General features: G+C 37.7%; 61 protein-coding genes and 2 riboswitches (1 of these 63 cut by a window edge). Of the genes, 47 read left to right on the forward strand and 14 right to left on the reverse strand.

What is annotated here, in order from left to right; all coding sequences use genetic code 11:
• The first annotated feature begins 180 nt into the window (after positions 1-180).
• Both FI644_RS17005 and FI644_RS17010 read left to right on the forward strand, forming a co-directional pair.
• Positions 181-1788 carry a Na/Pi cotransporter family protein gene (locus FI644_RS17005; protein ID WP_379999339.1) on the forward strand — a complete coding sequence of 536 codons (1608 nt, stop codon included), beginning with the start codon at positions 181-183 and terminating at the stop codon, positions 1786-1788.
• Positions 1789-1863: 75 nt separating this feature from the next.
• Positions 1864-2346: a DUF456 domain-containing protein gene (locus tag FI644_RS17010; protein WP_053477589.1), complete on the forward strand. Its 483-nt coding sequence runs from the start codon at positions 1864-1866 to the stop codon at positions 2344-2346.
• A 55-nt stretch (positions 2347-2401) separates the two neighbouring features.
• On the opposite strand, the gene FI644_RS17015 is transcribed toward FI644_RS17010, so the two are convergent.
• A complete protein-coding gene (locus tag FI644_RS17015) occupies positions 2402-3097 on the reverse strand; it encodes a Crp/Fnr family transcriptional regulator (RefSeq protein ID WP_053477026.1) in 696 nt (231 codons plus the stop codon).
• 387 nt (positions 3098-3484) lie between these two features.
• On the opposite strand from FI644_RS17015, the gene FI644_RS17020 reads away from it, so the two are divergent.
• The 8 genes from FI644_RS17020 (at position 3485) to phoU (ending at position 12445) form a co-directional block, all read left to right on the forward strand.
• Positions 3485-4093, forward strand: coding sequence for a superoxide dismutase (locus FI644_RS17020; protein WP_056685721.1), 609 nt, complete (start codon positions 3485-3487; stop codon positions 4091-4093).
• Positions 4094-4221: 128 nt separating this feature from the next.
• On the forward strand, positions 4222-5439 hold the full coding sequence (locus FI644_RS17025; RefSeq protein WP_053477024.1) for an MFS transporter: 1218 nt from the start codon (positions 4222-4224) through the stop codon (positions 5437-5439).
• Between the two features lie 137 nt (positions 5440-5576).
• Complete coding sequence (locus FI644_RS17030) at positions 5577-7739, forward strand: peptidoglycan D,D-transpeptidase FtsI family protein (protein ID WP_142108648.1); 2163 nt, start codon at positions 5577-5579, stop codon at positions 7737-7739.
• A 207-nt stretch (positions 7740-7946) separates the two neighbouring features.
• Positions 7947-8939: a PstS family phosphate ABC transporter substrate-binding protein gene (locus FI644_RS17035; protein WP_053477022.1), complete on the forward strand. Its 993-nt coding sequence runs from the start codon at positions 7947-7949 to the stop codon at positions 8937-8939.
• A 94-nt stretch (positions 8940-9033) separates the two neighbouring features.
• A complete protein-coding gene (gene pstC / locus FI644_RS17040; RefSeq protein WP_053477021.1) occupies positions 9034-9984 on the forward strand; it encodes a phosphate ABC transporter permease subunit PstC in 951 nt (316 codons plus the stop codon).
• A complete protein-coding gene (pstA, locus tag FI644_RS17045; RefSeq protein ID WP_053477020.1) occupies positions 9985-10863 on the forward strand; it encodes a phosphate ABC transporter permease PstA in 879 nt (292 codons plus the stop codon).
• 73 nt (positions 10864-10936) lie between these two features.
• On the forward strand, positions 10937-11725 hold the full coding sequence (gene pstB, locus FI644_RS17050; RefSeq protein WP_053477588.1) for a phosphate ABC transporter ATP-binding protein PstB: 789 nt from the start codon (positions 10937-10939) through the stop codon (positions 11723-11725).
• Between the two features lie 57 nt (positions 11726-11782).
• Complete coding sequence (gene phoU / locus FI644_RS17055) at positions 11783-12445, forward strand: phosphate signaling complex protein PhoU (protein WP_053477019.1); 663 nt, start codon at positions 11783-11785, stop codon at positions 12443-12445.
• A 29-nt stretch (positions 12446-12474) separates the two neighbouring features.
• Here the strand turns inward: phoU and FI644_RS17060 are convergent, their stop codons facing one another.
• Positions 12475-12945 carry an endolytic transglycosylase MltG gene (locus tag FI644_RS17060; RefSeq protein ID WP_053477018.1) on the reverse strand — a complete coding sequence of 157 codons (471 nt, stop codon included), beginning with the start codon at positions 12943-12945 and terminating at the stop codon, positions 12475-12477.
• The gene (locus tag FI644_RS17065; protein WP_053477017.1) at positions 12938-13327 is read right to left on the reverse strand and encodes a hypothetical protein; all 390 of its coding nucleotides are present in this window, start codon (positions 13325-13327) and stop codon (positions 12938-12940) included. The genes FI644_RS17060 and FI644_RS17065 overlap by 8 nt, the downstream gene beginning before the upstream one ends.
• Before the next feature lie 395 nt (positions 13328-13722).
• On the opposite strand from FI644_RS17065, the gene FI644_RS17070 reads away from it, so the two are divergent.
• Both FI644_RS17070 and FI644_RS17075 read left to right on the forward strand, forming a co-directional pair.
• A complete protein-coding gene (locus FI644_RS17070) occupies positions 13723-15096 on the forward strand; it encodes a glycosyltransferase family 4 protein (RefSeq protein ID WP_082446654.1) in 1374 nt (457 codons plus the stop codon).
• A 22-nt stretch (positions 15097-15118) separates the two neighbouring features.
• A complete protein-coding gene (locus FI644_RS17075) occupies positions 15119-15745 on the forward strand; it encodes a hypothetical protein (RefSeq protein ID WP_053477016.1) in 627 nt (208 codons plus the stop codon).
• A 60-nt stretch (positions 15746-15805) separates the two neighbouring features.
• Here FI644_RS17075 and FI644_RS17080 read toward each other — a convergent pair whose 3' ends face one another.
• Together FI644_RS17080 and pbp4 are read right to left on the reverse strand one after the other, a co-directional pair.
• Positions 15806-16639, reverse strand: coding sequence for a hypothetical protein (locus tag FI644_RS17080; protein ID WP_053477015.1), 834 nt, complete (start codon positions 16637-16639; stop codon positions 15806-15808).
• A complete protein-coding gene (gene pbp4, locus FI644_RS17085; RefSeq protein WP_142108649.1) occupies positions 16640-18616 on the reverse strand; it encodes a penicillin-binding protein PBP4(5) in 1977 nt (658 codons plus the stop codon). It abuts the gene before it with no gap.
• A 223-nt stretch (positions 18617-18839) separates the two neighbouring features.
• Here pbp4 and FI644_RS17090 point away from each other — a divergent pair, with 223 nt between their 5' ends.
• From FI644_RS17090 to FI644_RS17150, 14 genes are all read left to right on the forward strand, one after another.
• Positions 18840-19262, forward strand: coding sequence for an FHA domain-containing protein (locus FI644_RS17090; protein ID WP_142108650.1), 423 nt, complete (start codon positions 18840-18842; stop codon positions 19260-19262).
• 58 nt (positions 19263-19320) lie between these two features.
• Positions 19321-19512 carry a winged helix-turn-helix domain-containing protein gene (locus tag FI644_RS17095; protein ID WP_246066959.1) on the forward strand — a complete coding sequence of 64 codons (192 nt, stop codon included), beginning with the start codon at positions 19321-19323 and terminating at the stop codon, positions 19510-19512.
• A gap of 165 nt (positions 19513-19677) precedes the next feature.
• Positions 19678-19827, forward strand: coding sequence for a 50S ribosomal protein L33 (rpmG, locus tag FI644_RS17100; protein ID WP_009332954.1), 150 nt, complete (start codon positions 19678-19680; stop codon positions 19825-19827).
• Positions 19828-20671: 844 nt separating this feature from the next.
• On the forward strand, positions 20672-21244 hold the full coding sequence (locus FI644_RS17105; RefSeq protein ID WP_142108652.1) for a 5-formyltetrahydrofolate cyclo-ligase: 573 nt from the start codon (positions 20672-20674) through the stop codon (positions 21242-21244).
• Entirely contained in the window at positions 21237-22022 is a 786-nt protein-coding gene (locus tag FI644_RS17110) for a DUF92 domain-containing protein (protein ID WP_053477011.1), read from the forward strand. The genes FI644_RS17105 and FI644_RS17110 overlap by 8 nt, the downstream gene beginning before the upstream one ends.
• 36 nt (positions 22023-22058) lie before the next feature.
• The gene (gene yqgO / locus FI644_RS17115) at positions 22059-22256 is read left to right on the forward strand and encodes a protein YqgO (RefSeq protein ID WP_053477010.1); all 198 of its coding nucleotides are present in this window, start codon (positions 22059-22061) and stop codon (positions 22254-22256) included.
• Positions 22253-22570, forward strand: coding sequence for a hypothetical protein (locus FI644_RS26935; RefSeq protein WP_231690101.1), 318 nt, complete (start codon positions 22253-22255; stop codon positions 22568-22570). Before yqgO ends, FI644_RS26935 begins: the two co-directional genes overlap by 4 nt.
• Positions 22571-22622: 52 nt before the next feature.
• A complete protein-coding gene (locus tag FI644_RS17120) occupies positions 22623-23987 on the forward strand; it encodes a rhomboid family intramembrane serine protease (RefSeq protein WP_231690100.1) in 1365 nt (454 codons plus the stop codon).
• A 265-nt stretch (positions 23988-24252) separates the two neighbouring features.
• Positions 24253-25713: a spore germination protein gene (locus FI644_RS17125; protein ID WP_142108653.1), complete on the forward strand. Its 1461-nt coding sequence runs from the start codon at positions 24253-24255 to the stop codon at positions 25711-25713.
• A 92-nt stretch (positions 25714-25805) separates the two neighbouring features.
• A complete protein-coding gene (locus FI644_RS17130) occupies positions 25806-26009 on the forward strand; it encodes a YqgQ family protein (RefSeq protein ID WP_053477008.1) in 204 nt (67 codons plus the stop codon).
• A gap of 290 nt (positions 26010-26299) precedes the next feature.
• A complete protein-coding gene (locus FI644_RS17135; protein WP_053477007.1) occupies positions 26300-28201 on the forward strand; it encodes an LTA synthase family protein in 1902 nt (633 codons plus the stop codon).
• A gap of 238 nt (positions 28202-28439) precedes the next feature.
• Positions 28440-29627, forward strand: coding sequence for a M14 family metallopeptidase (locus FI644_RS17140; protein WP_053477006.1), 1188 nt, complete (start codon positions 28440-28442; stop codon positions 29625-29627).
• A gap of 110 nt (positions 29628-29737) precedes the next feature.
• Positions 29738-30880 (forward strand): YqgU-like beta propeller domain-containing protein, encoded by a 1143-nt coding sequence (locus FI644_RS17145; RefSeq protein WP_053477005.1) that lies wholly within the window; start codon positions 29738-29740, stop codon positions 30878-30880.
• A gap of 25 nt (positions 30881-30905) precedes the next feature.
• Complete coding sequence (locus tag FI644_RS17150) at positions 30906-31220, forward strand: MTH1187 family thiamine-binding protein (protein WP_053477004.1); 315 nt, start codon at positions 30906-30908, stop codon at positions 31218-31220.
• A 401-nt stretch (positions 31221-31621) separates the two neighbouring features.
• On the opposite strand, the gene FI644_RS17155 is transcribed toward FI644_RS17150, so the two are convergent.
• Positions 31622-31795, reverse strand: coding sequence for a DUF2759 domain-containing protein (locus tag FI644_RS17155; protein WP_075209188.1), 174 nt, complete (start codon positions 31793-31795; stop codon positions 31622-31624).
• A gap of 286 nt (positions 31796-32081) precedes the next feature.
• Here FI644_RS17155 and FI644_RS17160 point away from each other — a divergent pair, with 286 nt between their 5' ends.
• A complete protein-coding gene (locus tag FI644_RS17160; RefSeq protein WP_142108654.1) occupies positions 32082-32717 on the forward strand; it encodes an MBL fold metallo-hydrolase in 636 nt (211 codons plus the stop codon).
• A 662-nt stretch (positions 32718-33379) separates the two neighbouring features.
• Positions 33380-34441 carry a class I SAM-dependent methyltransferase gene (locus FI644_RS17165; RefSeq protein ID WP_142108655.1) on the forward strand — a complete coding sequence of 354 codons (1062 nt, stop codon included), beginning with the start codon at positions 33380-33382 and terminating at the stop codon, positions 34439-34441.
• Positions 34442-34502: 61 nt separating this feature from the next.
• Here FI644_RS17165 and FI644_RS17170 read toward each other — a convergent pair whose 3' ends face one another.
• Both FI644_RS17170 and FI644_RS17175 read right to left on the reverse strand, forming a co-directional pair.
• Positions 34503-34745, reverse strand: a complete 243-nt coding sequence (locus tag FI644_RS17170; RefSeq protein WP_053477001.1) for a DUF2626 domain-containing protein — start codon at positions 34743-34745, stop codon at positions 34503-34505.
• 91 nt (positions 34746-34836) lie between these two features.
• Positions 34837-35538: a helix-turn-helix transcriptional regulator gene (locus FI644_RS17175; RefSeq protein ID WP_142108656.1), complete on the reverse strand. Its 702-nt coding sequence runs from the start codon at positions 35536-35538 to the stop codon at positions 34837-34839.
• A gap of 301 nt (positions 35539-35839) precedes the next feature.
• On the opposite strand from FI644_RS17175, the gene comGA reads away from it, so the two are divergent.
• From comGA to FI644_RS17220, 9 genes are all read left to right on the forward strand, one after another.
• Positions 35840-36910, forward strand: a complete 1071-nt coding sequence (gene comGA, locus FI644_RS17180; RefSeq protein WP_053476999.1) for a competence type IV pilus ATPase ComGA — start codon at positions 35840-35842, stop codon at positions 36908-36910.
• Entirely contained in the window at positions 36897-37928 is a 1032-nt protein-coding gene (gene comGB / locus FI644_RS17185) for a competence type IV pilus assembly protein ComGB (RefSeq protein ID WP_053476998.1), read from the forward strand. The genes comGA and comGB overlap by 14 nt, the downstream gene beginning before the upstream one ends.
• Positions 37928-38263, forward strand: a complete 336-nt coding sequence (gene comGC, locus FI644_RS17190) for a competence type IV pilus major pilin ComGC (protein ID WP_142108657.1) — start codon at positions 37928-37930, stop codon at positions 38261-38263. Before comGB ends, comGC begins: the two co-directional genes overlap by 1 nt.
• The gene (gene comGD / locus FI644_RS17195) at positions 38256-38696 is read left to right on the forward strand and encodes a competence type IV pilus minor pilin ComGD (RefSeq protein WP_142108658.1); all 441 of its coding nucleotides are present in this window, start codon (positions 38256-38258) and stop codon (positions 38694-38696) included. The genes comGC and comGD overlap by 8 nt, the downstream gene beginning before the upstream one ends.
• Positions 38680-39012: a hypothetical protein gene (locus tag FI644_RS17200; protein ID WP_053476995.1), complete on the forward strand. Its 333-nt coding sequence runs from the start codon at positions 38680-38682 to the stop codon at positions 39010-39012. The genes comGD and FI644_RS17200 overlap by 17 nt, the downstream gene beginning before the upstream one ends.
• Positions 38966-39448, forward strand: coding sequence for a competence type IV pilus minor pilin ComGF (gene comGF, locus FI644_RS17205; RefSeq protein ID WP_246066963.1), 483 nt, complete (start codon positions 38966-38968; stop codon positions 39446-39448). Before FI644_RS17200 ends, comGF begins: the two co-directional genes overlap by 47 nt.
• On the forward strand, positions 39435-39818 hold the full coding sequence (gene comGG, locus FI644_RS17210) for a competence type IV pilus minor pilin ComGG (RefSeq protein ID WP_053476993.1): 384 nt from the start codon (positions 39435-39437) through the stop codon (positions 39816-39818). The genes comGF and comGG overlap by 14 nt, the downstream gene beginning before the upstream one ends.
• 14 nt (positions 39819-39832) lie before the next feature.
• Positions 39833-40336, forward strand: coding sequence for a shikimate kinase (locus tag FI644_RS17215; RefSeq protein WP_053476992.1), 504 nt, complete (start codon positions 39833-39835; stop codon positions 40334-40336).
• Positions 40337-40403: 67 nt separating this feature from the next.
• Positions 40404-40580, forward strand: coding sequence for a YqzE family protein (locus FI644_RS17220; protein WP_075209182.1), 177 nt, complete (start codon positions 40404-40406; stop codon positions 40578-40580).
• Positions 40581-40617: 37 nt separating this feature from the next.
• Here FI644_RS17220 and FI644_RS17225 read toward each other — a convergent pair whose 3' ends face one another.
• Positions 40618-41430 (reverse strand): YqhG family protein, encoded by an 813-nt coding sequence (locus FI644_RS17225; RefSeq protein WP_053476991.1) that lies wholly within the window; start codon positions 41428-41430, stop codon positions 40618-40620.
• Entirely contained in the window at positions 41399-43096 is a 1698-nt protein-coding gene (locus tag FI644_RS17230; protein ID WP_053476990.1) for a DEAD/DEAH box helicase, read from the reverse strand. Before FI644_RS17230 ends, FI644_RS17225 begins: the two co-directional genes overlap by 32 nt.
• A 205-nt stretch (positions 43097-43301) precedes the next feature.
• Positions 43302-43393: riboswitch (glycine riboswitch) on the forward strand.
• A gap of 3 nt (positions 43394-43396) precedes the next feature.
• Positions 43397-43552, forward strand: a riboswitch (glycine riboswitch).
• Between the two features lie 95 nt (positions 43553-43647).
• On the opposite strand from FI644_RS17230, the gene gcvT reads away from it, so the two are divergent.
• From gcvT to gcvPB, 3 genes are read left to right on the forward strand one after another with little or no spacing between them, the layout of a single operon-like run.
• Positions 43648-44754, forward strand: a complete 1107-nt coding sequence (gene gcvT, locus FI644_RS17235) for a glycine cleavage system aminomethyltransferase GcvT (RefSeq protein WP_142108659.1) — start codon at positions 43648-43650, stop codon at positions 44752-44754.
• Positions 44755-44770: 16 nt separating this feature from the next.
• The gene (gene gcvPA / locus FI644_RS17240) at positions 44771-46117 is read left to right on the forward strand and encodes an aminomethyl-transferring glycine dehydrogenase subunit GcvPA (RefSeq protein ID WP_053476988.1); all 1347 of its coding nucleotides are present in this window, start codon (positions 44771-44773) and stop codon (positions 46115-46117) included.
• Positions 46110-47570: an aminomethyl-transferring glycine dehydrogenase subunit GcvPB gene (gene gcvPB / locus FI644_RS17245; protein WP_053476987.1), complete on the forward strand. Its 1461-nt coding sequence runs from the start codon at positions 46110-46112 to the stop codon at positions 47568-47570. Before gcvPA ends, gcvPB begins: the two co-directional genes overlap by 8 nt.
• A gap of 259 nt (positions 47571-47829) precedes the next feature.
• Here the strand turns inward: gcvPB and FI644_RS17250 are convergent, their stop codons facing one another.
• Positions 47830-48213, reverse strand: coding sequence for a rhodanese-like domain-containing protein (locus tag FI644_RS17250; protein WP_053476986.1), 384 nt, complete (start codon positions 48211-48213; stop codon positions 47830-47832).
• Positions 48214-48402: 189 nt separating this feature from the next.
• Here FI644_RS17250 and lipM point away from each other — a divergent pair, with 189 nt between their 5' ends.
• From lipM to FI644_RS17275, 5 genes are all read left to right on the forward strand, one after another.
• Positions 48403-49239: a lipoate--protein ligase family protein gene (lipM, locus tag FI644_RS17255; protein ID WP_053476985.1), complete on the forward strand. Its 837-nt coding sequence runs from the start codon at positions 48403-48405 to the stop codon at positions 49237-49239.
• A 254-nt stretch (positions 49240-49493) separates the two neighbouring features.
• The gene (locus FI644_RS17260) at positions 49494-50393 is read left to right on the forward strand and encodes an ABC transporter ATP-binding protein (RefSeq protein ID WP_053476984.1); all 900 of its coding nucleotides are present in this window, start codon (positions 49494-49496) and stop codon (positions 50391-50393) included.
• The gene (locus tag FI644_RS17265) at positions 50393-51133 is read left to right on the forward strand and encodes an ABC transporter permease (protein WP_053476983.1); all 741 of its coding nucleotides are present in this window, start codon (positions 50393-50395) and stop codon (positions 51131-51133) included. The genes FI644_RS17260 and FI644_RS17265 overlap by 1 nt, the downstream gene beginning before the upstream one ends.
• Before the next feature lie 5 nt (positions 51134-51138).
• Positions 51139-52263, forward strand: coding sequence for a sensor histidine kinase (locus FI644_RS17270; RefSeq protein ID WP_053476982.1), 1125 nt, complete (start codon positions 51139-51141; stop codon positions 52261-52263).
• Positions 52260-52862: a response regulator transcription factor gene (locus FI644_RS17275; RefSeq protein WP_053476981.1), complete on the forward strand. Its 603-nt coding sequence runs from the start codon at positions 52260-52262 to the stop codon at positions 52860-52862. Before FI644_RS17270 ends, FI644_RS17275 begins: the two co-directional genes overlap by 4 nt.
• A gap of 35 nt (positions 52863-52897) precedes the next feature.
• Here FI644_RS17275 and FI644_RS17280 read toward each other — a convergent pair whose 3' ends face one another.
• From FI644_RS17280 to FI644_RS17290, 3 genes are read right to left on the reverse strand one after another with little or no spacing between them, the layout of a single operon-like run.
• Entirely contained in the window at positions 52898-53809 is a 912-nt protein-coding gene (locus FI644_RS17280) for a glycine betaine ABC transporter substrate-binding protein (RefSeq protein ID WP_053476980.1), read from the reverse strand.
• Positions 53806-54657 carry an ABC transporter permease gene (locus FI644_RS17285; RefSeq protein WP_053476979.1) on the reverse strand — a complete coding sequence of 284 codons (852 nt, stop codon included), beginning with the start codon at positions 54655-54657 and terminating at the stop codon, positions 53806-53808. The genes FI644_RS17280 and FI644_RS17285 overlap by 4 nt, the downstream gene beginning before the upstream one ends.
• Entirely contained in the window at positions 54657-55925 is a 1269-nt protein-coding gene (locus FI644_RS17290; protein ID WP_053477586.1) for a quaternary amine ABC transporter ATP-binding protein, read from the reverse strand. Before FI644_RS17290 ends, FI644_RS17285 begins: the two co-directional genes overlap by 1 nt.
• A 340-nt stretch (positions 55926-56265) precedes the next feature.
• Between FI644_RS17290 and FI644_RS17295 the strand changes: the two genes are divergently transcribed.
• The gene (locus FI644_RS17295) at positions 56266-56808 is read left to right on the forward strand and encodes a GbsR/MarR family transcriptional regulator (RefSeq protein ID WP_142108660.1); all 543 of its coding nucleotides are present in this window, start codon (positions 56266-56268) and stop codon (positions 56806-56808) included.
• Positions 56809-57148: 340 nt separating this feature from the next.
• Positions 57149-57671 carry the 5' portion of a vitamin B12-dependent ribonucleotide reductase gene (locus tag FI644_RS17300; protein ID WP_053476977.1) on the forward strand. Its footprint extends 2039 nt past the window's final position, so 523 of the gene's 2562 nt are visible here — the first part of the coding sequence; it begins with the start codon at positions 57149-57151; its stop codon lies beyond the right edge, outside the window.

A 57671-nucleotide genomic window follows, 5' to 3' on the forward strand; every position in this document is an offset into this window, starting at 1 on the left:
AACGCTGCAAAAAATTTGTAACATAAATGTAATATTAAGCATGTTTGTTAAGGTGTTGTAAATTTAGCTGTAGAAAACTTTACTCTTTATTCATATTCATTAATAATTGTAAGGAGTTTGATGAAATATGTCGAATAAAGGTATAGGGGTTGGGAAATAGTGGAATTGGATATTCAGCAAATGATTTTTGAATTTCTAGGAGGCCTTGGAATTTTTCTTTACGGGATTAAAACAATGGGCGACGGGCTTCAGAAATCGGCTGGTGATCGGTTAAGGGATTTACTTGATCGTTTCACAACGAATCCTGTAATGGGAGTATTTGCGGGAATGCTTGTGACTATTCTTATTCAGAGCAGTTCTGCAACTACAGTTATAACAGTTGGATTAGTTAGTGCCGGATTCATGACACTCAGACAAGCAATTGGTGTGATTATGGGTGCAAATATAGGAACGACCGTAACTGCCTTCATTATAGGAATCGATGTGGGTGCATATGCTCTGCCTATTATTGCATTAGGAGCAATTTTACTATTCTTCTTCAAAAGCCAAAAAATACATAATATTGGTCAAATCGTGTTTGGTTTTGGTGCTCTCTTTTATGGATTAGAATTAATGAGTGGCGGAATGAAGCCATTAAGGACACTTGAAGCTTTCCATGAGCTGACACTGAATATGAGTGAGAATCCAATTCTAGGTGTAATTGTTGGAACGGTTTTTACGGTAATTGTCCAAAGCTCAAGTGCAACGATTGGGATTCTTCAAGGACTGTTTTCTGAACAGCTTATTGATATCCATGCCGCATTACCTGTTCTGTTTGGAGACAATATTGGAACAACAATAACAGCGGTATTAGCATCAATCGGCGCATCTGTTGCCGCAAAAAGAGCAGCTGCTGTTCATGTTCTATTTAATTTAATTGGGACAACTATTTTCTTGATTCTTTTAAAGCCATTTACATTATTAATCGAATTTATTCAGTCAGCCATGGGGCTAAATCCTGAGATGACCATTGCTTTTGCACATGGGATATTCAATGCGTCAAATACAATTATTCAATTGCCATTTGTTGCAGTATTAGCAATCATCGTAACCAAATTAATTCCTGGTGAAGATGCTGTAATGGAATACAAAGCTAAACATCTTGATCCTGTATTTATCCAGCAATCTCCTTCTATTGCCCTTGGCCAAGCTAAGGAAGAAGTGTTAAGAATGGGGCAATTTGCTATTCGAGGTCTTGATGAAACATGTGAATTCTTAAAAACAAAAAACACAAAGCATTCAAGCAATGCCATGCAGCTGGAGGATGCGATTAATAATCTCGATCGGAAAATTACGGATTATTTAATTGAGCTTTCTACAAGCTCATTATCTGCTCATGAATCAGAAGAGCATACAATGCTTATGGATACTGTCAGAGATATCGAGCGTATCGGGGATCATTATGAAAATATTATTGAGCTTGCAGAGTACCAACAAGCAAATAAAGTGCAAATCTCGGAAAATGCATCCGCAGATTTAGAAGAAATGTTTAAACTTACAATCTCAACTGTGAAAGAATCTATCCATGCATTGGATCATAAAGATAGAATAGCAGCATTAGATGTTGTGAAAAAAGAAGAAGCCATTGATAAAATGGAAAGAAAACTGCGAAAACAGCATATTCTTCGTTTAAATGAGGGTCTCTGCTCAGCTCAAGCTGGGATTGTTTATGTTGATATTGTGAGTAATCTTGAACGGATTGGCGATCATGCGGTAAATATTGCAGAAGCGATTTTAGGTGAAGAATGATTGAATGAAGGGGATAAGCAAGGAGGGGCATCTCCTTCCTTTATTATATAAAAAAGGCTGGTGAGTAATAGAGTCATGGATACTTTGTATTGGACATTAATTATTATATTATTTGTGATTGCTTTCATTGGGCTTGTCTATCCTATTATCCCTAGTGTGCTGTTTGTTGCAGGCGGATTTATTCTATACGGGATATTCTTTTCCTTTGAGCCATTTAACTGGCTCTTTTGGGTGATACAAGGACTTTTTGTGTTGTTGCTATTTGGAGCAGATTACATTTCAAATTTAATCGGAGTGAAAAAGTTCGGCGGTTCAAAAGCAGGGATATGGGGGAGCACAATAGGCCTCCTAGTGGGTCCCTTTGTCATCCCTGTCTTTGGAATTATCATTGGTCCGTTTTTAGGTGCCTTTATAGCAGAGCTTGCCGTTCATAAAAAAGAATGGAAGGAAGCTGCAAAAATCGGATTTGGCTCTGTTATCGGTTTCATCAGCAGTGTTGTAACAAAGGGAATTATACAAGCTGTAATGATCGTTTATTTTATTTTTGTTGTTTTATAATGTTATTTTAAACTAGAAAGGACCCCTTTAAATGCAGTGGGTCCTTTTCATCTATTTAATTAATTCCGCAGATCTCGAAAGGACAATTTAGGCAATCCACTTCCTTTTTTAAGTAATTTAAATTTTTAATGGTGAATTTTTGGCGTTCATAGGAAATGATATCATTTTCTCTTAGCTCCTTCAGCATTCGCTGGATGACTTCCCTTGTCCCAAATGTTAAATTCGCTAACTCCTGATGTGTAAGCGGAAAATCAATTAGAATTCCTTCTTCTGTTTTGACCCCATAGCTGTTGCATAGCCTGATTAAAATGGAATAAAGTCCGCCTTTTTTTCCGTGAATAATTAAATCCTGACAGATCATCTGCGCCTTTAAATATCTAGTACTCAACCATGATGTCAAGTTACTTAATCGTTCCCGGTCCTGTAAAATAAATTCCTCGAATAGCTCTCTTTTTACGATAATCATTTCACAATCAGTAATCGCCTTTGCGAAAAAGTGGTACTTAGGAGCATGTCTGAATATCTGATATTCAATAATGATTTCTTCTCCATTTAATAATTTCAGGATAAATTCTTTTCCGTGAATATTCATTCTTCCTATGGAAACTTTTCCAGATAATAATATGTAAACATTGTTAACCTTGTCCTTCTCTTGAAAGAGGATTGATCCAGACTTAATTAGTTGAACAGTTTCGTTTCCAATAAAATGCTGGATAAGTACGCTATATAGTGAAAGGTTAAAGTTTTTCATAATTGTAGACTCCTTTCCATGAATTTATAATTTTGATTAAAAGGAAATACGGGTAAGCTGTCAATGACATAGTTGAATTTTATTAGATGACTCCGGTTGATTATATGACTTAAGTCGTTGACTGATAGGTGTTCGTCAAAATCATGACAATTTAACGAAATATGGAATAGTTGTATGATTTATAAAAAAATAGGGGAAGGTATATTTGTAATTTGGAGAAATCTTCAAGTTAAATGAAAAGCAATTGCTTAAGCATTTTCATTGAAAGGATTATCTTATTTTGGTAATCTTATATGGAAGGCCTGAATAATCATTCTAAAATTAGAATGATAGGAATCGTAAAAGAATTCTGAAGGCTTAATTTATTTACATAGGGAGGAATTTATAATGGCATTCGAATTACCGCAATTACCTTATGCGTATGACGCACTAGAACCAAATATCGACAAAGAAACAATGAATATTCATCACACTAAACACCATAACACATATGTGACTAATCTTAATAATGCATTAGAAGGAAACGATGAGCTTCTTTCTAAATCAGTTGAAGAAGTAATCTCAAATCTTGATGCTGTTCCAGAAGCAGCTCGTACGGCTGTCCGCAATAATGGCGGTGGTCATGCAAACCACTCCTTATTCTGGCAGGTTATTTCTCCAAACGGTGGCGGTGAGCCAACAGGAGATTTAGCTGCTGCAATTAACAGCAAATTTGGCAGCTTCGATAGCTTTAAAGAAGAGTTTGCAAAAGCAGCTACTACTCGCTTCGGTTCTGGCTGGGCATGGCTTGCAGTAAACAATGGCGAGCTTGAAGTAACTAGCACTCCAAACCAAGATTCACCATTAATGGAAGGCAAGACTCCATTATTAGGTTTAGATGTTTGGGAGCATGCATACTACTTGAAATATCAAAACCGTCGCCCAGAATACATTAATTCTTTCTGGAATGTTGTAAATTGGGATGAAGTTTCTAAGCGTTATAGCGCTGCAAAATAATAGGGTTGATACAGAGAAGCACGGCAGAAATTTCTGCCGTGTTTTCTATTTGATTGATTAGAGAATTATTGAATAAGCAACTCCGTTTTGATGAAAACTACCCTTTAGATGTGAAGGGGAGTTTTTTTATGAGTAAAGTGAAAAAGTTGATCGGAGATGTAGAATTAACAAAGGATTTAGGTTTACTGCTATTGATAGGCGGACTCTATTCATTAAGTGTGGCTTTATCGAATACATTTGTGAACATTTATCTATGGAAGCAGTCTGGTGAATTTAAGGATTTAGGATTATATAATTTAACTATTGTTGTCATACAACCGCTGACCTTTATATTAGCAGGCAGATGGGCTAAGAAAATTGATCGGGTGATCGTTCTAAGGATTGGTGTCATATTTTTGGCGGCATTTTATTTAACCGTTTTAGCTGTAGGTACATATGCGTCCAAATTTTTATTGCTTTTAGGTGCGTTATTAGGGGTAGGGTATGGCTTTTATTGGCTTGCATTTAATGTGTTAACCTTTGAAATTACTGAACCAGAAAATCGGGATTTCTTTAACGGATTTCTCGGCATTCTGACGTCTGTCGGGGGAATGATTGGTCCTATTGCTGCAGGTTTAATTATTTCAAGAATGGAAAAGTTCACTGGATATTCGATCATATTTGGAATTTCACTAGGACTCTTTTCATTGGCTGTTTTTTTAAGCTTCTTTATTAAAAGACGGCCAGCAAATGGAAAGTACTGGTTTAAACGAATTATTGCAGAAAGAAAAAACAATATGAATTGGCGGCTCATTACGAACGCACATTTTTTCCAAGGTTTACGTGAAGGGACATTTGCCTTTATCATATCTGTTTTTGTATTTATTTCCACAGGAAGTGAAATGGCATTAGGAACATTTGGTCTTGTTAATTCAGGTGTTTCATTTATTACATACTACAGCGTATCGAGGCTGCTTAAGAAAAATCAGCGAAAAAAAGCCATTCTCATTGGTGGAGTCATTTTGTATGCTGCCATTTTTTTAATCATTTTTAATTTAACTTATCCCAAGCTGTTATTTTACGCTGGAATTATTGCTATTGCCTACCCACTATTACTAGTTCCATATATATCCATGACTTATGATGTGATAGGGAAGGGATGGAAGGCAGCTGAAATGAGGATAGAATATATTGTGGTTCGTGAAATTTTTTTGAATTCTGGAAGAGTTGTTTCTATACTTGCCTTCCTCGGTGTGGTTGTTTTTCTTAATGAAGAAAAAGGAATACCCATTCTTCTTCTTGCTTTAGGCATCGGTCATTTAATCATCTATTTGTTTATCAGGAAAATTCATTTCCAGTCAATCTAACTGCCTGCGTACACATTTCTTTTTTAGGGAAATATTTCTTATCACAATTATAGGTTCTTAATAGAATAATTTATTGTTTTCTTATAGAATAAAGATAAGTGATAAAGTGAACTGGATAAAGGATGTGTAAATAAACATTGAAGCAAAAAAAGAAGAAGAAGAAGTCACATGTACCATTCAGGGTAAATGTCTTATTCTTTATCGTTTTTATTCTGTTTTCGGTATTAATTCTTAGACTTGGATTTGTGCAAATTGTTTATGGAGATGATTATCGACGAGAGATAGAGCGGACAGAAGACATTACAGTGAATAATCCTGTACCAAGAGGAAAAATGATGGATCGGACAGGGAAGATAATCGTTGATAATACCCCGCAAAATGCAATCACGTATACAAATAGAGGGGCAAAGCAGGATGAAATGATAGAAGTTGCAAAGAAACTTGCAACGCTTATTGAAAAAGATACAAGTAAAGTCCAGGAAAGAGATAAAAAGGATTATTGGATTTTAGAAAACTCGAAGCGTGCAGATGCGAAGGTATCTGATGAGGAAATAGAAAAATTAAAGAAGAAGCTGGAAGGTAAGGAGTTAGACAAGAAAATTTATCAGCTTCAGCTTGACCGCATCACAGAGGAAGAATTAAATGAATTAACTGCATTTGATCTAGAAGTTCTTGCGATTTACCGTGATTTTTCAAGCGGTTATGCGCTAACACCGCAAATGGTAAAAAATAAGGGAGTAACTGATGAGGAATTTGCTGTTGTCAGTGAAAACCTGCAGCGGCTGCCTGGCGTGGATACAACAACAGATTGGGAAAGGTATTATGCGTTTGGCGATACGTTGAAGTCTGTCCTTGGCAATGTGTCTGATGATGGACTTCCTGCTGAGCAGCTTGATTATTATTTAGCACGGGATTACAGCCGTAATGACCGGGTGGGGAAAAGTCAAATTGAGCTGCAATATGAGGATGTGCTGCACGGGCAGAAAGCGAAAGTGAAGAACATCACCGATAAGGCAGGCAATGTATTAGAAACGATTCCGATTTCAGAAGGTAAAAGAGGGAAGGATCTTGTACTAAGTATAGATATGGACCTTCAAATGGCTGTTGACAAAATTGTAGAAGAGGAATTAAGAGCAGCGAAGGGAAAATCAGGTACTCTTTTACTCGATCGTTCCTATGTTGTCCTGATGGATCCTCGTACCGGGGAGATTCTCTCAATGTCTGGAAAACGAATCGTGAAGAAGGAAAATGGGGAAAAAGTCATTATGGATGATGCGCTTGGAAATATCCAAACGACTTACAATGTTGGCTCGACAGTCAAAGGTGCGACGATAATGACTGGATTTAATACAGGTGCGATCAAACCAGGAGATACCTTCTATGACACACCCATAAGAATTAAGGGCACTCCACCTAAGAAATCTTGGAAAGCTGGACTTGGCACGATGTCAGATATTACTGCTCTTAAGTTTTCTTCAAACGTCTATATGTTCCACACTGCGATTAATATAGGCGGGGGTAAGGGTAAATATATCCCTGAACGTCCATTATGGTTAAATCCCGAGGGATTTACTACGATTCGTAATTCTTTTGCTCAATATGGATTAGGAGTTAAAACAGGTATTGACCTTCCAAATGAACAGTCTGGCTTTAAAGGGACTGGAACAAAGCCAGGTTTCATGCTTGACTTAGTGATCGGGCAGTATGACACGTATTCGAATATGCAGCTTGCTCAATACGTTTCAACGATTGCAAATGGCGGGAACCGAATGGAGCCGCATATAGTGAAAGAAATCCGCGAGCCATTAATGGAAAACGGAGAAATTGGACCAATTATCCAGGAAATTGAACCGAAAGTACTTAACCGCATCGAAGGAAAAGAAGAATGGCTAGACCGTGTTCAGGAAGGTTTCAAAAAAGTTACTCAGGAACCTGGTGGAACAGCTTATTCTAGCTTTGGCGCGAAAGGGAAGGATTATAATCCAGCAGGAAAGACTGGTACAGCCGAGGCGTTCTATGATGGACCTGAACGGAGCAAATATGGCAAAGAGCCGCCAGAGGTTATTAACTTAAGCTATGTGGGTTACGCTCCTTATGACAATCCTGAAGTCGCAATCGCTGTCTTAGTCCCATGGGCCTACCAAGGAAGCCATGGCCATTATGCGAATAGAAACATTGCTGAACGTGTGTTAGATACGTATTTTGAATTAAAGAAGCAAAGACAATCCGGTACAGCCAATACGGATCATTCAACCGAAGATCAGAAAGAAACGGATGGCAAAAAAACGGAACAAGAATAGAAGAATTATACAATAGGCCTGTTCCCTTAAGGGGGAGCAGGCTTTTTGTATGCAAATAACTAGTTATTCTTTTCGTGAAATCAATTTTTATACATCGCTTTGCTGTAATTTACAAAAGCTTTACATTCAATTAAAACTAGGTTAATGCTGGAGTATTATTCTATACGTGTAGGACAAAACAACCAATCTCTTAGGGGGAATAAAGAAATGAAAAGCTTTAAGTACTTAGCACTTTCAACAATGATTGGAGCAGCGCTTGCGTTCACTGCAGCTTGTGGAAAAACAGATAATGAAGCGACAGCAAACGGATCACAAGCGGAAGGAACTAGTACAGAACAGAAAGCTAGTGAAGAGAATAAGCAGCTTCAAGGTGAAATAAATCTTGATGGATCCTCAACGGTTTATCCGATTATGGAGGCAGTTGTTGAAGAGTTTGGTATGGAGCAGCCAGGAGTGAAGGTTTCTGTGGCATCCTCAGGTACAGGTGGCGGTTTCAAAGCCTTCATCGCAGGAAGTACAGATATGAGCAATGCTTCTCGTCCAATTAAAGATGAAGAGAAGGCGCAATTAGAAGAAGCGGGAATTGATTATACTGAATTTAAATTAGCAAATGACGGACTATCCGTTGTTGTTCATAAAGATAATACGTGGGTTGACCACTTAACAGTTGATGAATTGAAGAAAATGTGGGTTGAAGATGGAAAAGCAAGAAAATGGTCAGATATTCGTGAAGGATGGCCGGAAGAAGAAATTAAATTCTATTCTCCAGGTACGGATTCTGGAACATACGATTACTTCAATGAAGTCATTTTAGAAGATGCACCAATTGTTGAAAATGCAACACTTTCTGAGGATGACAATGTATTAGTACAAGGTGTTACAGGTGATAAAAATGCAATCGGTTATTTTGGCTATGCGTATTATGCTGAAAACAAAGATAAATTAAAGGTTGTTCCAGTTGATGGAGGAAATGGACCAGTTGAACCGACGAATGAAACGGTTGAAAGCGGAGAATATGCTCCATTATCACGTCCTCTTTTCACATATGTAAAAAATGAATCATTGAAAAATGAAGAAGTGTATGAGTTCGTTAAATATACACTTGATAATGCAGCGGTGCTTTCTGAAGATGTAGGCTACGTAAAATTAAAAGATGAAGAGTATGAAGCGGCACTTAAAGTATTAGAGGGGTTAAAGTAAGAATAAATGCAATAAACTTCACTTGAAGATGGGAAGTGCGTAAATATGGTGCTTCTCATCTTCCTTCGTTACACGGATGAAAGGGGTTTTCATTTTGGCCTTACAAAAAACATCAAATTCTTTTTCTGTTCAAGAACTCATACAGAAAAAGAAGCAAAAGAAGAGTAAGATTCTTCAAGTAGAGAAAATTGTCCCATTTGTATTATTGCTTACAGCCATCGTATCAGTGCTGACAACGCTTGGGATTGTTCTAACATTAATTGCTGAAACCATTACCTTTTTTACGAAAGTTCCCATTCAAGAGTTTTTGACTGCACAAAAGTGGTATCCTTTCTCAGAAACACAAGGATCATATGGGATTCTTCCACTTGTTGCAGGAACATTGAAGGTTTCAATGATTGCAGCAATTGTTGCAGTACCGATTGGCTTAGCATCTGCCATTTTTTTGAGTGAGTACGCATCTGATCGAACACGCAGAATCATTAAACCGATACTGGAAGTACTAGCAGGCATTCCGACAATTGTTTATGGATTCTTTGCTTTAACTTTTGTAACACCTTTATTAAGAGAAATCATACCTTCCCTTGAAATTTTTAATGCGCTAAGCCCAGGGATTGTCATTGGGATTATGATTACTCCCATGATTGCTTCACTATCTGAGGATGCCATGTCAAGCGTCCCAAATTCGATGCGCGAAGGTGCTCTGGCTCTTGGCTCAACAAAATTTGAAGTAGCGATAAAGGTTGTTCTTCCAGCAGCTATTTCAGGAATTATTGCTTCCATCGTCTTAGCGATATCAAGAGCGATAGGAGAAACGATGATTGTAGCCGTTGCAGGGGGTTCTACACCAAATCTTAGCTGGGATGTCACAAGCTCCATTCAGACGATGACGGCTTATATTGTGCAAGTAAGCCAAGGGGATGCGGGATATGGGACGACAATCTATTACAGCATTTATGCTGTCGGGTTTACGTTATTCTTGTTCACATTGGGAATGAATTTGCTCGCTCAATTTATCTCTCGCCGTTTCAGGGAGGAGTATTAAATGAAATTAATCGACCATACAAAAGTGCTAAAGCATATGAAGCCAAGAATCGTTTCAAATATTTTCTTTCGGCTGTTATTTATGGCTGCAACAATATTTGGCTTGTTAATCCTAGGCATATTATTATATCGGGTAATTACTCAAGGAATTGGCTATCTTGATTTTCAGTTTTTGCAAAACCTTCCGTCACGGAAACCAGAGCAAGCGGGAGTTAAAACGGCCCTAATCGGGACAATTTGGTTAATGGGTGTAGTTGCACCTGTCACTTTACTGCTAGGTGTTGGAACTGCGATTTATCTTGAAGAGTATGCACAGAAAAGTCGATTTACAAGGTTTATTCAGGTGAATATTTCGAATCTTGCAGGGGTTCCTTCGATCGTTTTTGGTTTATTAGGTTTGACTGTTTTCGTCCGGGCATTAGCTCTTGGAACAAGCGTTTTAGCGGCTGGATTAACGATGAGCCTGCTTGTCCTTCCAATTATTATTGTTGCATCACAGGAGGCGATAAAGGCAGTTCCAAAGGAATTAAGAGAAGCTTCCTATGGGATGGGGGCAACAAAGTGGCAAACCATTCTTCATGTTGTACTGCCAGCAGCAATCCCTGGGATTTTAACGGGTGGAATTCTTGCTTTATCAAGGGCAATTGGTGAAACAGCTCCATTAGTTGTTCTCGGCTTGCCATTATTTCTTGCCTTTTTGCCAAAGTCTGTTTTCGATATGTTTACGGTATTGCCAATGCAAATTTATAACTGGACAGGACGTCCACAAGAGGAATTCCAAGGTGTAGCAGCGGCAGGGATTATCGTATTGCTGACCATGCTGATTATTATGAATTCTATCGCCGTTTTCATTCGAAATAAATTTCAAAAACGCTACTAAGTCAAGCTGTATAGGATGAAGGGAGACAGAAACGATGAACGCAACGATTGAAAAACCAAGAGTAAGACTTGTGATGACTGATACTAACAGGGATGCACTTCAAAATAAAGAGCTTGTCTATAAAACCAGTGAATTAAACTTATGGTATGGGGATAACCATGCGCTCAAAAATATTGATCTAGATATTTATGAAAATGAAGTAACGGCGATCATTGGACCATCAGGATGTGGAAAATCCACATACATCAAGACGTTAAACCGAATGATTGAATTAGTGCCAGGTGTAAAGACATCAGGAAAAATTGAATATCGCGGACGAAATATTTTTGATAAATCATATGGCGTAGAAGAGCTTCGTACAAGAGTAGGGATGGTCTTCCAAAAGCCGAATCCTTTTCCTAAATCAATCTATGAAAATGTTGTATACGGTCCAAAGATTCACGGAATAAAGGATAAAAAAGTGCTTGACCAAATCGTAGAGGAAAGTTTAAAAGGAGCAGCTATTTGGGATGAGGTCAAGGATCGCTTAAATGAAAATGCATTTGGGCTGTCAGGGGGACAGCAGCAGCGTCTTTGTATTGCCCGCTGTCTTGCCATTGAACCTGATGTCATCTTAATGGATGAACCAACATCTGCTCTTGATCCAATTTCGACATTAAAAGTCGAAGAACTTGTTCAAAAATTAAAGAAGGAATTCAGCATTATTATTGTCACACATAATATGCAGCAGGCTGCACGTATTTCAGATAAAACAGCGTTCTTCTTAAATGGGGAGGTCATTGAGTTTACGAACACAGACAAAATTTTCTCCAATCCTGCTGACAAACGAACAGAAGATTATATCACCGGCAGATTTGGCTAATAAACAAGATGTGAATGATCTGCTAACAGCTTGAAGGATGAAAGGAGAAATAGTGGCATGTCTGTAAGAGGAAAGTTTGATTATGATTTAAAGGAATTACAAGGGAAATTACTGGAGATTGGCAGCTTTGCTCAAGAGGCATTAACAAAATCGATTGAGGCACTTGAAACACAGAATATTGAATTGGCTCTTGAGATTATGGATGATGATGCACAGGCTGATTTGATGTATGAGGAAATCAATGATTTTGCGATTCTTTTGATTGCTAAGCAGGCACCTGTTGCGATTGATTTAAGGCGAATAATTGTTGCAATCAAAATTGCGACAGATATTGAGAGGATTGCCGATTATGCAGTAAATATTGCAAAATCAACGATTCGTATCGGTGCAGAACCACTAGTGAAACCGATTATTCATATCAAACAAATGCATATGCTTACTTTAGAAATGCTGAAATTATCTTTAGAGGCATTTAACGATGAAGATATTGTTAAGGCAAAGAATGTTGCTCATATGGATGATGAAGTTGATGATTTATATGGTCAAACAATCAGGGACCTATTACACATCAATCTGCAAAATCCAGAGTTTTTACCGCAAATTACTCAGCTCTCCTTTATTTGCCGTTTCCTGGAAAGGGCTGCAGACCATGTAACGAATATTTCTGAACATATTTTCTATCTTGTTAAGGGACGGCAATATGATTTGAACAATAGCTAACAAACAAAAAAGCTAAAGGACTGACTCCTTTAGCTTTTTGTAATGATTTTTGCAATATCCTTGTAGCTCATTTTTGCTGTTAAATTAAATGAGCCAAGCTGGATTTTTTTGCTGTATCCATTTTCTTCTAAGTAGACTTCAAATCTGTTTGCATCATCGATAACTTTTTCTTTTGCAAGTATCTCCGCAATATCACGTGAAACCATCCCACTCACAATTTCTAGCTGATATGCAGCAGTTGATTCTTCGGATTTAGGGGGATCAGGCAGTGGGGATTGCTCTTTTTCTGCTTTATTTGTCTGATTAGAAAGGGTCTTTTCCATCTGATCATATTTGTCTTTTGATAAAACAACATATCCCTTTTCCTCTAAAAAGTTTTTTGCATGATCTATATTCATTTCAGGTATTTTCTTATCACCTATATTAAAATAAAAAATTCCAATGATACAAACAGAGATCAGTACTCCAAAGGCAAAAGCTCGTGTATTTCTTCTATTCATACCGTTTCCCTCTTTCAATCATCTCGCTTAAAATAGTTTCCACCTCATTCGATGATAAGGATGATTGTCGAGAAATTTGATCAACAGTTAATCCTTGCTGAGCTAGTGACCAAACTTGATTTTTAATAATTTCATGTACTTCTTTTCTTTCCGAAGGAAATGGTTGTCGTATCGATGGAGAGGGACGAAATGCTTCATCGCCTACAAGCAATTCTTCTTCTAACACTTTTAGTTTCTTTTTTATTACATACATTTCTTGAATTTGCTGCATGGAAAGCTGATCGATTTCCTCCCGTATCATTTTATAGGGGTCTTTTAAAAAAGCGGAAATAATCAACAAAATCAATGCAAAGGCGAGTAGACCAATCATTACATATTCCAAAAAAAACACCTCGATTTTGTACAATACAAAATGAATATTGACACTTACTGCATGTCATGAACATATTTTACCATGATTATCGACAAAATTCGATGAGATTCATTTTACCAGAGAAAATGGCCAATTGTTTTGTCGTTTTAATTAATGAAAATAAGCTGGATTTTGTCGATTTACATAATTATAGCTGAGCGATAAATTTTTTTTTCTCTATTTTACTAGTGAAGTAAGGATGTAGCATGAAACGACAATTTCTGTTCATTGTGAGACATGTGTTTCGATGCTAACATAAAGATAGAGAAATAGGAATATTATGCTTCTTTTTATCATAATTTAGTTATTTGTCTTTCGTGTTTATTGTAGTGGGGTGGATGATGGATAGAGGTAGGAAGAAAAGCATGAATATCGGTTATTCGAAGCAGAGTGAGTTGCCCACTTATTCATTGCCATGGTCAGAACATGTGAGTACATATAGTTATTATGAAAAAGCAGCTGAAAGAAAATTTATAGGTGAAAAAAGCAAGGACCTAGAAAAACTCTTGCAAGAGTACGTATTGGATGAAAGTCATTGTCCTGCATTAGAAAAGGCTGAATATTTATCGATTCTTCTACTGGCATGGGAATATCCCCCACATCTAATTGGTGGCCTTGCAAAGCATGTGTATGGCCTTTCAATTGCTCTTCAAAAATTAGGGTATAAGGTGTATGTGATAACAGCAAATCCAGGCCATTTGAACGATCAGGAAATTGCTGAGGGAGTTTATATTTATCGTGTGCAATCTTACAGTGAAAACAACAGTGATTTCTTCAAATGGGTTGAGGGTTTAAATGTAGCAATTGCTGAGAAGGCATTACACCTAGCAAGAAAACATTATTTTTCGATTATACATGCCCATGATTGGCTTGTTGGTGAAAGTGCAATCTTTATTAAATCTAGTCTTAAACTCCCCCTTATTAGTACCATTCATGCGACAGAGTATGGAAGAAACAATGGAATCTATACTGAACTGCAAAGCTATATTCATGAAAAGGAACAGCAGTTAGTAATAACATCCGATTATTTAATTGTTTGCAGTGAATATATGAATGACGAGCTTGTTCAGATCTTTGAAGTAAGTGAAAAAAAGATCGCCATTATCCCAAATGGTGTCGAGAAAAGTTTGCCTATTGGATGGGAAAAGGATGTTTTATCGTCTATACCGCTGCAGGAAAACAAACAACTAATTTTTTCTATTGGGCGAATCGTCAAGGAAAAGGGGTTTGACACGCTGATAGAAGCAGCTTTTTTAATGAAGGATCGATTTCCTGACGTTTATTTTATTATTGCCGGAAAAGGACCGATGCTTGAAGAATATCGAAGAAGAGTCATGCAGCTTAAATTAAACAATGTGTTTTTTGTCGGATTTATTTCTGAGGAGATAAAGAATGCCCTTTTTAAAATTTGTACGTTAGCTGTTTTTCCAAGCAAATATGAGCCGTTTGGTATTGTAGCTTTAGAAGCGATGCAGCATGGGAAGCCAGTCATCGTTTCTCGGACAGGAGGGTTACAATCCATAGTCAAGCATGGAATTTCAGGTCTATTGATGACAGCAGGAGATGCATCAAGCTTTATCGAATTGGCTTCTAATCTTCTGGTAAATAAAATAGAGGCTAAAAAAATGGGTCTTAATGGGAAAAGTATGGTTGAAAAAAACTTTAGTTGGCAAAGAATTGCAGAGGAAACAATCAGAGTTTATAAGGAAACATTAAAGGCTTACTATTTAGATTTTTAGTACTTGCGGAGGTGAAGGAACAATGAAAATAGAAACTTGTATTCAATCACATTTTTCTGAGGATAAACAGCAAGCATTAATAGATGGGCTTCTTGTGATCCCAGGAATTTGGGTGAGCGGGAAAACGTACTGGATGAAACAAGGGAAAGAAAAACTTCTTTTAGAAGAAGGGATATCATTGCATTTAAAACAAGAATACGATCAAAATCATACGCAATTAGTTAGTTTTGAGCTTACCAATCATCACAATCATCCTGAAACTGTTAAAGTTCTTTTCCAACACCGATCCCAATATTGGGATAACGACCATGTCTCATTTATATCGCCATCAGAAGATGCTGTTTTCCATATGACTGCTGATCAGGTACATCTAGTTAATGGATGTATGGGCAGAGGGGAAGTAAGAAAAACATGTACGGTCCAACCACTTTGGAATATTTATAAGAACAGAATATGGGATTGCCTAGAATCTGGAAAGATACAATATCGACCAATGGCCAAAGGAAATGTGGTTAGTTTGTTAATATATGACTATCATTTTAAGGGGAAAGGAACATTTGCTGGTGAAACATGGGTCATTAATGGGAAAAATGATGCTGAATTAATACATTTAAACAGCTCACTTTTAACAGGTAAAATTATTAATTAATTCACATCCTATGCGATAAAATAAAGCCTTGCAGATTCCACTCAGCAAGGCTTCTTCTAATTAGTTTAATGTAATAGTATACGTTTTAGCTTTTGTAATCAATTTATGAGAATCTCCATCAAGAATATCAGAGGTTGTAAATGAAAAAGAGGTTAGCTCATCGATATTTTTATCAGGATCAATTAATAATCCGATTAGCCCTTCTCTTTCCTCATTTGATTTATTATCAATTCTGCTTACACTTTTTGTTCCCATTAATGTATCTCCCGAATAAATGAAGTTTTTTTCAGGCACATTGTAATTTATTTGATTATTGAAAGATACGTTTTCCATACTGAAAAATTGAAGCTCATTTGAAGAAGTATTTTCCACGGTATAAGAGATTTCAAAATATGTAATTTCTTTCCCTATATCACTTTTTGTTAATGCTTCTTTCTCGTATATCTCTGCCATGGTTAGATTATCTTTATAATATAATTCATACGTTTCAGCAAAGCTCAATCCAGTAAATTCCCTTAGTTCCTCTTTTCTTTCTTCATTTATCTGGGATAGCTTTATCATTTTTATCTCTTTTAACTGTATGACCATAGTGGATATTTTAAACGTTTTGTTTATTGGTGATATTTGCTGCAATGTAAAGGTTCCCCAGTCTTTTTGTCGAACCTTTTGTCCAATGGTATGAAGATAACTTCCTCCATACCCATCCACAATAGGAATGGTTTCTTCCTTTATATTTTTTTCCTCTTCCTTTTCAGTTATATGATTCTCTGACGAAGGATAAATAAAGAAATAACAAACGGTCAGTATACCAAGAAGAAAAATCAGCATCGAGGAAATAACAATGACTAACAATTTTTTGGTACCGTCACTTTTTTCTTTCTTGTTAACGTACAATTAGTTGGACTCCTTTCGGGTAAGGTAATGATGTAGAATGGGCTTTATTTTCGCTGTTACATAATGACTCTCACCACGATTTTTCACATCCTCTACAAGGGCTGTAATTAATATAGAGGGAGATTTTGTGTCGAAAACAACAGCAAAACCATTTTCTAATCCATCTTCTCCTTTTTTGCTCTTAAGCTCGGCGGTTCCTGTCTTCGCTCCAAGAATCTCCATATTCGTCTTCAAATTATGAGCGGTACCCCCTTGCAGCTCTACTACTTGAATTAATGCCTCTTTCACACGATTAGCCACATCATTTGTAATGATCGTTTTGCGCACCGGTGCTTTTTCATCATCAAGCAGTACAGGCATGACCATATCTCCACCATTAATGAAAGGGGTAAAGGCAATACCTAAATGAACAGGAGACATTAGTACCTCTCCTTGACCATAGGCGGAATCAGCCAGTAAAATTTCATTCCTAATTCCATTATTCGACAGTTGGCTTTTCTTTAAATAAATTGGCAGACTAAATCCTTCTTTAAAACCAAAGGTAAGAGCATGTTCTTCAAATACGTCAGCCCCCATTTCAAGAGCTTCCTGTGCAAAATAAATATTATCTGAATAGGCTAATGCCTCTCCCATATTAACTGAAGGCACATCTTTCACACGTGTTACATAGTAGCCTCCCCAGCTATTGTCCTTTTTCCAGCGCAAGCCGGAAATTTCCCGTCTTTTCTCAGGGAAGGTTGTTCCAACTGTCAGTCCGATAGCAGCGGTTATCGCTTTAAAAGTTGAACCTGGAGCATACAAGCTTGAGAAACGGCTTAAAAATGGAAGCTTTGGATCTTCACTATATGCTTTCCATTGCTCTACTGTCATTCCGCTTACCATTAAATTCGGGTCGAAGGAAGGATAGCTGACCAATGCGAGCATTTCCCCAGTTACAGGATTCATTGCTGTTACGGCACCTGCATCCTGTTTCATAGCCTGATACATTTCATTTTGCAAAGTTGAATCGATCGTAAGGTTAATGTTTTCCCCATCGACGGCATCAACTTTTTTGATAATACTTTTCTGCTTTCCTGACTCATCTTGGATTTGGATGATGCCACCCTTTTTCCCTCTTAATTGTTTTTCATATACTTCCTCCAGTCCCGATTTTCCGATATAATCACCGATTGTATATTCCGGGGCTTTTTCCAAGTCCTCAAGCGTCACTTCTTTCACATAGCCAATTAGATGTGCGCTGCTTTCCTTATCTGGATAATACCTAACTTTTTTTGATTGGAAGGAGATGCCTGGCAGATCCTCTCCGGCGATACTATCTACTTGAAAACCTTTAGGCATTGTTGCAATAGGCACAAAGACATCATCAGATACCCATTTTTGATTTAGAGCCTGAATAAAGGTTTCTTGAGGGAGATCAAAATAATCACTGAGCTTTTTGATGCTTTCCTCTTTTGCACTTCCTAGCTTGCCTGGGATAATGCCCATTTCATATACTTCCGTATCCATCGCCATTGGATTTCCATGCCTATCAAGGATTTCACCTCTCTTTGGGGAAAATGTACGGACATTTATTTTATCTCCTTTTTCCATTCCCGGAAAGATCATAGAAGGATCCCATTTCACTTTCCATCCCTTGCCATTATTCCCCCTATCACCTTTGGAAAAATTAGCCTTGTATGCTGTCTCTATATCACCAAGGAAGGTTTTAATCTTTACATTAAAGCGTCCTTCATATTCTTTGCTAGCCTCATCGTATTGAAGTTCCTTTGATAATACACTGATTGAAGATGCCTCCATACCAGTAAAGATCGCGTCATATTTATCAGTTAGGTTTTCTTTTGTATAATTATAGTTTTCTAATTCTTCTATTGATGCATGATCCAGCATACCATCAAAATTTTGTTCAGAGAATTGTTTTACATAATCATTAAATACTTGTTCAGGTGACCCTTGGTAAACTTGGAGAAATTGCCACATAAGAACTCCTCCCAACCCCACTAAAATAATCAGCAAAAATAATAATCCTTTCTTTATTGAAAATCCCTCTTTCACAATTTGACGTTAAATTGCTTTTTCTTTATTTATAAGCGTTTGATCCTTTATAATTATAAAATTGAGTCTATGGATCAACCATGTATAGGAAATGATAAGTGTATAAAAAGACTCGCAATATTTCGATTTTTAAGGAGATTATAAGAGAATGAGCACCAAAACTTTTCAGATTGTGTTGAAATCTACTCATAAAGGGCAAGCTGAGGATTTTGCTTACATCTCTGAGGGGAAAAGCCTTTTGATTGGCCGTGCTAGCCAGCATTCTAATGTTGATTTCAAGCTTTATAATGATTTCGTATCAAGGGAACATTGTCGAATTCATATGAAGGGAGGCAAGCTCCATATAGAGGATTTGGGGAGCAAACATGGCACAGCAGTAAACGAGATGGAACTTGTGCCCAATGAGCCCTGTTATATAGAACCTGGTGATAAAATAACTTTGATTCATGGGTTGATTGAACTATATATATGTATTGACAATGAAGTCACAAGGGAATTTACCTCAATGAATGTAGCCATACCGCAAAATATTGCAATTAATGATCATCTTCATAATTTAATCATTGGGTGAAACACCGATTAAATTATCTGCAAAGGAATTTACTTGCTTAAAATTATTGTATGAGAATATGGACCATCTAATTTTGAAGGAAGAGATTATCAAAAATGTATGGCCTGAGAGAGTTGGAGACCCTGATCAAGTTGTGACTGCAGAAGAAATTGCTTCACTGCTATACCGGGTACGTAAGCGTGTAAAAGGCTACTTCGCAATAAAATCAGTCGCTCAAAAGGGATATTATATGGAATCCATCAAAAGTTAACAACAAATATGACTTAATGGAAACAATAAAATAGATAGAAATCCAAGTCGAATGATAATTAAAAAACTCACTTTTAAAAAACACACTAGCATTTCATAATAAAAAGTGATATTATAGAAAAGTCGTATGAACGAACTAGTCATCAATAGTTTGGAGGGAAATTACATGCGTGTGAATATTACGTTAGCTTGCACAGAATGTGGAGATCGTAACTATATTTCTAAAAAAAATAAACGAAACAATCCAGATCGTCTTGAGCTTAAAAAATACTGCCCAAGAGATAAGCGTTCTACTACACATCGTGAGACAAAATAAGCAGTGGGGTGATTCCTACTGCTTTTTTTGTTGAATAAAATTAGAAAAGCGAAGGCGACTGAACAGCGACGTATGGACTGGAGGGCTCCGGACTGAGATAAAGGAAACACGAAGAGCGATAGTGATTCGAATGTTGACTTATCGTAAGGAGGAAGCCTGAAGTCCAGTAGTTGCTAGGAGCCGCAGCTAGACAAAGAAAAGCGAAGGCGACTGAACAGCGACGTATGGACTGGAGGGCTCCGGACTGAGATAAAGGAAACACGAAGAGCGATAGTGATTCGAATGTTGACTTATCGTAAGGAGGAAGCCTGAAGTCCAGTAGTCGCTAGGAGCCGCAGCTAGACAAAGAAAAGCGAAGGCGACTGAACAGCGACGTATGGACTGGAGGGCTCCGGACAGAGATAAAGGAAACACGAAGAGCGATAGCGATTCGATGTTGACTTATCGTAAGGAGGAAGCCTGAAGTCCAGTAGTCGCTAGGAGCCGCAGCTAGACAAAGAAAAGCGAAGGCGACTGAACAGTGACGTATGGACTGGAGGGCTCCGGACTGAGATAAAGGAAACACGAAGAGCGATAGCGATTCGATGTTGACTTATCATAAGGAGGAAGCCTGAAGTCCAGTAGTCGCTAGGAGCCGCAGCTAGACAAAGAAAAGCGAAGGCGATTGAACAGCGACGTATGGACTGGAGGGCTCCGGACAGAGATAAAGGAAACACGAAGAGCGATAGCGATTCGATGTTGACTTATCGTAAGGAGGAAGCCTGAAGTCTAGTAGTCGCTAGGAGCCGCAGCTAGACAAAGAAAAGCGAAGGCGACTGATCAGTAATAATTGGGGGATGAAGAGATGATCAATGAGAAGCAAATGATTCGTAAGCAAATAATGGATAAACTTGCAAAAATTGAGAAGCCTCAATATGAACATGATTCTTATGAAATTGCCCAGCTACTTTTCCGGGATGCACTTTGGAAGGAAGCAAGAACAGTAGGGGTGACAATTTCTAAATCTCCAGAAGTCGATACATACCAGATCATTAGAAAAGCATGGGAAGAAGGGAAGCGAGTAGTCATTCCTAAATGTCTTCCTAGAAATAAGGAAATGGTCTTTCGGACATTAACGAAATTTAATCAAGTAGAATCCGTTTATTATGGATTACTAGAGCCGATTGAAACAGTGACAAAAGAAGTTCCAGCAAATGAAATTGATTTAATCATTGTACCAGGGCTTGCATTTACACAGAACGGTTACAGAGTTGGATTTGGCGGAGGTTATTATGATCGTTACCTTGCGAGTTTTACAGGACAGACGATTTCACTCGCATTTACCCCGCAGCTTGTAACAGAACTTCCGATTGAAGGGCATGATATCCCAGTTAACAAAATAATTACTGTGAAGAAGGCTGAGAAAATGAATGATTAATATTATTTTTCTTATTTTATTTATTGCTGCTATGGCATATTGTGGGTATTCTTATCGATTATTGACGATGTCAGGCACTATTGCTGCCTTCTTTGTCGGTCTTGCTGTTAGTCTTGGTTTTGGGATAAAAGGATTAATCATTCTCGGCTTCTTTTTTGCCAGCTCTAGCTATTGGTCAAAATATAAAAGAAGAAATAAATTGGAAATAGAAGGACGTCATGAAAAAGGATCAAGACGTGATTGGCAGCAAGTTGTCGCAAATGGTGGAACGGCTGCTCTTTTTAGTCTTTTATACCTTATTTTTCCTAAAACGATATGGATCATTGGCTTTGCTATATCACTTGCTGCTGCAAACTCAGATACATGGGCTTCGGAAATTGGTTCTTTAAGTAAGCGGCGTCCTTTCTTCATTCGAACATTTAAACCAATTGATGCAGGAACATCTGGAGCGGTGAGTTTATTAGGGTCCTTTGCGGCAATCAGCGGAGCTTTCACGATTTCTTTATTAGCTTTTTATTTTTTTCATCTGACAATTATTGAAGCAACTGTTATTTTTGTGTTTGGATTTATTGGCAATCTTTTTGATACCGTACTTGGTGCTTTCATTCAGGCAGTCTACCGATGCGAAGTATGCAAGACAGAAGTTGAGGCCTTAAGCCATTGTGGGAAAAAAACAATATTCATTAGAGGACTACCCTTTATGAATAATGACCTTGTTAACTATTCTTCTGGTCTGTTAGCGGCTCTTCTAGGGATTCTATTCGTTTGGATAAAATAATAAAGATTATCCCAAACTAGAAATAGGAGGGATGAAATGGGCCGCATACTATCTATTTTACTAATTGGGTTTGGTGGATATTTTCTTTTCCAGAATCGTTATCGCGCAATGAATGTTTTATTTAAGACCCCATTTTTGCGTCGTCTAGCAGTTAGTTCATTCATGGGGATTCCTGGAGTCCGTGATCGATTGATGAAAATGGTGTTTCCGCCTGAATCTGCAGAATTGAAATGAAAAAAGACCTTAATAAAGGTCTTTTTCTTTTGGGGTTAAACGTATATTTACAAGGGAAAAATGTGAATATGTATCTTGCTTTACAAAAGGAAGGATTATTGCCTATAGTTAAAGGAAGGCAAGTGCAATTATTAATAAAAGAAAGCCTAATGGAAAAAATTGATTTTTGTTTAGAGAGTAGGAGAAAATTTGAATTTTCAAGAGGAATATCTTTTTTGGCGGCTAGCCCATTATTTTATTTCTGTTCAAGAATATCGGATTGTTCAATTATCAAAGGAGCAAAACGAAATATGGCTAGAAAAAATGGAGAATAAAGAAGCGCAGGTCATCCGATTACTCCTTTATAATTTGGACTGGAGCAATTGGATGCAAAAGGATATTGAACTGACCGCGATGAATGGGGAAAGGATCAGAAAACAACTTTCAAAGAGCAGCATGAATGTTATTAATATGTATGTGACTCCATACCCTCCGGTAGATGATTATGAATTTAGAATAAGAGAGCCTTTTCAATTCCCTTCCAATGGAAAAACAAGGGTGCAATCAATCATTTTTGATCGTGCTCATTACGAACATGGTTTTCAGAAAGCCGAAGGGATCTTCCGTGATTCATTCGCCTTCGCACTAGAAGAAAGCTACACTGAAAATGACGTTGACAAATTAAAGCTTTCAGCATTATCTATTGCTTCAAACAAAGCAAAAGAAGAGACGCGTATTTTTAATCAAGGGAAACCTTTTTTTACATATATGTTCATGATTATTCAAGTAGCTGTTTTTCTGTTTATTGAATCAGTTGGGAGCAGCACGGATACATCTACATTGATTAAGTATGGGGCGAAGTTTAATCCGCTTATTCTGGAAGGCGAGTGGTGGCGCTTCTTTACCCCCATTATTCTCCATATAGGGGTATTGCATTTGTTAATGAATACCGTGTCCTTATATTATTTAGGAACAATTATTGAGAGGATCTTTGGCAAGTGGCGATTTCTTCTTATCTATTTAATTGCTGGTTTCGGCGGTTCTATCGCCAGCTTTATTTTCAGCCCTTCCATATCTGCAGGGGCAAGTGGAGCGATATATGGGCTCTTTGGAGCACTCCTCTACTTTGGGGTGATTTTTCCGAAGCTTTTCTTCCGAACGATGGGATTTAATATCTTAATTATATTAGGTATTAATTTAATGTTTGGATTTTCCATGCCAAGTATTGATATGGCTGGGCATATTGGGGGGTTAATCGCTGGATTTCTTGCTGCGGGAATCGTGCATTTTCCAAAGAAAAAGAGATTGGCTTTGCAGCTGCTGTTTTTAGTAATAACGGCTAGTCTTTTTGCAAGTCTGTTGAAATATGGTTTTAATGAACCTGGGAGACGAATGAATGAACAATCCGCTTTACTTATGGCACAGGAATATATGGAGACAGAAGCATATGATCAGGCTCAAAATTTATTGAAGGATTATTCAAAAGATAAGGAAGTTTCAGCCGAGGTATATTTTTTACTTTCTTATGCAGAAATTAATTTGAATGAAATCACTCAAGCAAAAGAGCATTTGCAATTGGCTGTTGATAAGAGAGCAGATTTTCACGAAGCTTATTATAATTTAGCTTTAATCTATATAGATGAGAAGAACTACTCTGAAGCAAAGAAATGTGTGGAAATGGCAGTTGAACTAAAGCCTGAACAAACAGATTATCAAAATTTGCTTAAAGAAATTAACAAGTATATAAAGTGAAACTTCAATCAGTGGGGGTTTTCCTTCATCCCCCACTGATTGTTAATTGAACTAATCGGGCATTTACGGGCTGTTGATCCCCCACTTAGAATTTTTTGTTCCCTCTACTTCTTGAAGGGGGGCTTACAGCCCGTTAATCTGCGATAAAATTGTTGATCCTTATTCTTTAATCATACCAATTATTGGTATGATTTTTTTTTTGAATGTCTAAGCTGTTAAATAGGATTCAAGGAATAGTATGGAAGAATGATGGGGTGGAAATGTTTTGGAGCCACAGGAAAAGAGGAAAGTGCAGTTTAATTTAGTTGAAAACACCAACTATCTAAAGAAAGCGCTGGGAGTAGAAAAAAGCTTCGATGTGATTCAGCTTGATGCTGTATATGCAGAAAGAAAAATGGCTTTCTTTTTTGTAGATGGTTTTGTCAAAGACGATATCCTGCATTATTTAATGAAAGAGCTCAGTGATTTAGAGAAAGAGCAGTTAGAAGGAGATACTCTTTCAAAGCTTGTTAAAACATATATTCCGTATGTTGAAGTGGAAACAACTGATGATCTTGATACAGTAGTTGATGCGGTACTAGCTGGTCAAACAGCGCTAGTTGTTGATGGAATTAATAAGGTAATTCTAATTGATGCTCGTACATATCCGGTCAGAGGTCCCGAAGAACCTGATACGGAAAGGGTTGTTCGCGGATCACGAGATGGCTATGTTGAGACCATTGTCTTTAATACAGCATTAACACGCAGAAGAGTAAGGGACCGCACATTGAGAATGGAATATATGCAAGTAGGCAGACGTTCAAAGACGGATATCGTTGTGAGTTATATTGAGGATATTGCTGATCCTGATATGGTCAAGAAGATTAAAGAATCTTTATCAAACATTGATACGGATGGGCTGCCAATGGCTGAAAAAACGATTGAGGAATTTATTTCTGGCCGTCATTGGAATCCTTACCCTATGGTTAGATATACGGAAAGACCAGATACGGCAGCTGTACATTTATATGAAGGGCATGTATGCATCATTGTTGACGGCTCGCCTAGTGTGATCATTACACCAACTACTTTTTGGCATCATTTGCAGCATGCTGAGGAATACCGTAACAAACCTATAGTTGGAGCATATTTAAGATTGGTTCGTTTTCTAGCCGTTTGGGCATCCATTTTTCTGTTGCCTCTTTGGTATTTATTTGCAATCCAGCCCGAGCTGTTGCCTGAAAATTTATCTTATATTGGACCAAATGATACGGGCGAGCTTCCTTTAATTGTTCAGTTCCTATTAATTGAGCTTGGTTTGGATATTCTTAGGATGGCTGCAATCCATACTCCATCTTCACTAGCTACGGCACTGGGACTTGTAGCGGCATTAATGATTGGTCAAGTGGCGGTTGAGGTTGGTCTATTTATTAATGAAGTGGTTTTGTACTTGGCAATTGCCGCAATTGGCACCTTTTCGACACCTAGCTATGAAATGAGTCTTGCCAACCGGCTCATGAGAATTGGTTTGCTGCTAGCGACAAGCATCTTTCATTCATATGGATTTGTGATCGGAATAGTGTTTTTCATTCTCATGCTTGCAAGACTAAAGTCCTTTGGCGTACCGTATCTATGGCCGTTTATTCCCTTTAATTTTCGGGCATTTAGAGATGTCCTCATCCGGTCTCCCATTCCGCTAAAGAATCGAAGACCGAGATTTTTACATCCAAAGGATCCGGACAGGTAAAGAATAATCATCCTACTTGTGATATGAATGGATTTCACATATACTTTTTATGTGAAAATGCCAATTATATTTCTAAGACAATGGGGTAAAGAATGAAAACAATTTATGACATTCAACAACTGCTTAAAAGGTTTGGAACCATTATTTATATTGGTGACAGGGTAGCTGATTTAGAATTAATGGAGGAGGAAGTAAAGGAACTATACAAAGCCCAGTTTATCGATACAAAAGATTATCAAACAGCCATATTGTTATTAAGACATGAGGCTCAGCTACTAAGAGAAAAAGCTAAATAAATTTTAGAAAGAGCAGCCGTTTTTTCGCCTGCTCTTTTTGTTTATAAAAATTAAAAATTCCCTAAAATTGGACAATCATGAAACTTTTTGAGGTTTCAAACGTCTAATACTGTGGGTAATGGTAAATTAGCCATCCTTACATTCTATAAAACTAGTGTAAATGGACAATTGATTTTTTGTAAAAAAAGTATTAAGATATTGTTTGATTTATCCGATTCATCCTGAAATTGGTAAAAAATATGGGAATTCCACATCTGTTCTTTAAAAAAACAGGGAGGGTATCAGCCAGTATGAATAAATTGAAAGGGTCAAAGCTATCGCTTATTGTGATTGCAACTGTATTGCTTTGGCTAAAAACGTATATAGTCTATAAGACTAGCTTTGATATAAAGATAGAAAACTGGAAGCAAGAGTTTATTTTGTTTATCAATCCGTTAAGTTTTCTGCTTTTTATTTTTGGTATTAGCCTATTTATGAAGGAGAAAAATAAAAATCGCTATATTCTTATAACTAGCTTTTTCATTTCCTTTGTTTTGTTTGCAAATGTAGTGTTTTACCGCTTTTTTAATGATTTTCTAACGATTCCTGTCCTTTTTCAAACGAGCAATATGAGTGATTTAGGAAGCAGTGTTAGTGATCTATTAAGTGTGACGGATCTTGTTTATTTTGCCGATTTTCTATTGTTGGTGCTTATTGTCAAATTCAAACCGACCTTTATTTCCAGCAAATCATTCACAAAAGTAGATCGCAGAGCTTATTTCCTTATAGCGATTGCCTTTGCTTTTTTTAATCTTGGATTGGCTGAAACAGAACGTCCACAGCTGCTTACCCGCACATTTGACCGTGAAATGCTCGTGAAGAATATAGGCACATACAATTATCATATTTATGATGTTTTTCTCCAATCAAAATCTTCCGCGCAACGGGCATTAGCTGACGGAAGCGAATTAGTGGATATCGATAACTATATCCATGCGAATTATAAAAAGCCGAATGATGAAATGTTTGGCATGGCTAAAGGAAAAAATGTCATCTTGATTTCAATGGAATCTACGCAAAACTTTGTTATTAATGAGAAGGTAAACGGCCAGGAGATTACTCCATTCCTTAATGATTTTATTAAAGAAAGTTATTACTTTGATAACTTTTACCACCAGACTGAACAAGGAAAAACATCGGATTCAGAGTTTCTTCTAGATAACTCGCTTTACCCGCTTAACCGCGGTGCTGTATTTTTTACCCATTCGGGGAATGAATTTAATGCAACTCCAGAAATATTAAAGGATTACGGTTACTATTCAGCAACGTTGCATGCAAATAGCAAAAGCTTCTGGAATCGGGATATTATGTATGATTCCTTTGGCTATGACCGATATTATTCATTGACTGATTATGATGTATCTGATGCGAATTCGGTTGGATGGGGAATGAAGGACATCGATTTCTTCGAACAGTCTATTCAGCATTTGAAAGAAATGCCGAAGCCATTTTATACAAAATTCATTACCTTAACCAATCATCATCCATTTGAATTAGGGGAAGAAGATCGACTGATTGAACCATATACTTCTGGTAATAAAACAGTTGATAACTACTTCCCAACTGTTCGCTATACGGATGAAGCCATTAAATTATTTATTGAACGGTTGAAACAGGAAGGATTATATGAGGATTCAATTATCGTCCTCTACGGGGACCATTATGGAATTTCTCAAAACCATAATAAAGCAATGAGTGAATTTCTAGGTGAGGAAGTTACCCCATTTGTAAGCACACAACTGCAGAGGGTTCCTTTAATCATTCATATTCCTGGTCAAGAAGGGAAAACAATCTCAACTGTCTCAGGTCAAATTGACTTGAAACCGACTCTTCTGCACTTACTCGGTGTGAATACAAAGAATACGATTGAATTTGGTTCCGATCTTTTTTCAGACGACAAAATGGAATTTACCGTGTTGCGTGATGGAAGTTTTATCACGAGAGATAATATTTATACTCGTGAAACATGTTATGATAAAAAGACCGGTGAGCCGACCGATGGTGCAGCATGTGAACCATTTATTGAAAAAGCATCACAGGAACTTGAGTATTCAGATAAAATCATCTATGGGGATTTACTAAGATTTTACGAAAATGATCAAGTGCATAATTCAACATTGATGAAAAATGAGCCAGTAATTGATGAAAATTAGATCGTAGAAAAAATATGTATTTTAGGGGCTGTTGAGAAATACCCCTTCAAACAAAAAGAAGACGAATCTCTACAAAATGTAGTGTTCGTCTTTTTTTATTAACTATATTCTTTGTCTAATTATAAGGCTATTTAGATTGTTAAGCCCCCACTATTTCAGTTTTTTTATGGGAATGACATACAGTCATTTTTCTCTTCTTTTTTTCATATGAATGAATGGATGAAGGAGGGTAAAAATAATGAAGGTGCAAGTACGTTCAGGCGATACATTATGGCATTATAGCCGGCTTTTCATGATCCCATTAAACTTGATCATTGATTCGAATCCAACGATTAATTCATCCACTTTACAAATTGGGCAAGAAGTGCAGATCCCTGGATTTACTATACAGAAATATACGCTGAGAAAAGGCGATACATTTTGGAAACTTAGTGAGGCTAGACATTTATCAGTTGATGCACTTCTTTTGCTAAATCAAAACGTGAACCCAAATCAATTGCAGGTTGGAAAAACAATCATTATTCCCCAAAGAGTAATCTCGCCGGTCGTTAATGGGAAAAGGCAGTATAACTTTAAAGCTTTAACAGCTGACATAGCGCAACTGAAATCCATCTTTCCATTCATTCAAGTAAATAATATTGGCAAAAGTGTATTAGGAAAGCCCATTCAAGAAATCCGTCTTGGCAAGGGAACAAAGAAAGTTCATTTTAATGCCTCGTTTCATGCAAATGAATGGATCACTTCAGGTGTTTTAATGTCACTTCTGAATCATTTTCTGTCATCATTAACAAATGTGAAGCCAATAAGAGGACTGACAACCATGCCCTTATATCACGCTGTAGATCTTTCCATTGTGCCAATGGTAAATCCAGATGGAGTTGACTTGGTTTTAAATGGACCTCCAGATGAGATGAGAGAAGAAGTGATACGGATTAATAATGGAAGTACTGATTTTACTGGCTGGAAGGCAAATATAAGAGGTGTGGACTTAAATAATCAATTCCCGGCAAAGTGGGAGATTGAGAAGGAAAGAAAAGCAGAGAAAGCACCTGCACCGCGTGACTATCCTGGGGATGCGCCTTTAACTGAACCAGAATCGATAGCTATGGCTAATCTTGCAAGTACAAGACAATTTAATCGTATGCTTGCTTTCCATACCCAAGGCGAAGAATTTTATTGGGGATTTGAAGGGCTTGAACCGCCAGAATCAAGAGGCTTAGCTGCTGAATTTGCAAGAGTGAGCGGATATACACCTGTACAATATATTGATAGCTATGCGGGATATAAGGATTGGTTTATTCAAGATTTTCGCAGACCTGGCTTTACAATCGAATTAGGGTCTGGAATTAATCCGTTGCCATTATCTCAGTTTGATGAAATATTTGAAGAGGTGCTAGGCATTTACCTGGCTGCATTATATATGTAAAATGAAAAAGCCGCTATTGGCTTTTCTTTTTGAAATAATTTTGAAATAATTGAAACATTCTTCTCATATTTTCGTATAATTAGTTAAATGGATTGGAGGGAGGGGTGGAGTTGCTTTGGAAAAAAAGAAAGAAATACAGAATGGCTCTTTTTTTATGCATTTTCCTTTCGCTATTTCTTGCAGGTTGTACAGTAAATAAAGAGTCAGAACTGCATTCATTCAAAAATCATCAAAAGGAACCAGGAAAGGAAGCGATTCCACCTTCCTTTTTTGGTCAAGAAATAAAGCTGCCCATCCAAATAGAACAGGGGCAATTTAACAGTATGAGCAGCTGGCTAAATAATGAAGAAATAGTGTACATAACAAATGTCGGGTTAGGATCTCATGTGTATACTTATAATATATTTACTGGTAAGAACCAATTGATTTTTGAAAGTGAGTCACCAGTAGCCTCAGTTACTGCTAGTCCTTCAGGGGAACGTTTATTAGTTCATACTGCACCCACAACCTTTGAAGGCATTATTACAATTATTGATCGCAACGGGAATGAGATAATGTCTGAAAGGATAGAGGCGTTTGACTTTGTTTTTGAGTGGAACCCATATGATGAGGATCAGCTGCTCCTTTCTTCATTTACAGAAAGCTGGGATTTTTCCACATATCAAATGAATCTTAAAGAAAAAAAGCTGACTCCTATTCAACTAAAAGAGCCATTTGTGGGCTGGAAGAGTAAGGAAGAGCTCGTTTATTTAGATTGGGGTCAAGAGGAAGCCTTATTATTCGCACCTTTAAAGAAGAAATCTATTTTTAGCGAGCAGGACGATACAATTTTAGACAAGATATACTATATGAAGGCAATTAAGAATTTAATCATGACCATTACTGTTCCTTCTGATAAAATAAATGAGTCAGCATATACTTTTCTATCCAGTGACCTTAATAAGCTAGCAGATTTAAACATTCCCCATTTAACAAGATTTTCTGATTGGCTTATCCCATATTTTGATTTTGATGAGGGAGATCACTTTTACACCTTTGCCCCACTGTATAGTTCGGAAGCTGATACGTACGCGGAAGGATTTCAGCTTCTTTCACTAAACATCAAAAATGGAGACGAGAAAGTGCTTTTCGAGAATTTGGAAAACGAGCCTTTAAGCTGCTCTCCAAATGGAAGTCATTGTTTATATGGGTTTTATTTTGAAAAGCTAATAAATATGGATTCAAAAGAAATTATGCCTATCATTAAGGAATAATAATTGAAAAAAAGGATGATAAAAAATGGCAATAGTTGATGTAACCGTTATTCCTATAGGAACTGAGTCACCAAGTGTAAGCAGTTATGTAGCTGATATTCAGCGTGTATTAATGGAATACGAAAAGAAGGGCCAAATACGGTTCCAATTAACTCCGATGAATACAATAATTGAAGGAGAACTTCCGGTATTATTCGAAGTCATTCAAGCTATGCATGAGGTGCCTTTTGAAAAAGGACTTATGAGGGTAGCAACGAATATACGTATTGATGATAGAAGAGATGTTAAAAGAAAAATGGAAGAAAAGGTTCAACGTGTTGAAAGCCAGCTTAATCAATAAAAAAAGAAGGATTCCCAAAGATGGGATCCTTTTTTTTTTCGCCCTTGATCACTAAGGAAAGCTCCTTAAAATAATCGTCGCAGGAACAATCGGCAAATTGATTGTTTCGAAGGCGCCTTCGCTTTTCTTTGTCTAGCTACTGCTCCTATCGACTAGTGGACTTCAGGCTTCCTCCTTACGATAAGTCAACATCGAATCTCTTTCGCTCTTCGTGTTTCCTTTATCTCAGTCCGGAGCCCTCCAGTCCATACGTCGTTGAACAATCGCCTTCGCTTTTCTTTGTCCAGCTCCAGCACCTAGGGGCTCGAGGTCATAAGTCAAGCCGACAAAAAGGTTAAAGAACAACCTTTCTGCCGGCTCGTCTTATGCTTGTCGCCCCTGAACAAGGTGCTTCCGCTTTTCTAGTGTGCTGCAGGGTATCCGCTGTTGATTAGAGTTAATAATGCAAATCCGCCAAATACAACGAATGAACCGGCTGCAAATACGAAACCTAGAATATTCTTGTTTTTAAGTGCACTCCAAGCACCATAAGCTGCTAAAATGGCAACTAAAAAGAAGATAATAACGATTCCCATTAATAAAAAGCCCCCTTTTGTTATGATAATCAGGCAAATGCCCATTGAAAAATCATATTCAGGTATGGAACCTGTATGTAATGCTATATATACATTCGTATTATATTCTATATTTTTTTCTCTTGTTTGTCGAGGTCAAAAAATGACACTTCTATGTCGTTCATTCTACTATTCCCTTTTAAAGTATAAAAAATCTTCATTTTCCGATAATAAACGAGTTTCCTTTAATTTCTTTGTTAATATAGTGTAAAATTAGTGCATATATCCACAACTGGAGGTGTTGATTATGGAATGGCATCAAATTCCATTAGGTCTATTACAAACAAATTGTTATATTGTATCAAAGGAAGACAATACTTGTTTAATTTTTGATCCAGGTGAAGAAGGGGAGAAATTAAGCAGCTTTATTCTTGAAAATAAGCTAAGTCCCCTTGCCATTATCCTTACACACGCACATTTTGATCATATAGGGGCAGTGGAAGAGATTAGAGAGACATTCAATATCCCAGTCTATATTCACGAAAATGAAGCAGATTGGCTAATTGACCCCAGTCAAAATGGGTCACAATTGTTTGAAATAGGTAAGTTAGTCAAGGGGAACCGTGCGGATTATGTATTGACGAACGAAAAAGAGTTGAAAATTGGTGATTTCTCCTTTCAAATCGCAGAAACACCAGGCCATTCACCAGGAAGCCTATCTTTTTATTTTAAAGAAGCGGGATTTGTGATATCCGGTGACGCATTATTTAGCGGCAGTATTGGGCGGACGGATCTTCCTGGGGGGAACCATGCTCAACTGCTTAAAAGCATCCATGAGCAATTGCTAATTCTTCCCGAAGAAACGATTGTGCTCTCAGGACATGGACCTGCCACAACAATTGGACAAGAAATGGATTCAAATCCCTTTTTAAATGGGTTTTAATCAGAAAAGCGGAGGCGACTGTTCAGTGACGTATGGACTGGAAGGCTCCGGACTGAGATAAAGGAAACACGAAGAGCGATAGCGATTCGAATGTTGACTTATCGTAAGGAGGAAGCCTGAAGTCCACTAGTCGCTAGGAGCCGCAGCTGGACAATCAGAAAAGCGGAGGCGACTGTTCAGTGACGTATGGACTGGAAGGCTCCGGACTGAGATAAAGGAAACACGAAGAGCGATAGCGATTCGAATGTTGACTTATCGTAAGGAGGAAGCCTGAAGTCCACTAGTCGCTAGGAGCCGCAGCTGGACAATCAGAAAAGCGGAGGCGACTGTTCAGTGACGTATGGACTGGAAGGCTCCGGACTGAGATAAAGGAAACACGAAGAGCGATAGCGATTCGAATGTTGACTTATCGTAAGGAGGAAGCCTGAAGTCCATTAGTCGCTAGGAGCCGCAGCTGGACATAGAAAAGCCCTTCTCAAAAGAGAAGGGCTTTTCTGGGGGATGTTCTATTCATATAATGGGAGGGGATATAGTTAAGCTACTAATAGTAGAATATAATAAAGTTAACACTATGTCAATGGTGAAAATATATTGTGTGAAAAATAAACTAGATTTGTGTGTTACTGTATCTATTATCTTTTTAATATATAGGGGAATTGTAAATGATAAATTATTTAAAGGATTATATTCTAAAGAGCCCATCGCAGAAAATTACATATGCAGATTACATAATGCAAACTCTGTACCATTTGCAATATGGCTATTATATGAATGATAAAAGGAAAATAGGACGTGAAGGAGATTTTATTACGACAAGTAATATTTCTGATATTTATGGCAGATCCATTGCTAAATGGTTTTACAGGAAAGCAATTGAACTGAACCTCCCATTTTCCATTTGCGAAATTGGTGCAGGGACAGGTCGGTTTGCTAAAGCCTTTATTGATGAATGGAAGACTATTTCGGCTGAACCGATCCAATATTATATTTTAGAAGAAAGCCCATATCATCGGAAATTGCAGCAGGAGGAACTAATTCTTGATGAGAATACAAAGCAAATCTCATGCTTGGAGGAAATTACTCCTTTTGAAGGTTTGATTTTTTCAAATGAGTTGTTTGATGCATTTCCGGTTCATGTAATAGAAAACCAGGACGGGCAATTACTAGAGGTTATGGTTGCTGTTAAGGATGATATGCTCATTGAGAGCTTTGTACCTTTAAAAAATGAAGAAATTAAATCTTTTCTCGAACGAAGCGGGTTAAAGTTGAACGATCAGCAACGTATTGAAATCCCTTTACAGTTGGAATCGATGATGACAAGCATGGCTAATACCCTGCAAAGAGGGCTAGTGCTCACGGTTGATTATGGATACACAAATGAAGAATGGATGGAGCCATCAAGAAGGAATGGAAGTTTAAGGGGCTATTACAAACATCAGCAAATGAATAATATTCTTGAACATCCAGGGGAAATGGATATAACAAGTCATGTCCATTTTGATGCGTTAATCAAAAAGGGGAATCAGCTTGGGTTAATGTATGTTCATAAATGGAGGCAGGATGAATTTCTGCTTGCTGCAGGAATTCTAGAGGAATTGCAGGAGAATTATGATCCGAATCCTTTTTCAGCTATAAGCAAAAGAAATCGGGCAATACGCAGCCTTATTATACCTGGAGGAATGAGTTCTTTTTTTCATGTAATTTTGCAGCAGAAAGGAGTATAAAGGGATAATAAAAAAGCGATGGAATCCATCGCTTTTTTATTATGTAGCTAAACTTTGGTTTTTAGTGGCCTGCACCTGGAACCATCATAAACGTGCTCCAATACGTGAAGCCTACGAAAAACACAGTTAAATATCCTGCAAAAACATATAAATACATACGTTCTGAAAGCTTTAAGTAGCTTAAAAGCAGGAAGAATCCTGTTTGGGCAAAGAAGATTAAAGACGTTGTATACATATCGCCTAAGAAGAACATGACAGCAAATATTCCCGTCCAGAATCCACAAACCTTGTACATACGATCCATATGTATCCCTCCTTTTCCCCTAGCAATTCACATTATTACATCATTACATATTATAAGTTAAATGATAGACAAAAGTAAATAACCTTTGTTGCTACTTTGTGACGATTGCATGATAAGAACAAGAATCACATCCACCAAGCATATTTTCCTTTTCAACTAACTCAATGGAATGAAACAGTACTTTAAACATTCCTTTTAAAAATTCATAATGCATATTACAGACCGATTCAGAATGTTCAAGAGCTACTTCTTTAAATGGACAGTTATAAATTTGAAAATAAATTTTGCTTTGATCCTCATTTACTTCAAATTCAGGGTGGAAGCCGGATAAGGTAGAAGCATTTTTAAGGATGTTCAGTTTTTGATCGAATGAAAGCTCTTCGTTATTGTTAGGAGTACGGTTTATTTCCTGTTCAACCAATTCCTTCCCAAATGACTTCCCAGTCAAATACAATGCCTTTTTTCCTTCTTCTCCAAGAGAAAGCATGGTTTGCATGGCGATTTTTGAGAGAAGCTGATAGTCGCGATATGGGAAATGGAGCTGAATTACATCATCAGATAAGCGATAAAGCCTGCTTGGTCTTCCGCCTTTCCCTGTCTTCTGGGTATCAGAAACGAGCATGTTAACATCCTCAAGTTTTGACAGATGAAGTCTGGCTACGTTTGGATGAATGTCGAAATTATCTGCGATTTCCTGAACAGTCACATCCTTATGTCTTTTTGTAATGTATTGATAAATATAATAGCGTGTTGGATCTGATAATACATTTGTTATTTTTAGCGTTTGTTCCACTTCTATTCACCTCAGAACGGATTTGATTCTATTATAATACAGCTAGTTAGGGTTAACACTGTATTCACTATTAGTTTATAAAAAGTTCACATTTAAACCAATAACATAAGTCACAAATTTATATAAATTTTGATAAATTTCAACAAATTTACATTGTGATTTGTGTATGTGGCTAATCTTTGAATTCTTATTTTATGAAAATTTCATATTATTAATCGAATTATTTGTCAAAAAAAGCAGGAGAATATATAATAGGGTCGAATCATATTCCTAACAAAAGAAAAGGTGGTGTACGATTTAATTGAATACAATTGAAAAGCTTGCAGAAAGAATTATTAAAGATGCTGTCAGAAATCATGCATCAGATATCCACATTGTTCCCCGCAGAAGCGATACCCTCATCCAATTACGTCTTGCTAACAAACTAATTCCCAGACTCTATTTGCCGAAAGAAGAATGCGACAGACTGATTTCACACTTTAAATTTACGGCTTCAATGGATATCGGTGAAAAGAGAAGACCGCAAAGCGGTGCAAACTCCTATCAAATTGATGGTCAAATGATCGGCTTTCGCTTTTCAACGCTCCCCTCTAGTCATAATGAAAGCCTAGTTATTCGAATCCTCCCTCAGCAAGAACAAATTCCTTTCTACCAAATTTCTTTATTCCCGAGTATGACCCGAAAACTACTTGCCTTATTAAAGCATGCCCACGGATTAATCATATTTACTGGTCCGACTGGATCAGGTAAAACTACCACCCTATACTCGCTTCTCAATGAAACCTCACATATGTTCAATCGCAATGTCATCACCCTTGAAGACCCAATTGAAAAAGAAAATGATATGGTGCTCCAGGTTCAAGTGAATGAAAAAGCTGGTGTGTCCTATGCAACTGGATTAAAAGCCATTCTAAGACATGATCCAGATATCATTATGGTGGGGGAAATCAGAGATGCAGAAACGGCAAAGATAGCAGTAAGAGCTGCACTAACAGGTCATTTAGTTCTTTCAACGATGCATACGAGGGATGCTAGAGGAGCGATTTACAGGTTGAGTGAATTTGGTGTGGATGCAGTAGAAATAGAACAGACCCTTGTTGCTGTAACCGCGCAGAGACTTGTGGAATTATCCTGTCCGTTTTGTAAGGGGGAATGTTCCCCATACTGCTATTGCTATGGCAGATTGAAAAGAGCAAGTATTTTTGAGCTTTTAACTGGGAGGGCATTAAATGCCTCTATGAAAGTGGCGAGAGGTGAAGAGGCTGTTATTAAATACCGAAACTTAAAGGATATCATTAAAAAGGGAATAGCACTTGGTTTTATTAAAGAAACAGAATATGAGCGGTGGGTGCTTGAGCATGATCAAACGTAAGTGGAGTTTGCAGGAGCAATGCCAGTTTTTAAAACGAATGGGTGAATTGCTTACTAGAGGCTATCCTTTATCAGAAGCAATTGAGTCTCTATTATTTCAAATGCCAAATAAAAAGAAGCTTGAGCTTAGTCAATGTCTAGCAGATTTAAGAGAAGGCTATCCTTTTTATCAAGTTTTGGCTAAACTCCACTTTAATCAGCATCTGATTGGCTATGTGTATTTTGCTGAGCAGCATGGGGGGTTAGCTGCAGCCTTTCAAGATGGAAGTGAAATGATGCTGAAGAGGGATAGAGATTTTGAAAAGCTAAAGAAATTGTTTGTATATCCTTTATTTTTAATCTTTATAACTGCTGTCTTATTTATATTTGTTGAGAGAATTATATTGCCGAGATTTTCCTCGCTGTTTATCTCAATGAGCCTCAAGCCTAATTTTTTCACAAAGGTTGTTTCCACATTTGGAGAACTATTGCCGTACCTAACGATAGGGATCCTCTTTTTATTCCTGCTTCTCCTATGCTACTACTTCTTCAGATTCCGTCATTTTTCTCAAATCGGACAAAAGAAAATGCTAGTCTCCCTTCCGGTAATCGGGATATTTTTCAAATTGTTTTATACCCATTATTTTTCCGTGCAAATTAGTTATTTGTTAGCTGGAGGATTATCTGTTCATGAAGCACTAAGCTTATTTGAAAACAATGATAAACAGCCACTTTACAAAGAGCTTGGTAGGGAATTAAAGCATGGTTTACGAAAGGGCGATAAGCTTGAGGACATTTTAATTAGTTATCCATTTTTTGAAAGAGAGCTTGCTCATATTATTAGGCACGGACAAAGGAATGGAAAATTAGACCAAGAGCTATTCTTTTTTAGCCGATATTGTTTAAACCTCTTAGAGGAAAGAACGGAAAAAATGTTAAAAACGATCCAGCCATGTTTGTATGTATTTATTGGCTTTTTAATTGTATCTATGTATTTAGCTGTATTATTACCAATGTTCCATCTATTGGAGGGATTTTAATGACAAAACTACTAAAAGGTGAAAAAGGATTTACATTGCTGGAGATGATGATTGTCCTTCTTGTTATATCAGTTCTGCTGATTATTACAATACCGAATATTACGAAGCATAATGGAAACATCAATAAAAAGGGATGTGAAGCTTTTGTAAAGATGGTTCAAGCCCAAGTACAGGCATATGAAATTGAACATAAAAAGCCCCCTGCAGATATAAAAGCATTAGTGGATGAAAAATATTTAAACGAGAATGAAACAACGTGTCCAAATGGAGAAGCCATTGTGATTACAGACGGAAAAGTGTCCTCGAAACAAAAGGAATCTTCTACAAATGAATAACACAGAAGGTGGCTTTACATTATTAGAGTCCCTCTTTGTACTTAGCGTATTCCTCATTATCGCCTCTGTTTCTGCCATCCTGTTAAAAGCTCAATTTGTCTCTATTGAAAAACAGCAATTTATTAGCCAATTAAAAGCAGACTTATTATATGGACAGCAATATGCCATGTCACATCAGATTTTGATCACTGTTCATATCCTTCCAGAGGAAAATTACTACTATTTGCGTGAGGGGCATAATAAAGGCTTCTTAATCGAAAGGGACATCCCTGAAGCAATTACGATAAGGGAAGGCACGATGAAGCTTTTTTTTCAATATCATCCTAATGGGAATATCAATCGATTTGGCTCCTTTATTATCATCGTTGATAAAGTTCGTTACAGAATGACCTTCTTAATTGGAAAGGGGAGATTTTATGTGGCGAAAGAATGACGGATTTTTTTTGGCAGAATTATTATTAACTCTTTCTGCATGGCTAGTCATAGCCAGTGTTCTTTTTCCATTGATTATTCAAGCAGTTAATCAATCTCTCCAAGTAAGACAGGAATTCTTTGCTGCTAAGATTTTATACGAAAGTTTAATAGATGCGAAGAAGAAAGCGGTATATCCAGCCACTGAAACAATTGTTGTTAATCAAACTGTATATGAGATCTTTCAAAATGGAAATGGGGAAACCGCTAATATGGAGGTATGCATTAAATATGAAGATCTTCTTCAACAGCCCTATAAAAAGTGTGAAACATTTTAATGATAAAGGCTTTACGATGGTAGAAATGCTTTATGCATTCTCCATTTTTCTCTTAATTGTGTCCTTTATTCCTCTTAGCTTTAAGTACCTTTTCCAAAATGAACAGTTTGAAGCAAGAAATAAAATAATGGAATGGCATGTTTTTGTGCAGCAATTGAAAAAGGAAGTTCGGCTATCTGATGAGATGTATGTATTTAATGACAGGATTATTTTATGGAAGGATGGACAAAGTATCCAGTTTGATAAGCATGGGTCAAATATTAGGCGAAGAGTAGATGAAAAGGGTCATGAAATTGTCTTTCAGCAAGTGGAAACAGTCTGTTTCGAAGAGTTAAAAGACGGCTTCCGGTTGACTGTAAATGATTTATTCCAGCAACAGCATGCTGCCTCCTTCATTTCATTTCTCGATTTGGAGGCAGACGATGATCCGGAATGAAAAAGGTTTTTCTTATCCGCTAACTTTTTGTGTGATTCTCCTAGCTTTCGTTGTGCTCTCCATTCAGCTTGAATTATATGTGTCTGAGAGAAAAATGAATAATGAATCAGTAACGATGTTAAAACAGGAATATTATTATTTAAGTGCGGTGAAATGGACGGAAGAACGATTTTTAGAGGAAGAAAGTGGGGAGGTATCAGGAGTATATTCGTTCACAGCAGGGGAAGTGAATTATCATACCATAAAAGTAACAGACAGCCTATATCGGGTGACATTTATGTTAAAAATAAAGGATCTTCCAGAAATTGAAGGAACCGGTTACTATGACAAAGATCTTCAGAAAATGATAAAATGGAATGAAAAAAATTGAGTGGGGATTTGTGAATGAAATCAATCTATTTGACTGGATTTATGGGGGCAGGAAAAACGACGATTGGAAAAGCACTGGGTGAATACTTGAAGATGCCGGTTTTTGATACAGATGAAGAAATCGAAAAGAAAGAAGCACTTACAATCAGTGAAATATTCGAGCGGCAAGGGGAGGCGTATTTTCGGGCATGTGAGACTAGAATATTAGGAGAACTGCCTGTAGAAGATACAATTATTACAACAGGTGGAGGTATTGTCTGCAAGAATGAAAATAGGAAGTTATTAAAAGAACAAGGAATCGTGATTTTCCTATTTGCGAGTGAAGAGGAAATCGCAAAACGACTTGAACGAGACGAAACAAGACCATTGCTTAGAGGGGATAAACTAGAAAGGATAGGAACACTTTATAAAGAAAGGCTGCCAATATACAAACAGGCTGCAGATAATATAATTAATACGACTGGAAAAGGAATCAGTGAGGTGGTAAAAGAAATTGTCGCCTGTTTAAATTTGCAATAAAGGGGCATACTTGGACGTGTAGTCTGGATTTATTTAATAGAAATCAGCTAAGTGCAGGTGTATGGCAATGAAATCAAATGATTATGTAAAATACATTACGCAGACAGTAGTCAAATATATCGATCAGCCAAAGGATGAACGGAAAAAATACCGGATAGAAAAAAAGAATACAAAAGAGCCTTTTTTATTGAAATGGTTTGGAATTATTCCATATGCCCTTTATGCTTTGTTCAAAAGAAAATAATTAGAAAAGAAACCGGCCGATCGTGGCCGGTTTCTTTTTAACTCACAATTGAACGCTGGAATGCATTTTCTGTCAAATAAAATAACCCGCCATTAATGATCGATATATTTATTCTTGGTTCATATTGCTCCTTTAAAGCTGTTTTTTCAATTTCATAGCTTTCTTCCTTTTCTTCCATTTCTTTATAAAAATGTTCAAGCAAATTCAAATCCTTCTCCCAGCGTGCTGTCGCTTCTTCTGCCCATGTGTGATCCTCTTTTTCTATTTCATTTTGTAAAAAATGCTGAATCCTAATCATTCCGCTTTTGGGCATGATTAAAGGGGATAAGGTAAAGGAGTAGTCAGGAATTTTAGGCGTGAGCTCTAGTTCCAAAAGCTTGTCATGAAAACGCTCCACCATTTGTCCATTGATTAATTGTAATCCGATCGACCTGAATACATCTCTTTTGCGATCACATTGGTAGGAGATACGAACGTTCATCCCAAGCCATGGACGTAAAGGGGTTTGCTGCCCAAATGTATTTTTATGTTTTTCATATAAACGAATATAGCCTGCGAGCTTCTTCGTAGATTCGAAAATTTGATGCAGCCGTGGAGAGCCAAAGTGGATCGTTTCCCCTTTTAATGCTTTTGGGGCAGCTTCAGGATTTGTGATCATAGTCAGCTGCATCGGATTCGGAATGCCACCTGTTTTTTCTAGATAATGCCAGTAGAATGGTCGATTCATTAGCTGTTTGTCTAGCTCAATTGTTAATTGTACAGTTAGATAGCCAGGTCCCGACTCAATCATCTCACAGTTGTTTGCATGAAAATACCTTTCAAGAAAATGCTGAATTTCCTGTTGCTGCACGCTGTTCACCCGCTTTCATCTCTTCTGCAAATTGAATCATCGAAGTTAAATTGTCCATTTTTATTCTCATTTCACCTTCTGAAGAAGACTTGCCAAAAATGTCGATAAGATGGTCATCGATATTTCCGAAGTCAAGCTTTGTTAGAATATCATCTAAGTCACCAATTACTTTTTCAAAAAGATGTATTTTTTCATACAATAGCTTCAGAACATGTTCCTCCACTGTATCCTTTATGGCGAAGTTGTAAATGTTTACATCTTTCTCCTGTCCAAGCCGGTGGATCCGCCCAATTCTTTGTTCTAGCCGCATAGGATTCCATGGCAAATCGAAATTAATAATATGATTGCAAAATTGAAGGTTAATGCCTTCTCCTCCCGCTTCCGTAGCGATAAGAACTTGAGCGTTTTTTTGAAATAGCTCTCTCATCCAATCTTTTTTTCCACGCTTGAATCCGCCTCTAAAAGGGACTGATGTAATTCCGTGCTGCTTAAGAAACCATTGTAAATACATTTGTGTGGCTCGATATTCAGTAAAAATAATAACTTTATCATTTATTTGCTTAATTAATTCCAGTGCCTTTTCTGCTTTTGCATTCTTTTGAACTGCTTCTACCTTCGTGATTAAATATTGAATTTTATCCTGATATTCTTTTGTAGGCTCTTCTTTTTTCTGGAGCATATTTCTTAATGTGAAAAAAACTGCCTCTCTGCTGCTGCATGCTTCCCGTTGAAGGGTCATAACAGAAAATTGCCTTGAGCTCATCCAGTTCCCATCTCCACGAAGGTTTGTAACTGCTTCATATAGCTCTCTTTCTTCCTTTGAAAATTCAATTGGCAATGTTTCCACATTTCGTTTCGTCCATTCAATCCCTGTATCTGCTCTTCGGTTTCGAATCATCACTTTATTGACAAGCTCTTTTAAATATTCATTATCATCCAGTGATCGTGAATCCTTTTGATATTTTTCATAGAAATCAGCTTCATTGCCTAAATGACCAGGCTTTAATAGGGAAACTAAGTTAAAGATTTCACTGATTCGATTCTGAATAGGTGTAGCGGTCAGAAGCAGGCAGAATTTCTTTTTTAAGTTTTGAACAAACTCATAGTTTTTTGTCTTATTGTTTTTCAGTTTGTGAGCTTCATCGATTATGACTAAATCATAGTCTTGACTATAGATAATATCCTTATGGGGATTTCGCTTAGCTGTATCAATCGAAGATACGACCACATCACATTGTTCCCATACATAGCTTTTCCGCTGTGCAATCGCAGGGATGAAAAACTTTGAATTTAATTCGATGGCCCACTGTGTGACAAGAGAAGCAGGAACAAGGATGAGCACCTTTTTCACTAGTCCTCTAATCATATATTCTTTTAAGATCAAGCCAGCTTCTATCGTTTTTCCCAATCCAACTTCATCAGCAAGAATCGCTTTTCCATTCATATTTTCTACTACCTGTTTAGCCACTTCCAGTTGATGTGGCAAAGGAATAAGGCTTGATAGATGCTTGGGTGCCTGAAGTCCTTCAAATTCAGGAATGATTGTATGATTTTCTACTTCTAAGGCTAGTTTATAAAGCTCCCAGCTTCCCCATGGTCCGTCCTCTTCAATTCTATGTAAAAACTCATTTTGCCATGAAGAATCAAAATTTATTTGCACTGTCATCTAATCCAACTCCTTAAAAAGAGAAAAATAATTCCCCATTGCTCAAAAGTGGTTCTAATGGTAGGATAAAATTAGCTTTGAAAGTTTTGAAATTTGCCACTTTACTTAGTTAATCGAAATAATATTGTTTACTTTTATTTTCCGTAATCGTTCAGTTGGTATTTGCGTTTAGTATGAACCAATTGGGAAAATTTTATAAATGCGGATGAAGGCAAGGGGAGAGACTACATTTGTAGCGCCGAAGGAGCAAGCAATATTTATTGTGAATCTCTCAGGCAAAAGAACCCTTGTTGGACGTAGCTCTGGAGAGAGCTCATTTTTATTGTCTAGCTCCAGCGCCTAACCCTCGAGGTCACAAGCCATCCTGAGGGTGACCAGGTGCTTGCGCTTTTCTCGATAAATGAGCCACCAAAGGGGAAAACCGTAAACGGTAAACTTTCAGGTGCAAGGACAGAGATCTTCTCACGATACGAGGGGATTCTCTGTCTTTTTTTATGGATGTAAGGTAAATTTTTTCAAACCTTTCAAAAGGATTAAAGGGGGACGAGTAAATGTCACAGTTAAAACGAACACCATTATTTGATGTTTACAAAGACTATGGTGCAAAGACAATCGACTTTGGAGGCTGGGATCTGCCTGTTCAGTTTTCAAGCATCAAAGAAGAGCATGAAGCAGTAAGAACAAAAGCTGGTTTGTTTGATGTATCCCATATGGGTGAAATTGAAGTAAAGGGTTCTGACAGCCTTTCATACCTTCAAAAAATGATGACGAATGACATCTCAAAATTAAAAAACTCAGCAGCCCAGTATACAGCTATGTGTTATGAAAATGGCGGAACTGTTGATGATTTGCTCGTTTACAAATTAGAAGATAATCACTATTTACTTGTTGTGAACGCATCAAATATTGAAAAAGATTATAAATGGCTAGAAGAGCATCTTGAAGGCAATGTGGAGCTAAAAAATCTTTCAGATGAAACGGCTCAGGTGGCAATCCAAGGCCCATTGGCTGAGGAAATACTGCAAAAGCTTACAGGAGACATAAATTTAGCTGATATTGGTTTCTTTAAATTTCAGGAGAATGTAGATTTAAATGGAAAGAAAGCACTTGTTTCTAGAACTGGCTATACAGGTGAGGACGGCTTTGAAATATATTGCGATGCTAAAGACGTTGTGGCAATCTGGAAAGATATTTTAGAAGCTGGTAAGGATGAAGGAGTTCTCCCTTGTGGTTTAGGAGCTCGTGATACATTGCGCTTCGAAGCCAATCTTGCTCTATATGGGCAAGAATTATCACCAGAAATTTCTCCTCTTGAAGCAGGAATTGGCTTCGCGGTTAAAGTACAAAAAGAAGCAGATTTTATTGGAAAAGAAGCACTTGCCGCTCAAAAAGAGAAGGGTTTACCAAGAAAATTAGCAGGGATTGAAATGATTGACCGCGGGATTCCTCGTCACGGCTATCCTGTATATAAAGGCGATGAACAAATTGGCGAAGTGACTACAGGTACACAATCACCTACATTAAAGAAAAACATTGGCCTCGCTCTATTAAAACCAGAACATACAGATATTGGTTCTGAAGTAGAAGTTGAAATACGCGGAAAACGCTTGAAAGCTGTTGTGGCGGCTACGCCTTTCTATAAAAGAGAGAAAAAGTAGGAGAGGAGATCTAACAATGAAACATCGCTACTTACCGATGACAGAGACTGATAAGCAAGAAATGCTCGAAACAATCGGAGTCAACTCAATTGATGAATTATTCAGTGATATTCCTGAACGTGTAAGATTTAAAGGGGAATATAACATTAAACCGAAGAAAACAGAAACGGCATTAATGAAAGAACTTACACAAATGGCACAAAAAAATGCCGATTTAAGAAGCCATACATCCTTTCTAGGTGCAGGTGTCTATGATCACTATATGCCAGTGATTGTCGACCATGTGTTATCACGTTCTGAATTTTACACAGCTTATACGCCATATCAGCCTGAAATTTCACAGGGAGAGCTGCAAGCAATTTTTGAATTCCAGTCCATGATCTGCGAATTAACGGGGATGGATGTAGCGAACTCTTCTATGTACGATGGAGGAACGGCTTTGGCTGAAGCAGCGATGCTTAGTGCAGGGCAAACACGCCGCAAAAAAGTGCTCATTTCAAGCGCTGTTCATCCAGAAGCAAAAGAAGTGGTGAAAACCTATGCAAAGGGCCAATATATTGAAGTAATAGAAATTCCGCACAAGGATGGAATTACAGATGTTGCTGCTTTAAAAGACATGATCAATGATGAAATCGCCTCGGTCATTGTTCAGTATCCGAACTTTTTTGGCCGTATTGAACCGTTAAAAGAGCTTGAAGAAATCATTCACGCACAGAAATCATTGTTTGTTGTTTCAAGCAATCCGCTGTCTCTTGGGGCATTAACACCTCCAGGGAAATTGGGTGCAGATATTGTTGCCGGTGATGCTCAGCCATTCGGTATCCCAACTGCATTCGGTGGTCCACACTGCGGTTATTTCGCTGTAACAAATAAATTGATGAGGAAGGTTCCGGGTCGTCTTGTTGGTCAAACAGTTGATGAAGAAGGACGCCGCGGTTTTGTCCTTACTCTTCAAGCACGTGAGCAGCATATTCGCCGTGATAAAGCAACATCTAATATTTGTTCAAACCAAGCATTAAATGCTTTGGCTGCATCTGTTGCAATGACAGCTCTTGGAAAAAATGGCGTGAAAGAAATGGCTATCTCCAACATCCAAAAAGCACACTATGCGAAGGAAGCATTTAAGGCTAAAGGGTTTGAGATTGCGTTTGAAGGTCCTTCCTTCAATGAATTTGTGGTGAAATTAAATAAACCTGTTAAAGAAGTAAATGTAAAGCTTCTGGAAAAAGGCGTGATTGGCGGATATGATTTAGGCCGAGATTATTCAGATCTAAAGAATCATATGTTAGTTGCTGTCACTGAACTAAGAACAAAAGAAGAAATTGATACATTTGTAAATGAAATGGGGGATTACCATGCATAAGGATGATCAAGCACTCATTTTTGAAATATCGAAGCCTGGCCGCATCGGTTATAGCCTCCCGGAAATGGATGTTCCGGAAATAGATATAAACGAACTAATTCCTGCCGGATATTTAAGAGAAGAGGAGCCCGAGCTTCCTGAAGTATCAGAGCTTGATATTATGCGTCATTACACAGCTCTGTCTAATCGGAACCATGGGGTTGACTCAGGCTTTTATCCGCTTGGATCATGTACAATGAAATATAATCCGAAAATCAATGAGAATGTGGCGCGTTACCCTGGATTTGCCCACTTGCATCCATTGCAGGATGAGAGTTCTGTTCAAGGAGCATTAGAGCTTATGTACGATTTACAGGAGCATTTAATTGAGATTACTGGTATGGACCAAGTAACGCTTCAGCCTGCTGCTGGTGCCCATGGCGAATGGACAGCTCTTATGATGGTCCGTGCATTCCATGAAGCAAATGGAGATCATAAACGGACGAAAGTGCTCATTCCTGACTCTGCGCATGGGACGAACCCTGCATCTGCAACAGTTGCTGGTTTTGAAACTATTACCGTTAAATCTGGCGAGAATGGGTTAGTCGACTTAGATGATCTCCGCCGGGTAGTTGGGGAAGACACGGCAGCTCTTATGCTGACAAATCCTAACACTTTAGGGCTTTTTGAAGAAGATATTCTTGAGATGGCTGAGATTGTTCATGCTGCTGGAGGAAAGCTCTATTATGACGGAGCCAACTTAAATGCAGTTATGTCGAAGGCACGCCCAGGAGATATGGGATTTGATCTAGTGCATTTAAATCTTCATAAAACATTTACTGGTCCACATGGCGGCGGCGGTCCTGGTTCAGGTCCTGTCGGAGTAAAGGCGGATTTAATTCCGTTCCTTCCAAAGCCTGTGCTTGTGAAGCAAGGAGATCAATTTATATTGGATTATGACCGCCCGCAATCGATTGGCCGTGTGAAGCCTTATTATGGTAACTTTGGCATAAATGTTCGTGCATATACGTATATTCGCACGATGGGTCCAGATGGACTTAAAGCGGTGACTGAATATGCCGTATTAAATGCAAACTATATGATGAGAAGATTGCAAGAATCGTATGATCTTCCATTTGATAGACATTGTAAGCATGAATTCGTCCTTAGTGGAAAGCGTCAGAAGAAGTTAGGAGTAAGAACACTTGATATTGCGAAGAGGCTATTAGACTTCGGTTATCATCCGCCAACCATTTACTTCCCATTAAACGTGGAAGAATGCATCATGATTGAGCCGACTGAAACGGAATCAAAAGAAACACTAGATGCATTCTGCGATGCTATGATCCAAATTGCGAAGGAAGCAGAAGAGAATCCAGAAATTGTGCAAGAAGCGCCTCATAATACAGTGATTGGGCGTCTGGACGAAACTTTGGCAGCTCGTAAACCTGTCCTGCGCTATCAAAAACAATAACCTGACAAGACTGGTTCTTTATAAGAGCCAGTCTATTTTTGTTCACTGATAGAATTTATAAATCGCTAGTTTGAAAGTATCTAAGATAATTGCAACTGTTAGATAGGGGCAATTGCAAATAAAATCAGTTTTTGGCAAATAAAATAGGGAGATTGCAAATAAAATCTGTTTTTCGCAAAAAAATAGGACGCTAACCACTAAAAATTGTTACGCTGTACATAAAAAATCCTCTGCGCGAATAGGCTAGAGGATTTCACTATTAGTTTTTCGCTTTTATTTTGCCGCCCCATTTTTTAAAGCCGCCTTGAAGTTGAGATAGGTCTTTATAGCCTCTGCGGTAAAGGAATTGTGCTGCTCTTCCACTTCTCATTCCGCTTTGGCAATATAAATAAACAGGCTTGTCTGTACGAAGCTCTTTCAATCGTACTTTCAATTGAGACATGGGAATATTTCGGGCGCCGAGAATATGTCCTGCTTCAAATTCATTCTGTTCTCGGACATCAATTAATTGGGCTTTACGATAACCCTCGCGAAATTGTTCTTCTGTTAACGTCTTGACAATTTTTCGCTGATATAACCATGTAATAACTGAGTAGACAATAATTGCCCCTAACATAATTAGAAGTAAATAAAGGGTATTCAATGCGTCTTTCTCCTTTCAATCTTAGCTAGACCATCTTTTATTATATAGGTCTTTCTTGATATGAGTAAAGGAATTCAGATAAATTTTCTTCTATTTCCCTATTTTCTTCAACTTCCTTTGTTTTTTTATTGTATTTTGATAGACTAAAAACGTACACATAGCAAAACAAATCGTAAAAGAGGTTTTATAATGACAAAAGAAGTTTGGCGTTTTATTGATTCTGGTGCAGGGTCACCTTCCTTTAATATGGCATTGGACGAAGCACTTCTTGATTGGAATAGCGAAGGGAAAATTCCGCCTGTTATCCGTTTTTATGGATGGGATCCGGCTACTCTATCGATTGGTTATTTTCAAAAGGTAGATAAGGAAATTGATATGGAACAGGTGAAGGCACATGGACTTGGTTTTGTCCGTCGTCCGACTGGCGGCAGAGGAGTGCTCCATGAGCATGAACTTACATATAGTGTGATTGTATCTGAGGAGCATCCTGATATGCCAAAAACTGTTACTGAGGCTTATCGAGTGATTTCTGAGGGAATATTGAAAGGATTTCACCATTTGGGAATGGATGCTTACTTTGCCGTTCCAAGAACTGCGGAAGAACGTGATTCATTGAAAAATCCCCGCTCAGCTGTTTGCTTTGATGCACCAAGCTGGTATGAGCTAGTTGTAGAAGGCCGGAAAGTGGCCGGAAGTGCACAAACTAGGCAAAAGGGAGTAATTCTGCAGCATGGTTCTATTCTGCTTGATATAGAAGAAGATAAGCTGTTTAGCTTATTCAAATATCCAAGTGATAGAGTAAAAGAGCGGATGCAAAAAGCCTTTAAAAATAAAGCAGTTGCGATAAATGAAATAAGTAAAGAAAGAATTACGTTAGAGCAGGCAAAAGAAGCATTTAAGAAGGGCTTTGCCGAAGGACTGAATATTGAACTTGAGCCATATGAGCTTTCAGCAGAAGAGCTTGCTTATGTAAATAAAATTGCTAAAGAGCGTTATGAACAAGAAGAATGGAATTTCAAAAGATAAAAGCGGCCTCGGCCGTTTTTTTTTTGCTTTAAAGCATATATAAATTTTAAGTAAAAAGATTATTCGACGTAGTCGATATAAATTAAGTATAAGTGCAACTGCTGTGCCTCTTTCTTCGTCTTTTTTTATAGACTTTTTGTTCTAACTCTCTGTTTTCAAATATGACAAATGTCATCTGAAATAAATGACATAATCCACTAATCCAATATCTTCCTACAGCTTAAGATTAAAGTAGAAAAGCTGGAGGTGGAAAAATGGATTCGATTGTGGTTCTCGATCATGTTACGAAAACATTTAAAAATAAAAAAGCGGTGGATCAGGTTTCATTTTCGATAAAAAAAGGAGAAGTTGTTGCGATTCTTGGTCCGAATGGAGCGGGGAAAACAACATCAATTATGATGATGCTTGGGCTGCTCGATCCAACAAGCGGGGAGGTAAGAGTATTTAACAGTCACCCAAAGGAAAAGAAGATCCGAGAGAGAATCGGTGCGATGCTTCAGGAGGTTAGTGTGATTGATGCTTTAAAGGTGAAAGAAATTATTCAATTATTTAGAAGCTACTATCCAAATCCAATGCCTTTTGAAGAACTAGTCGCATTTACTGGTTTAAATAAGGATGATTTAAAGAGAAGAGCTGATAAGCTTTCGGGAGGGCAGAAACGCCGCCTTGGGTTTGCACTTGCATTGGCAGGAGATCCTGAATTAGTCTTTTTTGATGAACCGACTGTTGGATTGGATATTACTTCTCGAAAACTGTTTTGGAATACAATTGGTGAATTAAAGGCTCGGGGAAAAACGATTATTTTCACAACACATTATCTTCAGGAAGCGGATGATGTTGCAGATCGAATTATTTTATTTAACCATGGAACAATTATTGAAGACGGGACACCGGCAGAAATAAAAGCAAAATTATCCAAACAATCAGTTTCGTTTGCTGCAAGTGAAGCAATAGATATTGCCGATTTAAAGCGGCTTCCTCATGTATCAGATGTATATAAAAGAAACGATAGAATCTATGTGATCACTGATCAAACGGATGCTGTCATAGCTGCATTATTTGAAAAGAAAATTAAAATAAGTGGAATTCAAATCGAACATGGACGTTTAGATGAAGCTTTTGAGCAATTGACTGAAAACAAGGAGGCAATATAATGAGTGCTTTTCGTATGCAATGTAAAGTAGAAATCATCCGTATTTTGCGGAATCCATACTTTGTCTTTTGGTCCTTGCTTATGCCGATCGTATTCTATATTATTTTCACAAAAGTCTTTAATACGAATATTCAAGATAAACAAGAGTGGCAGGCCCATTACTTAATGTCGATGACAGCCTTTAGTGTGATGGGTTCAGCGATTATGACACTTGGAATTAGGCTTGTGGAGGAACGGACAAAGGGCTGGTCTTTATTTATGCGGATTACACCATTATCTGACCATGCTTATTTTGCCGCAAAAATGATTGGGCAAACAGTCATTCATCTATTTTCTATTGTAATTATTTTTATTGCTGGTGCTTTAATTAATGGTGTTACACTAACAGCTTTTGAGTGGCTGATGAGTGGTATATGGATTTTGCTTGGGTCACTTCCATTTCTTGCCTTAGGTACGTTAGTAGGAACGATGAAGCGAGTAGATACCGCTTCTGGTATTTCAAATGTTATTTATATGATTCTCGCAATATCAGGGGGTATGTGGATGCCGATGGATGTGATGCCAGCGTTTATTCAAAAAATTGGGATATGGCTTCCGTCGTATAATTTTGGTAACGGTGCCTGGGAAATCATCCGCGGGAATACCCCAGAGTGGATAAATTTTCTTCTATTAATAGGATATCTTTTCCTTTTCATGCTATTATCTAGTTATATTAGGAGAAAGCAGGAAGCGGCGGTGTAAATTGAATGTCAAAAGGAAAATTAGAGATTTTCCCTGCAAGGTATGGGTTTTTCCCTTATATGTTTTTAATCTATCTATTTATGCCGGGTTACTATATTTACTTTGAGACAGGCTGGAAGCTGTATGCCGGTTATGTATTATTAGGATTATTCCTAGTTACATACCGGCAGCTTTATTTTGCTATGAAGTCATTTACAAATTGGTTGATCCTTCAGATTGCTATTGTCTTATTCTTATCTGTCTTTATTAATATTAATATTGTCTTTTTAGGCTTTTTTCCAGCGCATTTTATTGGCTGGTATAAGGAAAAGAAGCAATTCTTTACTGCGCTGATCCTTTTTGGGTTATCCATCTTCACACCGATCATTATTCATTATAATCATTTAAATCCAAATACCTTATTTTATATTATCCCCTTTATTCTCATTATGTTGTTTTCTCCATTCGGGATTCGTTCAATGAATAGCAAAATGGAGCTAGAAAGACAGCTTGATGAAGCGAATGAGCGGATTGAAGAACTAGTGAAACGTGAAGAACGACTAAGAATCGCACGCGATCTTCATGATACGCTCGGTCATACACTCTCGTTGATTACATTAAAGAGCCAGCTAGTCGGGAAACTGCTAATGAAAGATATTGAACGTGCCAAACATGAAGTCAAGGAAATAGAAAGAACATCAAGGGCGGCATTATCCCAAGTAAGAGAGCTTGTCTCAGATATGAGGGCAATTACAATTAAGGAAGAGCTACAGGCATCTTCTGCTATTTTAGAAGCTGCTGGAATCAGTTTTCAATACCATGATGATTCAATGCTTGAGGATGCTTCTGGAGTTACACAAAATATCGTAAGCATGTGTCTTCGTGAGGCAGTGACGAATGTGGTAAAGCACAGTCAAGCAAAAAATTGTCATATTGCAATCATTGAAAATGCAGGAGAAATGATGATTAGTATTCAAGATGATGGGAAAGGGATGGGGATAAATGATCAGGCAGGCAATGGACTGAAGGGCATCTCAGAAAGGCTTGAATTGATTGATGGGGCATTGAAAATTACCTCTCATAAGGGAACGAAGTTATTGATTACTGTCCCAGTTATTGTGAAGGAGAGAGAGGGGGATGTTGATTCATGATCAGAATCGTAATAGCAGAAGATCAAGGAATGCTTCGAGGAGCACTAGGTTCCCTTCTTGATTTTGAAGAGGATATTGAAGTGATTGCCCAAGCAAAAAATGGAAAGGAAGCACTTTATTTCATTCAAACCCTTGAACCAGACGTCTGTTTGATGGATATTGAGATGCCGCTTATGAGTGGTTTGGAAGTAGCGGAAATATTAATGAAGCAGGGGGCTGATTGTAAGATTATCATTTTGACAACATTTGCCCGTCCAGGTTATTTTGAACGTGCTGTTAAAGCAGATGTTCACGGGTACTTGCTTAAAGATGGGTCAAGTGATGAACTGGCAGAGTCGATTAGAAGTGTGATGAAAGGGAAACGCGAATTTGCCCCTGAGCTGATTTTTGGCAGTATGAAGGATGAAAATCCGCTAACCGAGCGGGAACGTGAAGTGTTAAGGATGGTGGCTGATGGGAAAACAGCTAAAGAGATTTCTGCCATCCTCTTTTTATCTGCAGGAACTGTTAGAAATTATATGTCTGAAATCATTAGCAAGCTGCACGTAAAGAACCGAATTGAAGCAATTAGCATAGCGGAAGAAAAGGGATGGATATAAAGAAAACGAGGCATCGTTAAATGCCTCGTTTTCTATTACTCTTTTAAATCTTCAATTGAATTAATATCCATGTATGCAGGGACAACTAATCCGATTTTTGTCCCTTCTAGGTTTGCACCTAAATCCTCAAACTTACCTTCGAATTCTTTATAATAATCCGCGTGTGTTAATGGAAGCCAGCCTGCGATATGGGCATCAAGGCTTCCCTCAGCAACACCAGCCCACATTGGACCTGCTTCAACTTGACGAAGGGTAATTTTGTAGCCTAGATCAGTTAACACTTGTGCAACCACATTTGTACTTGCGATTTCCGTATCCCATGCGACATAACCAAGAGTGATTTTGTCACCGTCTACTTTTTCAGCACCTTCTGTCCATTCAGCCACCTTATCCGCATTCTCATCAACCCAATTGCGAGCAGCTGTTTCTGGATCTTCCCCATCAGTAATTTGAACCATCACTGCGTTCATATCTTCCTCAGGCCAGTGGAATTGATCCAAAACCTTGTAAGCGGAAGGATGATCCTCGGAAAGCCCATTACGTGCAATGGAATGTATATTTTCTGCATCTCCATAAGTCCCTTTAGGATCTTCTAAATATTTTAAATCAAATTTCGAAAACTTCCAATGTGGACTCCATCCAGTAACAATGATTGGTTCTTCTTTATCATAGGCTTTCTTTAAAGCTGCCGTCATCGCTGCACCTGAACCTTCTACTAATGTCCAGTCATCTAGCTCATATTCTTTAATGACATTAGCTGTTGCTTTCATTAAGCCAGCTCCCGGATCAATACCGATGATTTTGTAATCAACGCTTTCTCCAACTGAAGCTTTAGAAGCCCCATTATCCGATTTTTCTTTGTCGCTGCTTGCGTCATCAGACCCACAAGCTGCTAGACTGAATGCTAAGGCAGGTACCATAAAAAAGGACAACCATTTTTTCTTCATTGTATTTTTCCCCCTTGTTTTTTAATGCCTATATTTTGGGTAATCCGATCAAGGATAATGGCCATAACCACAATCGCAAGACCAGCCTCAAAACCTCTTCCGATTTGAATCTGAGTGACCGCACGGTATACGTCTGCCCCAAGACCGGGTGACCCAACCATGGAGGCAATCACAACCATCGACAATGAAAGCATAATGCTTTGATTAATACCTGCCATGATTGTTGGCATAGCAAGCGGCAGCTGTACCTTGAGCAAACGCTGAGTAGTAGTAGACCCAAAAGCCTCTGTTGCTTCAATGATATCTGCAGGTACTTGCTGGATTCCTAGAATTGTCAGCCGTATCGTTGGCGGTACGGCAAAAATAACAGAAGCGACTACTCCTGGTACAACCCCGATGCTAAAGAAGAAAATTGCTGGGATTAAATAGACAAATGCAGGCATCGTTTGCATAAAGTCTAAGATGGGTGTAATGATTTGTTTTACTGTATTCTTTTGAGAAGCCCAAATGCCCATTGGAATCCCAATAACGACTGTTATTAAGACAGCGGTTAAAACTAATGAAAGGGTTTCAAGCATTCCTTCCCAATAACCTAAATTATCTATTAAGAACAGGCCAATAACAGCAAATAGGGCGATGCCCTTTGTTGCTAGTTTCCACGCTAATAAACCAATAAGGATAATAAGAATATACGATGGAATAAATGCTAAAGCGGCAAAAAGCCCTTCCACAATCCCCTCTAAACTGACAGTAATGGCATCAAATACGACTGCAAAGGTAACTGTTAGCCAATCTACAAAGCGATCAATCCAATCGGCAAGCGGGAGTTTTGGTAATAAGCCTTCCATTAATGAGTCCCTCCTTTGCTTGACTGATCAGCAGCCACTTCTTCTTTTGTTTTTTCTAAAACATTAATGACTTCATTATTTCCTGCGAGACCACCAATGACCGCACCTCTTACAAGAATGCCATAGAGCCGATTGTTTTCATCTACGACTGCAACAGGGATGGTTGCAGTTGACACTTTGTCAAATAAATCTGTTAACAATGTTTCACCTGTTACCTTTTGAACATTCGGATTAATGATTGCCTGTAGTGTTTGCCCGTTCTCTGCAGCTGTCTTTGCATCATCAGCTGTTATGGCACCGAGAAGGATTTGCTTTTTATCAACCACATAAATACTTGAAATCCCAAGCTTCTTCATCATTTGCAAAGCAACTCTTGGACCTTTATCGATTTGAACGGTTTCCGCTCTTTTCATTACATGGCTTGCAGTTAATACCTTTGAAAGATCAACGTCTTCTACAAATCTCTCAACATATTGATTAGATGGGTTCATAAGGATTTCTTCAGGTGACCCAATTTGGACAATTTCCCCATCCTTCATTAAGGCTATTTTGTCACCAATTCTAAGTGCTTCATCTAAATCATGTGTAATAAAGATAATCGTTTTTTCCATTGCGGACTGTAGCTCAAGTAATTCATCCTGCATGTCTTTTCTAATTAATGGATCCAATGCGCTGAATGCTTCGTCCATTAATAAAATATCTGTGTCATTTGCCAGTGCCCGAGCTAATCCGACACGCTGCTGCATTCCTCCGCTTAATTGTTTAGGAAATTGGCTTTCATAGCCCTCTAGACCTACTAGCTTTAAAGCATTTAGTGCCTTTTTCTTTCTTTCTTCCTTATCTACTCCTTGTATTTCCAGTCCATACTCTGTATTTTCAAGGATGGTGCGATGGGGGAGTAAGGCAAAATTCTGAAATACCATGCTGATTTTTTTGCGCCGTACATTCCTTAGCTCTTCTTTTTTCATTTTTGTTATATCTTTTCCGTCAATCAAAACTTCTCCTACTGTAGGATCAATAAGTCTATTTAATGTACGAACTAATGTGGACTTTCCGCTACCAGATAGACCCATGATGACAAAAATTTCACCAGCATGGACATTAAATGTTGCTTGATTGACACCGACTGTGGAGCCGGTTCTTTTTAAAATATCTGTTTTTGAATTCCCTTCATTTAAAAGCTGCAGTGCTTTTTTAGGATTTTTTCCAAAAACCTTTGTTACGTTTTTAACACTTAATTTCACGTGTTGTTCTTTCAAATCTTTCACCTCGTTCAATTGAAACTTCTGGACTAGTAGCCTTTACTAATTAAGCTAATCAGTAATATTTGCCGCGCAATAAGGACCATTTAATTGTATTTGTTTTAAAAAAATAGGGCAAAGCTGGTAAATAGCCATATTCAGCTGTAAACTTTGTACAGTAAAAACTGAACGTACTGTATAACGTGAATCCTTACAATTCCTATCTTTTCCTCCAAGATGCTATGCTATATCCATCTTTACATTCTGAAAAATAGTGGTAGTCTAATAAATGATTATTTCATTTTTGAGGGTAAACTAATGAAATATTGAAACAGTTAATTTTACATTTATGGATGTGAATAATTACATGGATGGGAAAGAACAGCTCGAACGTGTTCGAGAAAGGGTCATTGAAACCATTGCGAAAAATATGAATTTATATGGTATTACCGATTCTATAGGGCGATTATATGGAATGTTATATTTTCAAAATCATCCGATGACGCTTGACGAGATGAAGGAAGAGCTCGGTATGAGCAAAACAAGCATGAGCACCTCAGTCCGCACCTTAACGGATTTAAAAATGGTAGAGAAGGTGTGGAAAAAGGGAACAAGAAAAGATTTATATCAAGCAGAAGAGGACTGGTACCAAACCTTTATTGATTTCTTCTCCATTAAATGGCGTGCAGGAATTTCAATGAACATTGCTGCGATGACTAAATCCATATTAGAGCTTGAAAGGTTAGCAAAATCTGAAGAGGCAGATGAGGAAGTGCGCACTGCCGCAGAAATTGATATTACGAAAATGAAGGCCGCACTTAGTTATTATGAATGGTTAAATCGTTTGGTGGATAGCTTTGAATCAGAAGAGATTTTTGATTTTATCCCGAAAAACAAAGACGAATTGTAAGTTTATTGAAAGCACAGGATCCTGTGCTTTTTCGTTTTTTAAACATTAGTATCTAATTAGAAGTGCAAGCCGCAAAAAATATTGAAATTTGTCTTATTTTGTTATAAACCTATGAATCTCTCTTATTTTCTCCCGATTCTAGTTTTTTTTGATTTTGACAAATTTAACTTCACGTGAATCAAACACAATATGTAGTGGTGTCGAAAATAATTCAGGTACTATATGTTGATTTTAGAGTTCTAGTATGGTAACTTTAGGTTATTCATTAAATCAACTAGATTTAACATAGGTTTGAAGTTACTATCAAAATTGAATATTTTTATTTGAAGGAGTTGTAAAAATGTCTGTTGCATTAGGACAAAAAATGAGTTTAAACATTGAGCGCTTGAATGAAGACATCCGTCTATTTCCTCAAGTACACCCTATCACCTCTGATATGAAAATGACCCACAAAGGGGTATCCCGTTTAGTCATGTTGGATAGGTATACATTTAAAGATACAGAAAAAATAACTCTAACTAATGGGGACTTCGTCGTTCTTACCATCAAAGAAGATCCAAAATTCCCTGCTCGAGGGCTTGGCTATATCCTAGATATTGATTGGGAAAACAAAGCAGCATCTGTTCTAGTGGAAGAAGATTATCGCGGGGTTCTTGATGACCCAGAAGAAGCACAAACTGGAATCATCAAGCGATCCCTAGATGTCATTGAAAAACCGCTGGAGCTTTTTTATGAGCAAATTGCAAAACGTAATGCAACAGGTCTTGCTTCCGTTGAGAAAACAGAAGAGAAAAGACAAGAATGGTTTGAGAAATTCTACCAAGAGCTTGCAAGCTTAAACTTTATCCCTGCTGGCCGTGTTC

The sequence above is a fragment of the Cytobacillus solani genome (assembly GCF_006704205.1).
In the GTDB taxonomy this organism is placed as follows: Bacteria; Bacillota; Bacilli; order Bacillales; family Cytobacillaceae; genus Cytobacillus; species Cytobacillus solani.

What these genes read in the sequence shown, in the direction of transcription:
- FI644_RS17005 (WP_379999339.1), top strand. Translation starts at nt 181, where the DNA reads ATGATTTTTGAATTTCTAGGAGGCCTTGGAATTTTTCTTTACGGGATT.
- FI644_RS17010 (WP_053477589.1), top strand. Translation starts at nt 1,864, where the DNA reads ATGGATACTTTGTATTGGACATTAATTATTATATTATTTGTGATTGCT.
- FI644_RS17015 (WP_053477026.1), bottom strand. Translation starts at nt 3,097, where the DNA reads ATGAAAAACTTTAACCTTTCACTATATAGCGTACTTATCCAGCATTTT.
- FI644_RS17020 (WP_056685721.1), top strand. Translation starts at nt 3,485, where the DNA reads ATGGCATTCGAATTACCGCAATTACCTTATGCGTATGACGCACTAGAA.
- FI644_RS17025 (WP_053477024.1), top strand. Translation starts at nt 4,222, where the DNA reads ATGAGTAAAGTGAAAAAGTTGATCGGAGATGTAGAATTAACAAAGGAT.
- FI644_RS17035 (WP_053477022.1), top strand. Translation starts at nt 7,947, where the DNA reads ATGAAAAGCTTTAAGTACTTAGCACTTTCAACAATGATTGGAGCAGCG.
- pstA (WP_053477020.1), top strand. Translation starts at nt 9,985, where the DNA reads ATGAAATTAATCGACCATACAAAAGTGCTAAAGCATATGAAGCCAAGA.
- pstB (WP_053477588.1), top strand. Translation starts at nt 10,937, where the DNA reads ATGACTGATACTAACAGGGATGCACTTCAAAATAAAGAGCTTGTCTAT.
- phoU (WP_053477019.1), top strand. Translation starts at nt 11,783, where the DNA reads ATGTCTGTAAGAGGAAAGTTTGATTATGATTTAAAGGAATTACAAGGG.
- FI644_RS17060 (WP_053477018.1), bottom strand. Translation starts at nt 12,945, where the DNA reads ATGAATAGAAGAAATACACGAGCTTTTGCCTTTGGAGTACTGATCTCT.
- FI644_RS17070 (WP_082446654.1), top strand. Translation starts at nt 13,723, where the DNA reads ATGAATATCGGTTATTCGAAGCAGAGTGAGTTGCCCACTTATTCATTG.
- FI644_RS17075 (WP_053477016.1), top strand. Translation starts at nt 15,119, where the DNA reads ATGAAAATAGAAACTTGTATTCAATCACATTTTTCTGAGGATAAACAG.
- pbp4 (WP_142108649.1), bottom strand. Translation starts at nt 18,616, where the DNA reads ATGTGGCAATTTCTCCAAGTTTACCAAGGGTCACCTGAACAAGTATTT.
- FI644_RS17090 (WP_142108650.1), top strand. Translation starts at nt 18,840, where the DNA reads ATGAGCACCAAAACTTTTCAGATTGTGTTGAAATCTACTCATAAAGGG.
- FI644_RS17095 (WP_246066959.1), top strand. Translation starts at nt 19,321, where the DNA reads ATGGACCATCTAATTTTGAAGGAAGAGATTATCAAAAATGTATGGCCT.
- rpmG (WP_009332954.1), top strand. Translation starts at nt 19,678, where the DNA reads ATGCGTGTGAATATTACGTTAGCTTGCACAGAATGTGGAGATCGTAAC.
- FI644_RS17105 (WP_142108652.1), top strand. Translation starts at nt 20,672, where the DNA reads ATGATCAATGAGAAGCAAATGATTCGTAAGCAAATAATGGATAAACTT.
- FI644_RS17110 (WP_053477011.1), top strand. Translation starts at nt 21,237, where the DNA reads ATGATTAATATTATTTTTCTTATTTTATTTATTGCTGCTATGGCATAT.
- yqgO (WP_053477010.1), top strand. Translation starts at nt 22,059, where the DNA reads ATGGGCCGCATACTATCTATTTTACTAATTGGGTTTGGTGGATATTTT.
- FI644_RS26935 (WP_231690101.1), top strand. Translation starts at nt 22,253, where the DNA reads ATGAAAAAAGACCTTAATAAAGGTCTTTTTCTTTTGGGGTTAAACGTA.
- FI644_RS17120 (WP_231690100.1), top strand. Translation starts at nt 22,623, where the DNA reads ATGCAAAAGGATATTGAACTGACCGCGATGAATGGGGAAAGGATCAGA.
- FI644_RS17130 (WP_053477008.1), top strand. Translation starts at nt 25,806, where the DNA reads ATGAAAACAATTTATGACATTCAACAACTGCTTAAAAGGTTTGGAACC.
- FI644_RS17135 (WP_053477007.1), top strand. Translation starts at nt 26,300, where the DNA reads ATGAATAAATTGAAAGGGTCAAAGCTATCGCTTATTGTGATTGCAACT.
- FI644_RS17140 (WP_053477006.1), top strand. Translation starts at nt 28,440, where the DNA reads ATGAAGGTGCAAGTACGTTCAGGCGATACATTATGGCATTATAGCCGG.
- FI644_RS17150 (WP_053477004.1), top strand. Translation starts at nt 30,906, where the DNA reads ATGGCAATAGTTGATGTAACCGTTATTCCTATAGGAACTGAGTCACCA.
- FI644_RS17155 (WP_075209188.1), bottom strand. Translation starts at nt 31,795, where the DNA reads ATGGGAATCGTTATTATCTTCTTTTTAGTTGCCATTTTAGCAGCTTAT.
- FI644_RS17160 (WP_142108654.1), top strand. Translation starts at nt 32,082, where the DNA reads ATGGAATGGCATCAAATTCCATTAGGTCTATTACAAACAAATTGTTAT.
- FI644_RS17165 (WP_142108655.1), top strand. Translation starts at nt 33,380, where the DNA reads ATGATAAATTATTTAAAGGATTATATTCTAAAGAGCCCATCGCAGAAA.
- FI644_RS17170 (WP_053477001.1), bottom strand. Translation starts at nt 34,745, where the DNA reads ATGGATCGTATGTACAAGGTTTGTGGATTCTGGACGGGAATATTTGCT.
- comGB (WP_053476998.1), top strand. Translation starts at nt 36,897, where the DNA reads ATGATCAAACGTAAGTGGAGTTTGCAGGAGCAATGCCAGTTTTTAAAA.
- comGC (WP_142108657.1), top strand. Translation starts at nt 37,928, where the DNA reads ATGACAAAACTACTAAAAGGTGAAAAAGGATTTACATTGCTGGAGATG.
- comGD (WP_142108658.1), top strand. Translation starts at nt 38,256, where the DNA reads ATGAATAACACAGAAGGTGGCTTTACATTATTAGAGTCCCTCTTTGTA.
- FI644_RS17200 (WP_053476995.1), top strand. Translation starts at nt 38,680, where the DNA reads ATGTGGCGAAAGAATGACGGATTTTTTTTGGCAGAATTATTATTAACT.
- comGF (WP_246066963.1), top strand. Translation starts at nt 38,966, where the DNA reads ATGAAGATCTTCTTCAACAGCCCTATAAAAAGTGTGAAACATTTTAAT.
- comGG (WP_053476993.1), top strand. Translation starts at nt 39,435, where the DNA reads ATGATCCGGAATGAAAAAGGTTTTTCTTATCCGCTAACTTTTTGTGTG.
- FI644_RS17215 (WP_053476992.1), top strand. Translation starts at nt 39,833, where the DNA reads ATGAAATCAATCTATTTGACTGGATTTATGGGGGCAGGAAAAACGACG.
- FI644_RS17220 (WP_075209182.1), top strand. Translation starts at nt 40,404, where the DNA reads ATGAAATCAAATGATTATGTAAAATACATTACGCAGACAGTAGTCAAA.
- FI644_RS17230 (WP_053476990.1), bottom strand. Translation starts at nt 43,096, where the DNA reads ATGACAGTGCAAATAAATTTTGATTCTTCATGGCAAAATGAGTTTTTA.
- gcvT (WP_142108659.1), top strand. Translation starts at nt 43,648, where the DNA reads ATGTCACAGTTAAAACGAACACCATTATTTGATGTTTACAAAGACTAT.
- gcvPA (WP_053476988.1), top strand. Translation starts at nt 44,771, where the DNA reads ATGAAACATCGCTACTTACCGATGACAGAGACTGATAAGCAAGAAATG.
- gcvPB (WP_053476987.1), top strand. Translation starts at nt 46,110, where the DNA reads ATGCATAAGGATGATCAAGCACTCATTTTTGAAATATCGAAGCCTGGC.
- lipM (WP_053476985.1), top strand. Translation starts at nt 48,403, where the DNA reads ATGACAAAAGAAGTTTGGCGTTTTATTGATTCTGGTGCAGGGTCACCT.
- FI644_RS17260 (WP_053476984.1), top strand. Translation starts at nt 49,494, where the DNA reads ATGGATTCGATTGTGGTTCTCGATCATGTTACGAAAACATTTAAAAAT.
- FI644_RS17265 (WP_053476983.1), top strand. Translation starts at nt 50,393, where the DNA reads ATGAGTGCTTTTCGTATGCAATGTAAAGTAGAAATCATCCGTATTTTG.
- FI644_RS17270 (WP_053476982.1), top strand. Translation starts at nt 51,139, where the DNA reads ATGTCAAAAGGAAAATTAGAGATTTTCCCTGCAAGGTATGGGTTTTTC.
- FI644_RS17275 (WP_053476981.1), top strand. Translation starts at nt 52,260, where the DNA reads ATGATCAGAATCGTAATAGCAGAAGATCAAGGAATGCTTCGAGGAGCA.
- FI644_RS17280 (WP_053476980.1), bottom strand. Translation starts at nt 53,809, where the DNA reads ATGAAGAAAAAATGGTTGTCCTTTTTTATGGTACCTGCCTTAGCATTC.
- FI644_RS17285 (WP_053476979.1), bottom strand. Translation starts at nt 54,657, where the DNA reads ATGGAAGGCTTATTACCAAAACTCCCGCTTGCCGATTGGATTGATCGC.
- FI644_RS17295 (WP_142108660.1), top strand. Translation starts at nt 56,266, where the DNA reads ATGGATGGGAAAGAACAGCTCGAACGTGTTCGAGAAAGGGTCATTGAA.